Annotated in this window: 56 protein-coding genes (2 of these 56 cut by a window edge); 28 read left to right on the forward strand and 28 right to left on the reverse strand. The window is 63.5% G+C overall.

Annotated elements, in window-relative coordinates:
* The 9 genes from KJP30_RS15885 to KJP30_RS15925 all read left to right on the forward strand — a co-directional run.
* A protein-coding gene (locus KJP30_RS15885; RefSeq protein ID WP_218450323.1) for a LacI family DNA-binding transcriptional regulator crosses the window boundary here: on the forward strand, nucleotides 1-99 show its 3' portion. It extends 930 nt beyond the left edge of the window; the window shows 99 of its 1,029 coding nt (coding positions 931-1,029); its start codon lies off the left edge, out of view; its stop codon occupies nucleotides 97-99.
* A gap of 8 nt (nucleotides 100-107) precedes the next feature.
* Nucleotides 108-1,097 carry a nuclear transport factor 2 family protein gene (locus KJP30_RS15890; RefSeq protein ID WP_218450948.1) on the forward strand — a complete coding sequence of 330 codons (990 nt, stop codon included), beginning with the start codon at nucleotides 108-110 and terminating at the stop codon, nucleotides 1,095-1,097.
* A gap of 138 nt (nucleotides 1,098-1,235) precedes the next feature.
* Nucleotides 1,236-2,201 (forward strand): cupin domain-containing protein, encoded by a 966-nt coding sequence (locus KJP30_RS15895; protein ID WP_218450324.1) that lies wholly within the window; start codon nucleotides 1,236-1,238, stop codon nucleotides 2,199-2,201.
* A gap of 9 nt (nucleotides 2,202-2,210) precedes the next feature.
* Nucleotides 2,211-2,657 carry a hypothetical protein gene (locus tag KJP30_RS15900; RefSeq protein WP_218450325.1) on the forward strand — a complete coding sequence of 149 codons (447 nt, stop codon included), beginning with the start codon at nucleotides 2,211-2,213 and terminating at the stop codon, nucleotides 2,655-2,657.
* Nucleotides 2,654-3,775: a cobalamin-independent methionine synthase II family protein gene (locus KJP30_RS15905; protein ID WP_218450326.1), complete on the forward strand. Its 1,122-nt coding sequence runs from the start codon at nucleotides 2,654-2,656 to the stop codon at nucleotides 3,773-3,775. The genes KJP30_RS15900 and KJP30_RS15905 overlap by 4 nt, the downstream gene beginning before the upstream one ends.
* A 29-nt stretch (nucleotides 3,776-3,804) precedes the next feature.
* Nucleotides 3,805-4,473, forward strand: a complete 669-nt coding sequence (locus KJP30_RS15910; RefSeq protein ID WP_218450949.1) for an alpha/beta fold hydrolase — start codon at nucleotides 3,805-3,807, stop codon at nucleotides 4,471-4,473.
* A gap of 85 nt (nucleotides 4,474-4,558) precedes the next feature.
* Nucleotides 4,559-5,530, forward strand: coding sequence for a GlxA family transcriptional regulator (locus tag KJP30_RS15915; RefSeq protein ID WP_218450327.1), 972 nt, complete (start codon nucleotides 4,559-4,561; stop codon nucleotides 5,528-5,530).
* Between the two features lie 142 nt (nucleotides 5,531-5,672).
* The gene (locus KJP30_RS15920) at nucleotides 5,673-8,090 is read left to right on the forward strand and encodes a GcvT family protein (RefSeq protein WP_218450328.1); all 2,418 of its coding nucleotides are present in this window, start codon (nucleotides 5,673-5,675) and stop codon (nucleotides 8,088-8,090) included.
* Between the two features lie 5 nt (nucleotides 8,091-8,095).
* Nucleotides 8,096-10,486 (forward strand): GcvT family protein, encoded by a 2,391-nt coding sequence (locus KJP30_RS15925; protein WP_218450329.1) that lies wholly within the window; start codon nucleotides 8,096-8,098, stop codon nucleotides 10,484-10,486.
* Nucleotides 10,487-10,500: 14 nt separating this feature from the next.
* Here KJP30_RS15925 and KJP30_RS15930 read toward each other — a convergent pair whose 3' ends face one another.
* On the reverse strand, nucleotides 10,501-11,172 hold the full coding sequence (locus KJP30_RS15930; protein WP_218450330.1) for a GntR family transcriptional regulator: 672 nt from the start codon (nucleotides 11,170-11,172) through the stop codon (nucleotides 10,501-10,503).
* A gap of 76 nt (nucleotides 11,173-11,248) precedes the next feature.
* On the opposite strand from KJP30_RS15930, the gene KJP30_RS15935 reads away from it, so the two are divergent.
* A complete protein-coding gene (locus KJP30_RS15935; protein ID WP_218450331.1) occupies nucleotides 11,249-12,307 on the forward strand; it encodes an AbrB family transcriptional regulator in 1,059 nt (352 codons plus the stop codon).
* On the opposite strand, the gene KJP30_RS15940 is transcribed toward KJP30_RS15935, so the two are convergent.
* From KJP30_RS15940 to KJP30_RS15975, 8 genes are all read right to left on the reverse strand, one after another.
* Nucleotides 12,276-13,253, reverse strand: coding sequence for a D-2-hydroxyacid dehydrogenase family protein (locus KJP30_RS15940; protein ID WP_218450332.1), 978 nt, complete (start codon nucleotides 13,251-13,253; stop codon nucleotides 12,276-12,278). The genes KJP30_RS15935 and KJP30_RS15940 overlap by 32 nt on opposite strands.
* A complete protein-coding gene (locus KJP30_RS15945; RefSeq protein ID WP_218450333.1) occupies nucleotides 13,250-13,483 on the reverse strand; it encodes a hypothetical protein in 234 nt (77 codons plus the stop codon). Before KJP30_RS15945 ends, KJP30_RS15940 begins: the two co-directional genes overlap by 4 nt.
* Nucleotides 13,484-13,563: 80 nt before the next feature.
* On the reverse strand, nucleotides 13,564-13,725 hold the full coding sequence (locus KJP30_RS15950) for a hypothetical protein (protein ID WP_218450334.1): 162 nt from the start codon (nucleotides 13,723-13,725) through the stop codon (nucleotides 13,564-13,566).
* A gap of 11 nt (nucleotides 13,726-13,736) precedes the next feature.
* Nucleotides 13,737-14,546, reverse strand: a complete 810-nt coding sequence (locus tag KJP30_RS15955; RefSeq protein WP_218450335.1) for a universal stress protein — start codon at nucleotides 14,544-14,546, stop codon at nucleotides 13,737-13,739.
* A gap of 1 nt (nucleotide 14,547) precedes the next feature.
* Nucleotides 14,548-15,636: a 4-oxalomesaconate tautomerase gene (locus KJP30_RS15960; RefSeq protein ID WP_218450336.1), complete on the reverse strand. Its 1,089-nt coding sequence runs from the start codon at nucleotides 15,634-15,636 to the stop codon at nucleotides 14,548-14,550.
* Entirely contained in the window at nucleotides 15,633-16,694 is a 1,062-nt protein-coding gene (locus KJP30_RS15965; protein ID WP_246594582.1) for an isocitrate/isopropylmalate dehydrogenase family protein, read from the reverse strand. Before KJP30_RS15965 ends, KJP30_RS15960 begins: the two co-directional genes overlap by 4 nt.
* Complete coding sequence (locus KJP30_RS15970) at nucleotides 16,691-18,721, reverse strand: tripartite tricarboxylate transporter permease (RefSeq protein WP_218450337.1); 2,031 nt, start codon at nucleotides 18,719-18,721, stop codon at nucleotides 16,691-16,693. Before KJP30_RS15970 ends, KJP30_RS15965 begins: the two co-directional genes overlap by 4 nt.
* A gap of 75 nt (nucleotides 18,722-18,796) precedes the next feature.
* Entirely contained in the window at nucleotides 18,797-19,873 is a 1,077-nt protein-coding gene (locus KJP30_RS15975) for a type 2 periplasmic-binding domain-containing protein (protein ID WP_218450338.1), read from the reverse strand.
* Nucleotides 19,874-20,024: 151 nt separating this feature from the next.
* On the opposite strand from KJP30_RS15975, the gene KJP30_RS15980 reads away from it, so the two are divergent.
* Nucleotides 20,025-20,693, forward strand: a complete 669-nt coding sequence (locus KJP30_RS15980; protein WP_218450339.1) for a response regulator transcription factor — start codon at nucleotides 20,025-20,027, stop codon at nucleotides 20,691-20,693.
* Nucleotides 20,690-22,057, forward strand: a complete 1,368-nt coding sequence (locus KJP30_RS15985) for a sensor histidine kinase (protein ID WP_218450340.1) — start codon at nucleotides 20,690-20,692, stop codon at nucleotides 22,055-22,057. Before KJP30_RS15980 ends, KJP30_RS15985 begins: the two co-directional genes overlap by 4 nt.
* 52 nt (nucleotides 22,058-22,109) lie before the next feature.
* Here KJP30_RS15985 and KJP30_RS15990 read toward each other — a convergent pair whose 3' ends face one another.
* Nucleotides 22,110-22,934, reverse strand: a complete 825-nt coding sequence (locus tag KJP30_RS15990; protein WP_218450341.1) for an aldo/keto reductase — start codon at nucleotides 22,932-22,934, stop codon at nucleotides 22,110-22,112.
* A gap of 69 nt (nucleotides 22,935-23,003) precedes the next feature.
* The gene (locus tag KJP30_RS15995; RefSeq protein WP_218450342.1) at nucleotides 23,004-24,185 is read right to left on the reverse strand and encodes an MFS transporter; all 1,182 of its coding nucleotides are present in this window, start codon (nucleotides 24,183-24,185) and stop codon (nucleotides 23,004-23,006) included.
* A gap of 97 nt (nucleotides 24,186-24,282) precedes the next feature.
* On the opposite strand from KJP30_RS15995, the gene KJP30_RS16000 reads away from it, so the two are divergent.
* Nucleotides 24,283-25,176 carry a LysR family transcriptional regulator gene (locus tag KJP30_RS16000; RefSeq protein ID WP_218450343.1) on the forward strand — a complete coding sequence of 298 codons (894 nt, stop codon included), beginning with the start codon at nucleotides 24,283-24,285 and terminating at the stop codon, nucleotides 25,174-25,176.
* Nucleotides 25,177-25,189: 13 nt separating this feature from the next.
* Here KJP30_RS16000 and KJP30_RS16005 read toward each other — a convergent pair whose 3' ends face one another.
* Nucleotides 25,190-25,429 (reverse strand): hypothetical protein, encoded by a 240-nt coding sequence (locus KJP30_RS16005; protein WP_218450344.1) that lies wholly within the window; start codon nucleotides 25,427-25,429, stop codon nucleotides 25,190-25,192.
* On the opposite strand from KJP30_RS16005, the gene KJP30_RS16010 reads away from it, so the two are divergent.
* Complete coding sequence (locus KJP30_RS16010; protein ID WP_218450345.1) at nucleotides 25,428-25,922, forward strand: DUF2165 family protein; 495 nt, start codon at nucleotides 25,428-25,430, stop codon at nucleotides 25,920-25,922. The genes KJP30_RS16005 and KJP30_RS16010 overlap by 2 nt on opposite strands.
* On the opposite strand, the gene KJP30_RS16015 is transcribed toward KJP30_RS16010, so the two are convergent.
* The 3 genes from KJP30_RS16015 to KJP30_RS16025 form a co-directional block, all read right to left on the reverse strand.
* Entirely contained in the window at nucleotides 25,919-27,229 is a 1,311-nt protein-coding gene (locus tag KJP30_RS16015) for an MFS transporter (protein WP_218450346.1), read from the reverse strand. The genes KJP30_RS16010 and KJP30_RS16015 overlap by 4 nt on opposite strands.
* A gap of 101 nt (nucleotides 27,230-27,330) precedes the next feature.
* Complete coding sequence (locus KJP30_RS16020; protein WP_218450347.1) at nucleotides 27,331-27,702, reverse strand: winged helix-turn-helix transcriptional regulator; 372 nt, start codon at nucleotides 27,700-27,702, stop codon at nucleotides 27,331-27,333.
* A gap of 110 nt (nucleotides 27,703-27,812) precedes the next feature.
* Nucleotides 27,813-28,391: an HdeD family acid-resistance protein gene (locus KJP30_RS16025; protein ID WP_218450348.1), complete on the reverse strand. Its 579-nt coding sequence runs from the start codon at nucleotides 28,389-28,391 to the stop codon at nucleotides 27,813-27,815.
* A 225-nt stretch (nucleotides 28,392-28,616) separates the two neighbouring features.
* Here KJP30_RS16025 and KJP30_RS16030 point away from each other — a divergent pair, with 225 nt between their 5' ends.
* From KJP30_RS16030 to KJP30_RS16085, 12 genes are all read left to right on the forward strand, one after another.
* On the forward strand, nucleotides 28,617-29,651 hold the full coding sequence (locus KJP30_RS16030; protein ID WP_218450349.1) for a GlxA family transcriptional regulator: 1,035 nt from the start codon (nucleotides 28,617-28,619) through the stop codon (nucleotides 29,649-29,651).
* Between the two features lie 103 nt (nucleotides 29,652-29,754).
* Nucleotides 29,755-30,894 (forward strand): aromatic ring-hydroxylating oxygenase subunit alpha, encoded by a 1,140-nt coding sequence (locus tag KJP30_RS16035; protein ID WP_218450350.1) that lies wholly within the window; start codon nucleotides 29,755-29,757, stop codon nucleotides 30,892-30,894.
* Nucleotides 30,895-30,985: 91 nt separating this feature from the next.
* Nucleotides 30,986-32,533, forward strand: coding sequence for a choline-sulfatase (gene betC, locus KJP30_RS16040; protein ID WP_218450351.1), 1,548 nt, complete (start codon nucleotides 30,986-30,988; stop codon nucleotides 32,531-32,533).
* Entirely contained in the window at nucleotides 32,526-33,317 is a 792-nt protein-coding gene (locus tag KJP30_RS16045; RefSeq protein WP_246594585.1) for an SDR family NAD(P)-dependent oxidoreductase, read from the forward strand. Before betC ends, KJP30_RS16045 begins: the two co-directional genes overlap by 8 nt.
* A complete protein-coding gene (locus KJP30_RS16050; RefSeq protein ID WP_218450353.1) occupies nucleotides 33,314-33,484 on the forward strand; it encodes a hypothetical protein in 171 nt (56 codons plus the stop codon). The genes KJP30_RS16045 and KJP30_RS16050 overlap by 4 nt, the downstream gene beginning before the upstream one ends.
* Entirely contained in the window at nucleotides 33,481-34,410 is a 930-nt protein-coding gene (gene kce / locus KJP30_RS16055) for a 3,5-dioxohexanoate:acetyl-CoA acetone transferase (RefSeq protein ID WP_218450354.1), read from the forward strand. Before KJP30_RS16050 ends, kce begins: the two co-directional genes overlap by 4 nt.
* 13 nt (nucleotides 34,411-34,423) lie before the next feature.
* Entirely contained in the window at nucleotides 34,424-35,845 is a 1,422-nt protein-coding gene (locus tag KJP30_RS16060) for an aminobutyraldehyde dehydrogenase (protein WP_218450355.1), read from the forward strand.
* Nucleotides 35,838-36,584 (forward strand): SDR family NAD(P)-dependent oxidoreductase, encoded by a 747-nt coding sequence (locus KJP30_RS16065; protein ID WP_218450356.1) that lies wholly within the window; start codon nucleotides 35,838-35,840, stop codon nucleotides 36,582-36,584. The genes KJP30_RS16060 and KJP30_RS16065 overlap by 8 nt, the downstream gene beginning before the upstream one ends.
* Nucleotides 36,584-37,510: a 3-hydroxyacyl-CoA dehydrogenase NAD-binding domain-containing protein gene (locus tag KJP30_RS16070; protein WP_218450357.1), complete on the forward strand. Its 927-nt coding sequence runs from the start codon at nucleotides 36,584-36,586 to the stop codon at nucleotides 37,508-37,510. Before KJP30_RS16065 ends, KJP30_RS16070 begins: the two co-directional genes overlap by 1 nt.
* A 252-nt stretch (nucleotides 37,511-37,762) precedes the next feature.
* Entirely contained in the window at nucleotides 37,763-38,731 is a 969-nt protein-coding gene (locus KJP30_RS16075) for an ABC transporter substrate-binding protein (RefSeq protein WP_218450358.1), read from the forward strand.
* A 63-nt stretch (nucleotides 38,732-38,794) separates the two neighbouring features.
* Entirely contained in the window at nucleotides 38,795-39,829 is a 1,035-nt protein-coding gene (locus KJP30_RS16080; protein WP_218450359.1) for an ABC transporter permease, read from the forward strand.
* A 7-nt stretch (nucleotides 39,830-39,836) separates the two neighbouring features.
* Nucleotides 39,837-40,916 (forward strand): quaternary amine ABC transporter ATP-binding protein, encoded by a 1,080-nt coding sequence (locus KJP30_RS16085; protein WP_218450360.1) that lies wholly within the window; start codon nucleotides 39,837-39,839, stop codon nucleotides 40,914-40,916.
* A 21-nt stretch (nucleotides 40,917-40,937) separates the two neighbouring features.
* Here KJP30_RS16085 and KJP30_RS16090 read toward each other — a convergent pair whose 3' ends face one another.
* From KJP30_RS16090 to KJP30_RS16100, 3 genes are read right to left on the reverse strand one after another with little or no spacing between them, the layout of a single operon-like run.
* Complete coding sequence (locus KJP30_RS16090) at nucleotides 40,938-41,756, reverse strand: type 1 glutamine amidotransferase domain-containing protein (RefSeq protein ID WP_218450361.1); 819 nt, start codon at nucleotides 41,754-41,756, stop codon at nucleotides 40,938-40,940.
* A gap of 29 nt (nucleotides 41,757-41,785) precedes the next feature.
* On the reverse strand, nucleotides 41,786-42,496 hold the full coding sequence (locus tag KJP30_RS16095) for an SDR family oxidoreductase (protein WP_218450362.1): 711 nt from the start codon (nucleotides 42,494-42,496) through the stop codon (nucleotides 41,786-41,788).
* A gap of 3 nt (nucleotides 42,497-42,499) precedes the next feature.
* The gene (locus tag KJP30_RS16100) at nucleotides 42,500-43,132 is read right to left on the reverse strand and encodes an NADPH-dependent F420 reductase (RefSeq protein ID WP_218450363.1); all 633 of its coding nucleotides are present in this window, start codon (nucleotides 43,130-43,132) and stop codon (nucleotides 42,500-42,502) included.
* A gap of 74 nt (nucleotides 43,133-43,206) precedes the next feature.
* Here KJP30_RS16100 and KJP30_RS16105 point away from each other — a divergent pair, with 74 nt between their 5' ends.
* Nucleotides 43,207-44,124 (forward strand): LysR family transcriptional regulator, encoded by a 918-nt coding sequence (locus tag KJP30_RS16105; protein ID WP_218450364.1) that lies wholly within the window; start codon nucleotides 43,207-43,209, stop codon nucleotides 44,122-44,124.
* A gap of 5 nt (nucleotides 44,125-44,129) precedes the next feature.
* On the opposite strand, the gene KJP30_RS16110 is transcribed toward KJP30_RS16105, so the two are convergent.
* From KJP30_RS16110 to KJP30_RS16130, 5 genes are read right to left on the reverse strand one after another with little or no spacing between them, the layout of a single operon-like run.
* The gene (locus KJP30_RS16110) at nucleotides 44,130-44,975 is read right to left on the reverse strand and encodes an HpcH/HpaI aldolase/citrate lyase family protein (protein WP_218450365.1); all 846 of its coding nucleotides are present in this window, start codon (nucleotides 44,973-44,975) and stop codon (nucleotides 44,130-44,132) included.
* On the reverse strand, nucleotides 44,975-46,177 hold the full coding sequence (locus tag KJP30_RS16115; RefSeq protein ID WP_218450366.1) for a CaiB/BaiF CoA transferase family protein: 1,203 nt from the start codon (nucleotides 46,175-46,177) through the stop codon (nucleotides 44,975-44,977). The genes KJP30_RS16110 and KJP30_RS16115 overlap by 1 nt, the downstream gene beginning before the upstream one ends.
* Before the next feature lie 14 nt (nucleotides 46,178-46,191).
* Nucleotides 46,192-47,679 carry a tripartite tricarboxylate transporter permease gene (locus tag KJP30_RS16120; protein ID WP_218450367.1) on the reverse strand — a complete coding sequence of 496 codons (1,488 nt, stop codon included), beginning with the start codon at nucleotides 47,677-47,679 and terminating at the stop codon, nucleotides 46,192-46,194.
* 13 nt (nucleotides 47,680-47,692) lie between these two features.
* Nucleotides 47,693-48,211 carry a tripartite tricarboxylate transporter TctB family protein gene (locus tag KJP30_RS16125; protein WP_218450368.1) on the reverse strand — a complete coding sequence of 173 codons (519 nt, stop codon included), beginning with the start codon at nucleotides 48,209-48,211 and terminating at the stop codon, nucleotides 47,693-47,695.
* Nucleotides 48,212-48,217: 6 nt separating this feature from the next.
* On the reverse strand, nucleotides 48,218-49,156 hold the full coding sequence (locus KJP30_RS16130; RefSeq protein ID WP_218450369.1) for a tripartite tricarboxylate transporter substrate binding protein: 939 nt from the start codon (nucleotides 49,154-49,156) through the stop codon (nucleotides 48,218-48,220).
* A 119-nt stretch (nucleotides 49,157-49,275) separates the two neighbouring features.
* Here KJP30_RS16130 and KJP30_RS16135 point away from each other — a divergent pair, with 119 nt between their 5' ends.
* Nucleotides 49,276-50,205, forward strand: a complete 930-nt coding sequence (locus tag KJP30_RS16135; protein WP_218450370.1) for a LysR family transcriptional regulator — start codon at nucleotides 49,276-49,278, stop codon at nucleotides 50,203-50,205.
* A 17-nt stretch (nucleotides 50,206-50,222) separates the two neighbouring features.
* Here KJP30_RS16135 and KJP30_RS16140 read toward each other — a convergent pair whose 3' ends face one another.
* The 5 genes from KJP30_RS16140 to KJP30_RS16160 all read right to left on the reverse strand — a co-directional run.
* Complete coding sequence (locus KJP30_RS16140) at nucleotides 50,223-50,723, reverse strand: winged helix-turn-helix transcriptional regulator (protein WP_218450371.1); 501 nt, start codon at nucleotides 50,721-50,723, stop codon at nucleotides 50,223-50,225.
* Entirely contained in the window at nucleotides 50,720-51,502 is a 783-nt protein-coding gene (locus KJP30_RS16145; RefSeq protein ID WP_218450372.1) for an enoyl-CoA hydratase/isomerase family protein, read from the reverse strand. The genes KJP30_RS16140 and KJP30_RS16145 overlap by 4 nt, the downstream gene beginning before the upstream one ends.
* A 25-nt stretch (nucleotides 51,503-51,527) precedes the next feature.
* Entirely contained in the window at nucleotides 51,528-52,448 is a 921-nt protein-coding gene (locus KJP30_RS16150) for an NAD(P)H-dependent flavin oxidoreductase (protein WP_218450373.1), read from the reverse strand.
* A gap of 378 nt (nucleotides 52,449-52,826) precedes the next feature.
* Nucleotides 52,827-53,657, reverse strand: coding sequence for an alkaline phosphatase family protein (locus KJP30_RS16155; protein ID WP_218450374.1), 831 nt, complete (start codon nucleotides 53,655-53,657; stop codon nucleotides 52,827-52,829).
* Nucleotides 53,658-53,662: 5 nt separating this feature from the next.
* On the reverse strand, nucleotides 53,663-55,156 hold the 3' portion of the coding sequence (locus tag KJP30_RS16160) for an ABC transporter ATP-binding protein (RefSeq protein ID WP_218450375.1). It continues 510 nt past the right edge of the window; 1,494 of the gene's 2,004 nt are visible here — the last part of the coding sequence; the start codon falls outside the window, past its right edge — the gene reads right to left on this strand; it ends in the stop codon at nucleotides 53,663-53,665.

Here is a 55,156-nt window from a genome sequence, read left to right on the forward strand (position 1 = left end):
AATACATTCGATCCCGCCAAGACGCGGAAGATCACGATCGACGGGCCGATGATCGTGCGCGGTTCGGCCCGCATTCCCCAAGGATGGACACAGGCATGACTGCTCCCATGAAAGGCTTTGACGCCAAATTCGTCGACTTTCCCGATTACATCATCGGGATCACCAAGGAGATCTGGGAAGATCGCGGCATCGCGACCCTGCACCAGTATTACGCGCCGGACATCGTCGTGCGTTCGCCCGCGTCGGTCGTGGTGGGCAACCAGGGTGTAATCGGCGCAACCATGGCCACTCTGGCCGAATTTCCCGACCGGACGCTGTTTGGCGAGGATGTGATCTGGTCCGGGACGCCGGAGGAGGGGATGCTGTCCTCGCACCGCCTGCACTCGACGGCGACGCATATTCACCCCGGTGTCTATGGCGCGCCCTCGGGCAAGAAACTGCACTACCGCATCCTTGCGGATTGTCATGCCATCAACAACCAGATCAACGACGAATGGCTGATCCGCGATCAGGGCGCCATCGTGCGCCAACTGGGATGGGAGCCGAAAGACTTTGCCCGTGACCTGATTGCGCGCGAAGGTGGCCCGGAAAGCTGCGTGCAACCCTACACGCCCGCGAACGAAGTCGAAGGCCCCTACAAGGGCACCGGCAACGACAATGAATGGGGTCAGCGCTATGCCGAGATACTGACCCGGATCATGAATGCCGATTTCACCGTGATCCCGCAGGAATACGACCGGGGCGCGAACCTTGCCTATCCGGGCGGGATCGAAACCCTCAGCCACGAAGGCGCCGACCAGTTCTGGATGGGTCTGCGGGCGGCGTTCCCCAATGCGGAGTTCAAGATCCACCACGTGATCGGCCGCGATGATCCGATGATGCCGCCGCGCGCCGCCATCCGCTGGACCCTGCATGGCAAGCACGAAGGCTGGGGCGCCTTTGGCACGCCCACCGGGGCCGAGGTCTTTGTGCTGGGAATTTCCCATGCCGAATTCGGCGCGCTGGTCGGTGGCAAGCCGCAACTGCGCCGGGAATGGACGCTGTTCGACGAAACCGCGGTCTGGAAACAGATCCTGCTGAAAACGGGCGATCTCTGAATGTTGACACAGCCGCAGGCGCTTTGCCGCCATCACGTCTATCTGGCCAGCCTTCGGGCGCGACGGCTGAACCTGCGGCCTCCGGGGTAGGGGGCGCAGGCCCTATCCCCTATCCCAACTCATTCAAGGAACAAACAGATGACACCCCAAGACATGGAAACCCGCATCGTTCGCTACGGTGACCTGCAACCCTGCAAGACCGCCTTCATCGACGCCCACACACCGGGCAGCGATCAGAAGGAAAACTTTACCATCATCGGTGGCGGCGTGTCTGAATCCCCCGATCAGCACGTCCACATCTCGGTCCCGCATGGTTTCAACATCGGCGCCGCGGGTCAGCCGCCGAAATGCCGCAACTCGTTGCACGATCACCGCACGGCCGAGGCGTTTTTTGTCCTTTCAGGGCGCTGGCGGTTTTTCTGGGGCCGTTGGGGCGACGCGGGTGAGGTTGTTCTGGAAAAGGGCGACATCTTCAACATTCCCACTGGCATCTTTCGCGGGTTCGAGAACATCGGAACCGATTACGGGATGATCATGGCGATCCTCGGCGGTGACGATGCCGGGGGCGGCGTCATGTGGGCGCCGCAGGTGATCGAGGACGCCGCGGACCATGGGCTGGTGCTGGGCGAGGATGGCAAGCTGTACGATACCAAGCGCCAGCAGCGCCTGCCGGAAGGCGTCAAGCCGATGCCGCTGATGTCCGAAGAGGAACTGGCCAAGCGCCCCGAGCCGACGACCGCCGAAGTGCTGCCCAACCATGTTGCCCGCTACTGGGATCTTGTCGCGCTGTCCGACAAGACGCCGGCCAAGGTTATCGGTGAAAGCGGCATCCTTCGCGACAAACCGGGCTTCGAGGTTGATTTCATCACGCGCGCCTCGGCGACCGAAGCCAAGCACGCACATGACAAGCCTTCGGTCCTGATGCCGGTCACGGGTCATTGGAAAGTCACATGGGATGGCGGTTCGGCGACGCTGGCGCCGGGCGATACCATGTCCGTGCCGGAAAACCTTGCCCATTCGGCGGTGCCGTCGATGACCGGCGAGGCCGCGATGTATCACATCGTGGCCACCGGCGATCCGGCTGGCCTGACCTGGAAAGGCTGACGGCTGCGTATGAGGTTCATCCTCGCCTTTGTGACAGCCGTGGCCGCGATCATCCTGATCGGGGCCATTGCCGACGGTGACTGGCAGGCCCTGCTTTACGCGGGGCCTGTCGTGATTGTTGCAGGGGCTTTGCTGTGGCGCAATCTGCAAGACCCCGAAGTAACCCGCAGGAATGGATTGCGGGCACGGGTGACATTTACCTTTGAACCCGGTGACGGCGTCAGGCGCGACGGCACCTATGCCCGCGTCAACACACACCCTGCGGATTGGCATGTCACGCTGCAACGGACGCCGGAACGCGGTGACATGCAGATCTACGACACCCCGCATCGCGGCTGGGTCTGGCTGGGGCCGGACGGGCTGCCTGAACGGGTCAAGATCTCATACGCCACGACCTGGAAAACATGGCCGGTTGTCAGTGCGGCCCCAATCTCAACAGAAGGACCAAGCTCATGAGTGTTTCCACGACACATGTCGGCTCTCTGCCCCGCACGCAGGAGGTGGTCGATTTCATCTTTGCCCGTGAACAGGGCAAATCCTATGATCAGGCGGCCTTCGATGCCTGTATGACGGCGGCGGTTTCGGAAACCGTGCGCAAGCAGAAAGAGGCCGGCATCGACATTGTCAGCGATGGCGAGACCTCCAAGATCAGCTATGCCACCTACGTCAAGGACCGTTACACCGGGTTTGACGGGGACAGCCCGCGCAACGCGCCCGCCGATCTCAAGATGTTCCCCGGCTTTCTGAAACGGTTGGCCGATGATGGCGGCACTCCGAAATACGCCCGTCCCATGTGTGTGGGCGAAGTCAAATCCAAGGGGCAGGGCGAGTTGGAAAAGGACATTGCCAACCTCAAGGCGGCGATGGCCGATCACGGCATTGATCGCGGTTTCATGAACGCTGCCTCGCCGGGCGTGATCTCGCTGTTCCTGCAAAACGATTTCTACAAGACGCGCGAGGCTTATCTGGCGGCACTGGCCGACGCGATGAAGGCGGAATACGAAACCATCGTCGGCGCCGGGCTGGATCTGCAACTGGATTGTCCCGACCTTGCCTTGTCGCGGCATATGCTGTTCGCCGATCTCAGCGACGAAGAATTCGTCAAGATTGCTGATGCCCATGTCGAGGCGCTGAACCATGCGCTGTCCGACGTGCCGCAGGACAAGGTGCGGGTGCACATCTGCTGGGGCAACTACGAAGGTCCGCATTGCTGCGACATTGGCATGGACAAGGTGTTCACCACCCTGATGAACACCAAATCGCGTTACGTGCTGTTCGAAACCTCGAACCCGCGCCACGCCCATGAATGGACCGTCTTCCGTGACCGCAAGGCCGAAATCCCGGAGGATAAGGTGCTGGTGCCCGGTGTCGTCGATACCACGACCAACTTTGTCGAGCACCCGCAGGTCGTCGCTCAACGCATCCAGCGGTTCACCGAAATCGTCGGCAACGACCGGGTGATCGCGGGCAGCGACTGTGGCTTTGGCACCTTCGCGGGTTTTGGCGCGGTTGATCCCGACATTGCCTATGCCAAGCTGGCAACGCTCGCCGAAGGCGCGGCGCTGGTTTCGTGACCGAACCGCTGATCCTTTTGCCGGGCATGATGTGCGACGGGCGGCTGTTTTCGCCGCAGGCCGCCGGATTGCCCGGTGACATCAGAACGGCGGGGCTGACCTCGGCGGACAGCGTTCAGGCGCTGGCGGCCCATGTTCTGGCCGAGGCGCCCGGGCGTTTTGCGCTGGGCGGTTTGTCGATGGGGGGGATCGTGGCGATGGAGATCGTCCGGCAAGCCCCCGACCGTGTTACCCGGCTGGCGCTGATGGATACTAACCCGCTTGCGGAGCGTGACGAGGTCAAGGCCCGGCGCGGCCCCCAGATGGACAAGGCGCGGCAAGGCCGCTTGGCCGAGGTGATCCGGGACGAGATGAAACCGAACTACCTTGCCGATGGGCCACGGCGGGCAGAGATCCTGGATCTGTGCATGGAAATGGCGCTGGAGCTGGGGCCAGAGGTTTTCTGCCGCCAGTCGGTTGCCCTGCGCGACCGCCCTGATCAGACGGAAACCCTGCGCGCCTATCGCGGGCCGACGCTGATCCTGTGCGGGGCCGACGATAAACCCTGCCCGGTGTCGCGCCATGAACTGATGCACGGATTGATGCCGCATGCGACCCTGACGATCATCGCGCGGGCCGGGCACCTGCCCACGTTGGAACGGCCCGAGGAAACGAACGCCGCGCTGGCGCGCTGGCTGACGCTGGAACCGGCGGGCTGACCGGGACCGCTTCGGCCTTGACAGGGGGCGGGGCGGCTCGCAACTGGGGGCCGGAACAACGGGGCGCAGGCCGGGGCAGATCGCGATGGACAGGCAAACGACCAATTTCGTCTTCTTGATCGAAACCGGGTTCACAATGCAGGCGTTTTCCTCGGCGGTCGAAGTCCTGCGCCTTGCCCGCAAGTTTGGCGATGCCAACCGTCTGGATTATTCGGTTGTCACGCTGGACAACGGGCCCGTGGCAGCGTCAAACGGGCTGAAGGTGCTGCCAAACCGGGACATCGAAGACATCCCGCCCAATGCGATCATTGTTTCGGTCGCCGGGGCGGGCATCGAAACCCAACATGACCCGGTGCTGGTGGGCAAACTGCGGCGCTGGGCCCGCGAAGGTCACGCGACATGGGGGATGTCTTCGGGTGTGGTGCGGCTGGCGCAGGCCGGTCTGGTCGATGGTTGTCGGGTTTCCGCCCATTGGGAAGATGTCCCCTACCTCAAGGAAAACCACCCCGAGGTCGAGCTTTCGGCCTCTTTATTCGTTCTTGCGTCACCGCATTCGACCTGCGCGGGCGGCGGGGCTTCGGCGGACCTGATGCTGAACTATATCGCGCGCGAAGTCTCGGAGTCGCTGGTGGACGAGATCGCCTCCCGCCTGATGATCGACGGGGTCCGGGACGGGCGCATGAAACAGCACCTTCCCACCGAGTTGCGTTATACCACGGCCAACACCACCATTTTTGCCGCCGTCCGCCTGATGGAAGCCAACCTATTCGAGGCGCTGCCGGTTCATGAGGTCGCCCGCCGGGTCGGTGTCTCGCAACGGCAACTGGAACGTCTGTTCAAGGCCGAGTTCGAGAAATCCCCCAAGGGTGTCTATCAGGAAATGCGTCTGAGCGAGGCCCGGCAGGAGGTGCTGGCCGGTCGCCGCAAGATCATCGACATCGCGTTGGACTACGGTTTCGAATCCGCAGCCTTTTCCAAGGTCTACCGCCGTGCCTTTGGCGTGCTGCCGTCCAAGGACCGCGAACGGCAGGTCATACCCATGTCGCGATCTTCCTGACAGGGCGTCGATAAACGCACGGCGGCAGGTTCGCCACGTTCCTAGCCTTGGCCAAGTTCAAGGAGGATCGCATGGCACGCAAGGAACCGCGCAACAGACCGGCCCAAGAGTCGCCGCCCCTCACGGGCACCGGGGGCATGGCATGACAACCCATGCGCGGATCATCATCATCGGGGGCGGAATTGTCGGCGTCTCGACGCTGTACCATCTGGCCAAGGCGGGCAAACAAAGCGCCCTTTTGCTGGAGCGGCGCGAACTGACCGCCGGGGCGACATGGCATGCGGCGGGCAATGTCCACACGCAATCCGCCTATGCCAATCTTTCAGCCCTTCAGGCCTATTCTCTGCGGCTTTACGACGGGCTGGCCGCTGAGGTCGGGCAAGAGGTGGGCAGCCATGTGGTTGGCGGGTTCTTTCTTGCCCAGACCCGGGAACGGATGGAAGAATTCAAACATCTCGCGGGCAAGTTCCGGGCGCTGGAACTGGACTATGAACTGGTGACCCCGGTCGAGATCAAGGCCAAGTACCCTTTGCTGAACGTAGACGACCTGTACGGCGGCGCATGGGACCCGGAAGAAGGCTATGTCGATCCCTATTCGGTGACGATGGGGCTGGCTGCCGGGGCACGGAAATACGGAGGCCAGATCCGCCGCAACACGCAGGTCGACGGCATCACGCGGTTGCCTTCGGGCCATTGGCGGCTGACCGCGGGCGACGAGGTGTTCGAGTGCGAAATCCTTGTCAATTGTGCCGGTTTCTGGGCGGATGAGGTGGCCCGCATGATCGGCACCCGGCTGCCGATCACCAACATGGAACACCAGTACCTTGTGACGGAAACCATGCCCTCGGTCGCGGCACTGGATTACGAACTGCCCATGATCCGCGATTGCGACAGCCAGTATTACCTGCGGCAGGAGGGGCAGGGACTGTTGCTTGGACCATGGGAACGCAACTGCCGCCGTGCATGGAATACCTTGGGCGGGCGGGCGCCTTGGTCCTTTGGGCAAGAGCTGTTCGAGGATGATTGGGACCGGCTCGAAGAGGGGTTGGGCGCGATATTTCATCGGGTGCCGGATTTGGCCTCGGCCGGACTCAAGCGTGGCGTGAACGGAGCCATCAGCTTTGCTCCGGACGGGCGGCCTATGATCGGTCCGATGCCGGGTGTGCCGGGGGTCTTCGTTGCCTGCGGTTTCCTTGGCGGCATCGCGCAGGGGGGCGGCATCGGGCTGGCCATGAGCCAGTGGATCCTCGAAGGCGAAAGCGAACTGGATCTGCATTTCATCGACGTCGCCCGCTTTGGCGATTGGACGACCCGCGAATTTGCCCGCGAGCGCACGCATGAAATCCTGCCGATCCGATATGAGCTGATCTATCCGGGGATCGAGCGTCGCTCTGGCCGCCCGCTCAAGACCACGCCGATTTACAGCGATCTTCTGGCGCGGGGCGCGGTCATGGGGCAGGCTTATGGCTGGGAACGCCCCTTGTGGTACGCCCCCGAAGGCGTGGAACCAGTGGACGTGCCCAGCTTTCAGCGCCCCAACTGGTGGGAACACGTCGGGACAGAGGCGCGGGCCATGGCGGCGGGATGCGGCCTGTCCGAGATGTCGTCCTATGGCAAATTCCGCATCTCGGGGCCGGACGCGCGCGGCTTCCTCGATCACATCGGCAGCGCCAGGTGCCCTGAAACGCCGGGGCGCATGGCGCTGTCGCTGATGCTGAACGAACGCGGCGGGATCGTCGGCGATTTGACGATCGAGAACAGCGGCGATGGCAGTTTCTATTGTGTCGGTGCGACGCTGGGCGTGGCGCTGTACCAGCGCTGGATGGAAGGCCATACCAAGGGTTTCGATGTCACCATTCAGAACGTGACCGACCAGATCGCCGCGCTGGGCATCGCGGGGCCAAAGTCGCGTGCATTGCTGAATGCGCTGTCCGGCGGGGCCTTTGACGATTTCCCTTTCATGACCTCGAAAGAGGTCGAGGTGGGGCGCGTGCGCTGCAGGGCGGTGCGCATCTCCTTTTCCGGAGAGATGGGTTGGGAATTGCATTGTCCGATGCTGAACCAGAAAACCCTGTTCGATACGCTGATGGCGGCGGGCGCGGACCATGGGCTGACCTTGGTGGGCGGACGGGCCATGGGGATGCTGCGGCTGGAGAAAGGCTATCGCAGCTGGGGCGCGGAAATGACCACCGAAGTCACCCCCACAGCCGCCGGGCTGGGCCGCTTTTGTTCGACGAAAAAGGACTACATCGGCCGTGCGGCTGTGGACCGCGAGCGTGCCGCACCGCCAGCCAAGCGGTTTGTCACGCTGGAGGTCGACCCTGCTGCGCCGCCTTGCTGGGGCACCGAACCGGTGCTGAAGGACGGGGCGCTGATCGGTTATGTCACCTCGGGTGGCATGGGCTGGCGCACGGGCAAGATGCTGGCCGTGGCCTGGGTGCAGGCCGGGGCCGTCGATCCGGGGGCCGCGCTGGAGGTCCAGATCCTGCTGAACACGTACAAGGCCGCGGTCCTTGCCGATCCGGTCTATGATCCGACCAACGCCAGACTGATGGGGTAAACCATATGTCCGCACTTCCTTCTCATGCTTCGGTTGTCGTCATCGGCGGCGGCATCATGGGCTGTTCGACGCTGTACCACCTTGCCCGGATGGGCGTGGGTGACGCGATCCTTCTGGAACGCAACAAGCTGACCTCGGGCACGACATGGCACTCGGCGGCGCAGGTGCGCGCGCTGCGCCATTCGCAGAACCTGACCCGGATGATCCAGTATTCCGTGGATCTGTATTCCCGGCTGGAACAGGAAACCGGGCAATCGGTGGGATGGATCCAGAAGGGATCCCTGTCCATTGCCACCACGCCAGACCGCCTGACCCATGTGAAACGGCAAGAGGCGCTGGCCCATGCCTACGGGATCAAGGCGCATTCGGTCAGCGCGGCAGAGGCCAAGGAACGCTGGCCGCTGATGAATGCCGGGGATGTGCTGGGCGCGGTCTGGTCGCCGGATGACGGGCGGGTATCCCCCTCGGACGTCTGCGCGGCACTGGTCAAGGCGTCGAAGGTGCTGGGCGCTCGCCTTTTCGAGAACACGGGCGTGACCGGTATCCTGACCGAAAACGGCCGCATCACGGGGGTCGAGACAACGCAGGGCACCGTGATGTGTGATGCGGTGGCGCTGTGCACAGGCCTGTGGTCGCGCGAGGTGGGGGCGATGGCCGGGGCCGAGGTGCCGTTGCTGGCCTGCGAACATTTCTACCTGCTGACCAAGCCTGTCGACGGCATCACCGGCAACATGCCCACGCTCAGCGATCACGACAGCCATCTGTATATCCGCGACGATTCCGGCGGGCTTTTGGTGGGGTGCTTTGAACCGATGGGCAAACCCATTGCGCCCGGCGTGCTGGATGAAAGCTTTGAATTCGGCCTGTTGCCCGAGGACTGGGATCACTTTGAGCCGATGATGGAACTGGCCCTGCATCGGTTGCCGTCGTTGGAAACCGCCGAGGTCAAGATGCTGCTGAACGGGCCAGAAAGCTTTACGCCTGATGGCACATTCATGCTGGGCGAAACCGCCGAGACGCGCGGTCTGTTCCTTGGGTGCGGTATGAACTCGGTTGGTCTGGCCTCGGGCGGGGGGGCTGGCATGAACCTTGCCCATGTGATCGTGCATGGTCACACGGCCTATGATCTTGGCGAAGCTGACGCCAAGCGGTTTGCGCCGGTCTTCAACTCGGTCGAGCACCTGATGGCCCGCGCGCCCGAGATCCTTGGCACGCATTACGACATCGCCTATCCGGGCAAACAGCTCAAGACCGCGCGCGGCCTGCGCAAGCTGCCTTTGCACGATGCCTATGCGGCGGCGGGGGCGCAGTTCGGCCAGTTCTACGGTTGGGAACGCCCGCTGTATTTCGGCAAGACGGCAGAGCCGGTCTTGCGGTTCGACCGGCCCGACTGGTTCGAGAACGTTAAGGGCGAGGTCATGGCCGCCCATGAAAGCGCGGCGATCTTCGATGCCTCTTCCTTTGGCAAGATCGAGGTAAACGGCCCCGATGCCGAGGCGTTCCTGCTAAAGACCTGCGCAGGGCAGATGGCGCGCAAACCGGGATCAGTGATCTATTCCGCGATGCTGAACCCGCGCGGCACCTTTGAAAGCGACCTGACCGCACAGCGCATCGCCGAGGACCACTATCGGCTGTTCACGGGCACCAATGCGATCAAACGTGACCTTGCGTGGCTGCGCCGCGCGGCCGATGGTTTTGACGTGACGCTGGAGGACAGCACCGAAAAATATGCTGTTCTGGGCCTGATGGGTCCCGATTCGGCCCGCATCGTGGCAGAATGCGGCGCGCCTGAGCTGAACGCGCTTGGCTATTTCAAGGTTGGCCCGGCGCATATCGCGGGCAAGCATGTGCGTGCTGCGCGCCTGTCCTATGTCGGTGAGGCGGGCTGGGAAATCACTTGCCTATGGGAAAACGCAGCTGCGGTCTATGCGGCGCTGACCGCGGCGGGTGCCCGCCCGGCGGGCCTGTTCGCGCAGACCTCGATGCGGATCGAAAAGGGGTTCTGCGCCATGGGGCACGAACTGGACGGGGATACCACGCCTATCGCTGCCGGACTTGATTTTGCCACCCGCAAATCGGGCGGTTTCACCGGGGCCGAGGCGCTGGCCAATGCGCGAGCCGATGGGGCGCAATCGCGTGTCGTGTCGCTGATCCTTGACGATGAGACGGCCGTTCCGCTGGGGCATGAGCCTATCTTTCTGGGCGACGAAATTGTTGGTCAGACCTCGTCCTGCGCCTTTGGCTATCGGGTTGGCAAACCCGTGGCGTTGGGCCATACGCGCCGTCCTCTGGATCACGGCACGCGCGTCGAGATCGACATCGCGCGCCAGCGTTTTGCAGCGCGCGTCGTACATGGCCCGCTGTTTGATCCCCAAGGTCTGCGCATGAAGGGCTGATCCGCTTTGGCGGCCTACATCAGGTCGCCATCGTACAGGGGACGGGCGCGCAGGGTTCGGACCCTGACCCGTTGCGCGGCCTCGATATGGGCGCGCATGGCGGCCTCGGCCCGCGCGCCGTCCCGCGCCTGAACCGCGTCCAGAACGGCGAAGTGTTCTTTGACCGCCAGTTCGGCGCGTTCGGGGTTGGTCAGCGTGGTCGGGCCAAGGATCATCATCGCCCGTTGCAGCGAGGTCATTGACCGGGTCAAGAACCGATTCTTGGCCGCGTCCAGCAGCGCCGCGTGAAACTGGCGGTTCAGGGGGAAAGCCTCGGGCGTGCCGCGCTGGGTTTCCAGCGCGCGGTTCATATCGATCAATTCCTCGATTTCAATGTCCGAGGCGGCCCGCGCGGCCAACCGCGCGGCAGTGCCTTCCAGCACTGCGCGCATCTCGTACAGGTCCATGACCTCGGCGTATTCCAGCGTGCGGATGCTGGCGCCCTGACGCGGGACGTGGCTGACGATGCCGTCTGCCTCCAGCTGACGGATCGCTTCGCGTACAGGGGTGCGGGACATGCCCAGCCGTTCGGCCAGATCGGTTTCGCGCAGACGGTCCCCGGGGCCAAGCCGGCCCGCGCGCAGTTCATCCAGCAATCTGTGGTAGGCGGCGTTGCCCTGTGGGGCGCTGTCGTCTTCGCTGGTCATTTTCTCTCTCTGTCCGTCTTGTGTCCTTATGTATGCAGGCGTATACAAAACCTGTCAAGACGGACAGGAGGTCCCAATGGACGAGAACCCCCAACACCCAAACGCCCGCCGCGCCATGACCTTTGCGCTGGCCGCAAGCGGGGCGTTCCTGTTCTGGGCGCTGGGTCTGCCGCTGCCGTTCCTGTTCGGGCCCATGTCCTTCTGCCTTGCCGGGGCGCTGTTGCACGCGCCGCTGAAGGGCTTTGGACAGGTGTCCGTCGCGGCCCGCACGATCCTTGGCGTTGCGGTCGGGGCCTCGATCACGCCCGAGGTCATCGGAGAACTGCCCCGCATGGCGCTGTCGGTGGCGCTGGTGCCAGTGTTCATCGGGCTGATCGCGCTGATCGGCGTTCCCTTCTTTCGCAAGCTCTGGGGGTTCGACGCGCCAACCGCCTATTACGCGGCCATGCCCGGAGGATTGCAGGACATGGTGATTTTCGGCACCGAAGCCGGGGCGAACCCGCGCGCGCTGTCGCTGGTTCATGCGACCAGAGTGCTGATCATCGTGACCGTGGCGCCGTTTTACCTGACCCATTTTCAGGGCGTCGGCCTGACGAACCCCATCGGCGCCCCTGCTGCCGAATTGCCGTTGCACGAACTTGCCCTGATGGCGGCGGCGGCGCTAATCGGCTGGAAGGGTGGGGTTCGGATCGGCCTGTTCGGAGCCTCGATCCTTGGGCCGATGATCGTCACGGCGATCCTGTCGCTGACCGGGTTGATCCATAGCCGCCCCCCGGCTGAGGCGGTGCTGGTGGCGCAGTTCTTTATCGGATGCGGAATCGGGGTGCATTTCCTTGGCGTGACGCCAAAAGAGCTGACCCGCGTGGTTGCGGCGGGGGTGGCCTATGTGCTGGTCTTGGCGGCTCTGGCGGCGGTCTTTTCCGGGGCCGTTACCGCGCTGGGGCTGGGTCGGCCGCTGGAGGCTTTCCTTGCTTTCGCCCCGGGCGGTCAGGCCGAGATGACGGTGCTTGCCATCGTTACCGGCGCTGACCTTGGGTTCGTCATCACCCACCACCTGACGCGGATCGTGCTGGTGATCGTGGGCGCGCCGCTGATCGCAGGGATCATTCGGCGGCGTTCAGAGCCTCCGGGTTGATGGCATGGATCGGCGCGCCGTCGGCAAAGGCGTTCACCTGCTCGAAGATGTCGGTGAATTGCAGGTCGAACTCATCCTCGGTGACGAAACCGATATGGGGCGTGCAGATCAGGTTCGGGTGGCCAAGCAGCGGATCCGCCGCATCGGTCAGCGGTTCGGTGTCAAAGACGTCCACAGCCGCCATGCCGGGTCGCCCGGCGTTCAGCGCCGTCAGCAGGGCACCGGGCGCGACCAGCCCCGCGCGCGAGGTGTTCACAAAGACCGCGCCGGGCGCCATCCGGCCAAGGTCTTCGGCGGTGATGATGCCCTTGGTCGCCGGTTTCAGACGGACGTGGACAGAGACAACGTCGGATTCTTCGAAGAAACTCTCGCGGCTTTCGGCAACGGTTTCGCCATCGGCCGCGGCCCGTGCGCGTCCTTCCGCCGAGGACCACCAGATCACCTTCATCCCGAAAGCGCGGGCGTAGTCCGCAACGGCTCCGGCGATCCGGCCGTAGCCGTACAGGCCCAGGGTCCGGCCGCGCAGGGTCTTGCCCACGCCCATCTGCCAGTGCCCGGCCTTGGCCGAGGCCATCTGTTGCGGGATTTGCCGCATGGCGGACAGGATCAGGCCCATGGTCAGTTCCGCCGCCGCATAAGACGGCGTGTCAGAGTGCATGTTGGAGCAAAGCAGCACGCCATTGTCGGTGCAGGCGGGCACGTCCACATGCGGATAAACGCTGCGCTGCGAGATCAACCGCAGGTTCGGCAAGCGTTCCAGCAAGCTGCGGGTGACAGCGGTCCGTTCCCGGAACAGCACCAGAGCCTCTGCCTCGGCCAGCCGAGCCGCCAGCGTGTCTTCGTCCGCATGATCGGTCCAGACGGTGACATCGTGGCCCTTGAGCAGATCGAAACAGGGCAAACCACGCAGGGTGTCGAACCAATCGTCGAGAATGTGAACTTTCATCGGCTTTCCACTCCTGCCCCGGGCCGCAGGGTGCGGGGCGTTGCCACAAAGACCTCGGCTTCCAGCGCGTTCAGGGCGTTGCGCAGCCGGCTGCGGGTTTCCAGAAGATGCGTGTACTGCGCATCACAGCCCGAAACCGGCCCCGGATAGGCGGCCAGTTCATCAGATACGGATGACATGGCCGTGCGCAACATGCGCCCGGCCTGTGCGATTTCGGCGGAAGCGGTCATTGGAATACCTCGGTCGCTGTTTCTGCATACAATGGTACACAACAATGCCGGATCAAATCAACATCCGCCGAAAACTGCGTTCACCCCTCGCAGGACAGCGCCTTGAGCGCTTTGCTGACCCGGCGGTGCAGATCATCCAGTGTGCGGGGATCGCCCGACTTGGTTTCGATCTTGTGCACCAGCTCATCGCGCAGGGTTTCCAGTGCGGCGACCGCCGAGCGAAGTTGCGAATATTCAGTCATCGGTTCCTCTTTTAATGAGACAACAGGACGGGGATCTGGATGTCGCGCAGGACGCTGGCGGTCAGCCCGCCCAGCAGGTCCTCGCGGAACTTCGAATGCTCATAGGCACCCATGACCAGCAACGAGGGATCGTGCCGCTGGCAATGCGAGAGGATGGCGGCGGCCACGGATTGCGTATCCGGCCAGCCGTGGTGTTCCATCTCGATGTCATGACGGGTGAGATGCGTTTGCAGCGCCTCCAGCGTATCGGTTTCGCCCACGGTCAGAACGCTGACCTTGCCCTGTGCCTCCAGCAGACGAAGGCTGTCCGACAGGGCACGAGCGGCGGCGCGGCTGCCGTCCCATGCCAGCGCCGCGTGGCTGTGGCGTGAACCGGCGTCATAGCCATCGGGCACCACGACAACCGGGCGCCCCGACATCAGGGCGATCTTGTCGGGATGCAGGCGCACGTGTTCGTCATCGTCATCCATTTCGCGGCCGACAAAGATCACGTCAAAGGTGCGGGCCGCTTCGGACAGGGTTTTGTCCACGCGACCCGGTCGCACGACAAAGCTCAGCCCGTCGCCAAGGCCCAGTTCGGGCCGCAAGGCGTCCAGCCGTCCTTCGATGGCGCTGAGGATGTCGGCCTTGGCCTCGGCCAGCAGGCTGCGCGCCTCTGCCGGGATCCAGCGCGAGCGGGTGTCAAAGGTTTCATGAGTCGAATGCGCCAGCATGGCGGTCACATGAGCACCCCGGCTGTGCGCCAGCGAGGCGGCATAGCGCAGGGCGGCCTCGGACGCGTCGGAACCGTTAAAGGCCACAAGAAGATTCATGATCGGCATGTCACAGTCCCTTCCAGATGCGGGCGGGCACGAACACCTTGCCCTCGGCCAGTTTGCGGGCCGTGCGCAACAGCCCGGCAGAGTTCAGCGCAAACCCCTCGGTGGTGTCGTAATCGACAAGCACCTCGATGGTGCCCGAGGCATGTTCCAACACCACATTGGCGGGGTTTTCGTTGGGCCGGTTCAGCAGTCCGTCCGCAACGGTGCCCGGGGTCAATGCGCATGAGGCAAGGCACTGCGAACCGGTGACAGCCATGCTGGGATGCGTGGTCCACGGCATGAAATAGCGGGTGGCGATGGTGCCGCCGTCGCGGGCAGGCGCCAGCAGGCCGAACTTTGGGGTAACGGATTTGGACACGTCGCCCATGCCCATTAGCTCTCCGGCTTTCAGGCGGATGGACTCCATCCGGGCAAAGAACGCCTTGTCTTCGTCCAACTCGGCCACGGTTTCATGGCCGGTCAGGCCGAAATCCTCGGCTTTGGCGATGGCCATGGGCATCGCGACATCCATGCAGGTGACGTCGATCCCGTCGATCTGGTCCCGCAGGTTGCCTGTGGGCAGAAATTTCCCTGTCGAGGACCCGACAACCCCCATGAAGTTCAGCGCAACAGGTGCGGCACTGCCGGGGACGCCGGCGATCTCGGTCTCGCCGTCGTAGGTGATCTCGCCGCCCGGTGTCTGGACCTTTGCCAGAACCTTTGCGCCGGTGTTGACGGCGCGGATCTTGATTTCGGTCACGTCGCCTGCGGGCTGGATCAGCCCCATCTCGATGGCGGCGGGACCGACACCGGCGAGGATATTGCCGCAGGTCGGTTTGAAATCGACCAACTGGTCCTCAACCGAAACCTGCGCAAAGAAATAGTCGATATCGGCCCAGTCATCGTCCGAGCGCGACAGCATGGCGACCTTGGTTGTCACCGCGACACCGCCGCCGATGCCGTCGATGTTGATCGGGTGGCCCGACCCCACGGCGGCGACAAGGACCTGCGCAAGGGTCTCGCGGTCCTCGGGCAGATCGGCGCGGTTGAAATAGGGCCCGCGCGAGGTGCCACCACGCATGAAGACAAAGGGGATGCCGGTCTGGCTCATGTCAAAGCCTCTTCGATGGTTGAGCAGAGTTGATGGGTGAAGGCGGTGGTGCCAAGCGCGCCGCCAAGATCGCCGGTGCGGGTGGCCGGATCGGCCAGCGCGCGGCTGATGGCGGTTTCGATGGCGTCGGCGGCGCATGCCTCGCCCCGGTGGCGCAAAAGCATCGCCAGCGACAGGATCAACGAGGTCGGATTGGCGCGGTCCTGCCCGGCGATATCGGGGGCCGAGCCGTGCTGCGCCTGTGCGACGGCATGTTTGTCGCCATGGTTCAGCGACCCGGCGAGACCCAGCCCGCCCGAAAGCTCGGAGGCGAGATCCGAGAGGATGTCGCCGAACATATTGGTGCAAAGCAGCACGTCGAACCGGTCGGGATGGCGCACCAGATGGGCGGCGGCGGCATCGACCAGCAGTTCGTCATAGGTGATATCGGGAAACTGCGCGGCGATCTCGCGGCAGACGCGCAGGAAAAGCCCGTCGCTCAAACGCATCACATTGGCCTTGTGGATGGCGGTCACGCGCTTGTTGCGCCTCTGTGCAAGGGCAAAGGCCGCCATGGCAATCCGGCGCGAGCCTTCTTCGGTGATCTTGCGCATGGCCAGCGCCACGCCGGGGACGGGCGCAAACTCGCCGCCGCCTTCGAACATGTTGCGATCGGCGTAAAAGCCTTCGAGGTTCTCCCGCGCGACAAGCAGGTCGAAACCGCGCCGCGAAGGTGCCTCCAGCCCGGGATAAGTCCGCGCGGGCCGGATATTGGCGTATAGTTCCAGCGCGACGCGCAGCACGCCCGAAGGGTTGCGCCCGCCTTCCGCCACCGGCGGGTAATCATTGTGCGAGACGGGGCCAAGAATGACCCCGTCCGCCTCTTTTGCCTGCTCGATGATTTGCTCGGGGATCGTTGTCCCCATTGCCTGCAATGCGGCAAAGCCGATCTGCGCCTCCTTGACCCGAACCGGGCGGGACATCAGCGGGCCGACCGCACGCAGGACGCGCAGGGTGGCGGCCGTGATCTCGGGGCCGATGCCGTCTCCGGGCAGGGCAAGAAGGCGCAGGTCGCTCATTTCAACGGCCAGGGCAGATCGACATAGGCTTGCAGCAGGCCCGGCGGGAAGTCGCGGTTCAGCGACCATGCCATCAGGCACATGAAACCGATGCCGCAGGCGGTCAGGATCAGCGTCTTGGCCCAGCCGGCCCCGGCGCGCACCCGCAGGAAGGCGACAAGGAAGCCGACCAGCGCAAGGATGAAGCCCACGAACCATGTGGCGGCGATCAGCCCGGCGAACCACGCCAGCGTCGACCACAGCCCATAGGGCGCATCCGCATCCTCACCGGCAATTTCCTTGTCGGCAAAGATCACGTCCGTTTCCGGGCGCATCATCATCTGCACCAGCATGATCAGGCAGCATCCAAGGGCGATCCCGCCAATCACCAGCGGCACGATCTTGTCCGTCAGGTTGTAGTCGGGGATCATGTTGGCATTGACCAGCGCCACCACCAGATAGGCCACGATCACCAGCAAAAAGACCAGCGGCGCGCGCTTGGACCCGGACTGAACGTCGCCTTCGGCCATGATGCTCTTCGCCTGCCGGATGCCCAGAACGACGGACACCACGGTGACGATGATCAGCACGATCACGATCGGGGAAAAGATATAATCCATGCCCTCTTCGAACGACTTGCGGAAACGGAAGGACGCGATCTGGAACGCCTGGTTCGAGAATTTCTCGACCGGGTTGGACAGCACGAAACCGATCAGAAAGGCCGGGCGCGACCAGTCGAACCGGCGCAGGAAGATACCGATCAGGCCGATGGCAAAGAGCGCCAGCAGGTCTTCGAAGTTCTGGCCCGACTGGAATGCGGCGAAGGAGATCAGCATGAACAGGAACGGCGCGAGGTAGGTGAACCGGATCGTCGTCAGTTTGGCGATGCCGCCCGAGGCCGCGATGCACAGCAGGGTGCCCACCACGTTGGCCAGCGCCAGCAGCCAGACGATCGAATAGGTGATGTCGAGGTTGTCGCGCAGCATCGACGGGCCGACCTCGATATCGCCGGATCCCAGCAGGGCAATCGCCCCGATAAAGATTGCCATCGACCCAGAGCCGGGAATACCGAACAGCAGGGTGGGGACAAGGCCGCCGCCTTCCTTGGCGTTGTTCGAGCTTTCCGGTCCGATCACGCCGCGGATCTCGCCTTTGCCGAAATTCGACTTGTCCTTGGTGGTCTGCACCGCGTGGCCATAGGCGATCCAGTCCACGACCGAGCCACCAAGGCCCGGAATCACGCCGACAAGAACGCCGATCAGGGAGCAGCGGACCGACAGCCACTTGTTGGCGACCCAGTCCTTGACGCCCGCGCCCCAACCGGCGCCCAGCTTGGCATCCTTGGCGATGGAACGGTCCTGCCGCAGCAGGCTGATGATCTCGGGCACGGCAAAGATGCCAAGGCCCACGATCACCAGTTTCAGACCGTCGGTCAGATAGGGGATGTCATAGGTTGCCATGCGAAGGCTGCCGCCCGCGTCGGCCTCGCCGATGGTGCCGATCATCATTCCAAGCCCCGCCGCCGCCAGCCCCTTGAGCGCCACGCGCCCGGCCAGCACCGCGACCATCGACAGGCCCAGAACGGTGATCATCAGCATTTCGGGCAGGCCGAAAGCCAGAACGATCGGCCGCGCCACAAGGATGAACAGCGTCAGGAACAGCGCGCCCACCAGCCCGCCGAACAGCGACGAGGTAAAGGCCGCCGACAGCGCCCGCGCGGCCTGTCCCTTTTTTGCCAGCGGAAAGCCGTCCAGCACGGTCGCCTGCGACGCGGAGGAACCGGGAATCCCCATCAGGACCGAGGCAAAGGTATCCGAGGTCGGGACCACGGCCACCATGCCGATCATCAACGCAAGACCCAGAACAGGATCCATCCCGAACATGAAAGGCAAAAGCAGCGAAAGCCCGGCAATTCCGCCCAGACCGGGAAAGACACCCACGGCCAGGCCCATGACGACGCCAAGGACAAGATAGCCCAGGACGATTGGTTGCAGGATCAGCGCCCATGCCTCGCCAAGTGCGGGCAGGGCGGTCGCGATAGCATCCATCGCAGCCCCCTAATTTTCAGGATGGTGAAAAGGAAAACGGCCCCGGGGGATGCCCGAGGCCGCAGGTGGTCACGCTTATTTCAGCGTGACGCCGTAGGCTTCTTGCAGCCAGTTCACGACAAAGGCCTTGGCTTCGGGCGACACCGAGGTGCCGGCCACGGTGGCCTTTTTCGCGCCTTCACCGACGAAGACATCGTATTTGCCCACACGCTTGGCCGCGATGGTGGCAAAATCGTCGCGCTTGCGTACGGCGTCAAAGGCAGCGGTGTAGGCGTCGACGTATTCCTGCGGCGTGTCGCCGGGCAGGAAGGCGATCTTTTGCACCGGGAAACCGGAGATGAAGAAGGCTTTCCATGCGTCCCATGCCTCACCGCTGGTTTCGCAGCCCTCGGTGGCCTCGCAGACTTCCTTGAAGGTCGGGATGTCAGGGAAGGTCGGGTCGCGGACGATGTCGCCGTCGTCGTTCAGCGCGCCCCAGGTCATCATCGGCACGGCCTTGCCCTGAGCCACCAGTTCCGATGCCGCGCCCAGATAGGCGGACGAGGTCTGGTAGTCGATGGTCGCTTCGCCGCGTTCGAACATCAGGCGGCCGTCACCGCGACCCTTGATGCCAAAGACCGGCTCGACGTTCATGCCCAGCATTTCCCATGCCAGCAGCGGAACAAGGTCCAGACGGGTTGCGCCCTGCGAGCCGTAGATGAAGTCGATGTCCTTCAGACCGTTGGCCGAGCCGTCGAACTTTGCGCCATCCTCGGGGTTCAGGTAGGCCACGCCGCCGGTGCCCGATGCCATGACCGGGGTCCAGTCGCTGTATTCGTAGCGGACGCGCGGATCATCCAGTAGATAGGGGAACTGGGTCGAACCCGAGGTGCCGAACAGCAGCGTGCCGTCGTCGTGTTTCTGGTTCTGGAACCAGTTTGCGCCCTTGGTCGAACCTGCGCCCGGCATGAACTTGACCACGACGGTCGGGTTGCCCGGCAGTTCCTCTGCCAGCAGCGGACCAAAGAAGTTGGCCCATTTGGCCGACCCGCCGGTTTCCGAGAAGGGGATCACCCACTCGATGGTCTTGCCGGAAAAATCGACCTCGGCCAGCGCGGGCGCGGCCATCAGGGCAAGTGCGGCAACGGAGTTTGCAAGATGCTTGATGGTCATTGGTGTCCTCCCATAGACCTTATGGATCGGGCGGGTCTGTCCCCGCCGATGCGTTTGCGTATTCTTCAGGGAACGAATCCCTCCTCCAACGGCGGTTAACCTGCCGTTTCAACCTTGCGTGAAACTTGCGCAGTCGGGAGAAAAACTGACCATGCGTATAGCAGTCGTCGAAGACAACGTGGAACTGGCCAACGGGATCGCCTTCAGGTTGCGGGATCGTGGCCATTCGGTGGACGTTCTGCACGACGGGGCAGAGGCGGCGGATTTCCTTGCGCGTGAGGGTGCGGACATCGTGGTGCTGGACATCAACCTGCCGGGGCGGGACGGTCTGGCGGTGCTGCGCGGGCTGCGCAAGGCAGGCGATGGCACGCCGGTGATCCTGTTGACCGCGCGCGGCGATACGCAGGACCGGGTTGCCGGGCTGGACAGCGGTGCGGATGACTACCTGACCAAACCCTTTGACATGGACGAACTGGAGGCTCGCCTGCGCGCGCTGGCGCGACGCAAGGATCTGGTCTTTTCCGCGCGCGATCAACTGGGCGCTCTCGTCTTTGACCGGACCAGTCGGCAATTGATGGCGGATGACCAGCCGCTGGAGGTTCCCCGTCGCGAGATCGCCGTATTGGAATGCCTTGTCGAACGACGCGGGCGCATCGTGTCCAAGGCGCAGTTGACGGCGCATGTCTATGGCACCGGGGCGGACGTGGATGACAGCGCGGTGGAACCGCATGTGTCCCGCCTGCGGCGCAGGATCGAACCGCATGGCATCCGGATCAAGACGGCGCGCGGTCTGGGCTATATGCTGGAGACCGACGGGTGACCGAACGCACGCCTTCGCTGCGGTTGCGACTGTTCGCGCTGATTGTCACGCCGCTGCTTTTCGTGGCCGTGCTGTTGGGGATCTGGCGCTATCAGGTGGCGCAGGCCACTGCCGAAGAACTGTTTGACCGGGGGCTCTTGTCGGCGGCGCTTGCCATTTCCCGTGATGTGGCGATTTCCGAAGGCGATGCTTTGTCCCCCCGAACGCGCAAGCTGATCTCCGAGGCCGGCGGGGGAGAGGTCTTTTACCACGTGACCGGGCCGGGGGGCGTCTATGTAACGGGGTACGCCTATCCGCCGGTGGGCCAGTTCGACAACCTGCCGGGCGTGCCCGAATACCGGGTGGCTGACTATCGCGGCGAAGCGGTGCGCCTGTTGCGAATGTCCGAGACAACGACCATTGGCAACCTGACGGGGCAAAGCGTGGTGACGGTCTGGCAGCGGGTGTCAGACCGCCATGCCTTTGCTTCGGAACTGGCGCGGCGGGCCATGCTGCTGATCGCCGGGCTGATCGTTGCACTGGCGATCGTGGTCTGGTTCGGCGTCGATTGGGGGCTGCGTCCGCTGCTGGATTTGCAGGATGCCATCGAACAGCGGACACCGGACGACCTGGCGCGTATTCGCCGCGCCGTCCCGGTCGAGGCGCGGGGCATCGTATCCACCCTCAACCGCCTGTTGGGGCAGGTCGAGGCCAGCATCCAGTCGCATCAGGCCTTTATTTCGGATGCCGCGCACCAATTGCGCAATCCCGCTTCGGCGATCCTTTCGCTGGCTGAAAGCCTGCCCGGGGTCAGCGACCCGGATGAACGCCGCCGCCGTGAGGCCGAACTGATCGGCGCGGCGCGAAAATCGGCGCATCTGGCGCAGCAGTTGTTGTCGCTTGAACGGTTGCGCCATGGCTATTCCATGCCGGAAACCGAATTTGATGTGGTGGCCATGTCCGAAACGACCTGCGCGGAACTTGCCCCGCGTGTGCTGGCTCAGGACGTGGATTTTTCCTATTCCGGTGCGCCGCTGCCGCTGTTGGTCCGGGGCGATGAGGTTCTGCTGGCCGAGGCGCTGGGCAACCTGGTGGACAATGCGCTGCGCCACGGGGGCTCCGGCCTGTCGCGTATCGCCGTCGAGGTTGTGGCCGCGGAGCCGGGGGTGAGGATCACCGTAAGCGATGACGGCAAGGGGTTGCCGCCGGACAAGGCCGCGCTGGCCTTCAGCCGCTTTGGTCAATTGCAGCCTGGAAATGGCAGCGGGCTGGGGCTTGCCATCGTCGATCAGGTGGCGCGGCTGCATGGGGGCGAGGTTCGGATCGAAGAGGCCGGGGAAGGCGCGCGCATTTCGCTGCGCCTGCCCCTTGCCACCAGTCACTGAACGAAAGGCGACGCGCCACCACGGGCGGTGCGGCCCCGTTCGCGCAGCGCGATCAATCCCAGTCCGGCGCGAGGCTGTCGGGCGACACGATCCGCCCATCCGGTCCGGCCAGCGTGTCGATCCGCGCAACCTCGTCTGTGGTCAGGGTCAGTTCTGCCGCTGCGAGGTTCCCGGCCAGCCGCGATTTGGTGGCCGTCTTGGGGATCGCAACGCCATTCGGCTTTTGCAGCAACCATGCGACCGCGATGGCCGCGGGCGAGGCCCCATGCGTGTCCGCGATCTCTTGCAGAACGGGGTCTTTCATCACTTTGCCCTGCGCCAGTGGCGAATAGGCCTCGAACGGGATGCCGCGAGATTCAAGGTGCGCCAGCAGCTTTGACTGGTCGATGAACGGATGCAACTCGACCTGATTGGCGGCGACGGGGGCCGAAAGGATCGATTCCGTCTCTGCCACCTGTTTGATGGTGAAATTGGACACGCCGCCAAAACGAACCTTGCCCTCGGCAATCAGGGCGTCCAGCACCGGCAGGGTTTCCGACAGCGGAACATCCCGTGACGGCCAGTGCAACAGCAGCAGGTCGATATAGTCGGTGTTCAATGTCTTCAGCGATTTTTCGGCGGCGGCCCGGAAATCGGCGGCGGCAAAATCGCGGGGCAGGATCTTGGTGGTGACAAAGACCTGTTCGCGCGGGGTGCCAGAGGCGCGCAGGCCTTCGCCGACCTCTGCCTCGTTCTCATAGGCCTGTGCGGTGTCGATATGGCGATACCCTTCGGCCAGCGCCGCGGCGACGATGTCACGGGTGTCCCCGGCGGGCATCCGAAAGGTGCCAAGGCCAAGGTTGGGGATTTTGGCGGGTCCGATCGTGCGGATGGGCATGTCAGTCTCCAGTTTGGTCACAGGGAGGAAATGAGCGGAACGGCGCATAGGTTGCGCCGTTCCGTAACGTCATTCGGCAGGGGCCGCGCGGCGCGTGCCTCTGTCCAGCTGCCCGGACACACGCACCAGCACGATGCCAAGGGCCACCACGAGCGCGCCGACAAAGGGGGCGGCACCAAGGCCCATTCCGGCAACGACCAACCCGCCGGCCCATGCGCCAAGTGCGATCCCAAGGTTGAAGGCACCGATGTTCAGGCCCGAGGCGACATCGACGGCACCCGGGGCCACTTCACGGGCGATCTGCACCACGTAGGATTGCAGCGGGGGCACGTTGGCAAAGGCGAAGCCACCCCAAAGACCGACGACGGCAATGGCGGCCACGGGCTGCGGCAGGGCAAAGCCAAGCGCCACCAACATCACCGCAAGCCCGGCAAAGATGACGGTCAGCGAACGCACCGGGCCGACACGATCCGCCAGTTTGCCGCCAAGGATATTGCCCGCAGCAACAGAGACACCATAGACAAGGATCACAACGCTGACGGCGGTGGTCGACAGGTTGGTGATGTCTTCCAGCATCGGCGCAAGGAAGGTGAAGGCGATGAAGTTGCCGCCATAACCGACCGCGGTGATCAGGTAGACCAGCAACAGGCGCGGCGACGTCAGAACCTGCGCCTGGGCGCGCAGCGACGGGGCTTCGCCCTGCCGCAGGTTCTTTGGCACCAGAATGGCCGAAGAGATCAGCCCGATCAGGCCAAGCGCAACGACGCCAAGGAAGGTGGACTGCCAGCCAAAGCTTTGCCCGATCCACGTGCCCAGCGGAACGCCGGTCACAAGGGCGACAGTCAGGCCCATGAACACCAGCGCGATGGCCGAGCTTTCTTTTTCGCGGTCGACAAGATCGGTGGCGATTGTCGAGGCAATGGCAAAGAATACGCCATGGGCAAGGCCGGTGATGAACCGTGCCGCCAGCAGGCTGTCATAGCCGGGCGCGAAGGCGGCAAAGGTATTGCCGATTAGGAACAGGGCCAAAAGGGCCAGCAACAGGCGCTTGCGTGGCATGTTGCCTGCAAGGGCCGTCAGCACGGGTGCACCGATGGTTACACCAAGCGCGTAGACGCTGACCAACAGGCCAGCCGAGGGCAGCGACACGCCAAGATCGGCGGCGATTGTGGGGATTAGGCCGACGATAACGAACTCGGTCGTTCCGACGGCAAAAGCGCTGATGGTCAGCGCCCAGAGTGCGAGGGGCATTGGGAATCTCCCGGGGTGGGTTTCAGTCTCGACCGGAGAGATGCACCGGGATAGTCTTTGCGTGAACAGACGGATTATCAAAAGAGCTTTGCGTCAAATGCACGAATTGCCCCAGACCCGTGATCTTGCCGTCTTCCTTGCGGTGATCGACCATGGCGGCTTTGCCGAGGCGGGGCGCTTTCTGAACAGCGCGCCATCGACATTGAGCCGGACGGTGTCGCGGTTGGAAACGGAACTGGGCATAACGCTGTTGCGGCGCAGCACGCGGGCCATCGAACTGACGCCCGAAGGGCGCGACCTGATGCAGGCTGCGCGTGAAATCGTGGCCCGCGCCGAAGCGTTGTCGGAACTGGCCGAGCAGGGGCGGGCACCGCGGGGTCCCTTGCGGGTGGATGCGCCGGTGCCTTTCGTGCTGCATCGCATTGCGCCCACGCTGTGCGAGTTCCACAGGCGCTACCCCGAGATCTCGCTTACGCTGGATATGAACGACGAGGTGATCGACCTTTTTGGCAGTCACGCAGACGTTGCGATCCGGTTTGGCCCGCTACGGGACAGCGGCATGTTGCGGCGCAGGCTGGGGCAGTCCGCATGGACGCTGGTCGCTGCGCCGGACTATCTTGAACGCAATGGTGTTCCGCAGCGCCCCGAGGATCTGGCGGATTTGGAACAGGTCCGTTTCGCCGCGCCCGAACATATCAACGATCTGCGTTTCGATGGCATGGAAGAGCCGGTGCGGCCCCGAAGCTCTGTCGCCGCCACCAATGGCGAGGCGGTCCGCAGGCTGGTTCTGGGCGGTCTGGGCATCGCGCGGTTTTCCGATTTCATGGTTGCCGATGATCTTGCGGCGGGGCGGCTGGTGTCGCTGTTTCCCGATCGCTTGCAGGCCGAACCGCTGGAAATCACTGCCCTGTATCTGACCCGCGCATCCGGGTTACGTCGGCTTGCGGTCTTTCTGGAATGGCTGGAGGAAGTCATCGCCGCCAGAACCTGAGGGCTGGCGCGTGTTAGCCCCGCGCAGGCCAATCCAGTTCAATTTGCAGGTGCGGCGGTTCCGCATCCAGCCGCCAGACCCGGCGCAAGACCCGCAAACGGGTGCCGTCTGGCAATGCGATTGTATCGCCAAGATGAACATTGCGCAGCAAATTCAGAGTGATAGGGTCCGCGTCGAATCTGTCTTCACCAAGTTTCGTCTGCGCTGCGGACGTCAGGTTCACGATTACCCCAAACCGGAGATCTTCCGTCATGCTTGTCCGCCTTTGCAAAATCGCGATGCTGCTTGCGCTTTCGCTTTTCGCATTCCTTGTAACCTTTAACAACGTGACCGATTACGGCTCGAATTTCGAGTTCGTCAAACATGTCCTGTCCATGGACACGACTTTTCCCGACAATGCCGGAATGTACCGCGCCATCACCGCCGAATGGGCGTGGCACGCCGGGTATTGGCTGATCATCGCGGGCGAAGGGCTGACCTGCCTTGCGCTTCTCGTCGGCGCGGTGCGCCTATTGGGGGCGCTGAATGCGTCGGGAGCGGAGTTCGACGCGCGCAAGGGCATGGCCGCACTTGGCTGTACGCTTGGCTTCCTTGTCTGGTTCGTCGGCTTCATGGCCGTCGGCGGCGAATGGTTCCTGATGTGGCAGTCCAGTATCTGGAACGGTCAGCAGGCCGCCTTCCGCTTTTACGTTTCTATCCTCGGGGTGCTGATCTTTGTCATGTTGCCCGACACGGACCGCGCCTAAGGCGCATCCGGGCGCTGCCCTTGATCAAGGGCCTTCAACCGCAGGATCAGCGCGGTGAGGGCCACAAGTGCAAGGGCGGCGATCCCGGCGGCAACGATCAGCGCAAGGTCATAGCCGCCGATCCGCCAAAGGGCGGCCCCGACCTGTGGCGACGTGGCCAGAGCCACAAGAAACGGCACCGCCATGAACCCCGAAATCGCGCCAAAGGCACGCCGCCCCAGCACCTGGGCTGTCACGACGGGTTTGAGGATGCTGATCAGCCCGTAGCTGGCCCCGAAAACCAGCGAAAAAGCATAGGCCGCCGCAGGCACATTCGTGGTCTGCATCAGCAGCAGGACCGCCATCAACACCCCGACAAAGGCCATTGCGGCCATGGCGATGGGGCTGACACGCCGCCCCAGCAGCATCATGGCCAAGCGACCGGCCACCTGCATCGGACCAAAAAGCGCCGAGGCCGTGACCGCCTGTGTCAGGCTGAGACCAGCGTCGGTCAGGATCGGGATGATATGCGCCAGAACCAGACCTTCGGTCAGGCCGATCAATGGGAAGGCGAGGAACAGCAGCCAGAATTCCGGGCGTCTGCGGGCGCTGCGAAAGGCCTCGCGGTCTTGCGCCACGCTTTCCGGTGTTCGCCTGTCTTCGGGGCAGCATTCGATCATCGTCGCGCCCGCGTATAACATCGGCACACCGATCAGCCCAACCGCGGCGGAAAAAATCCAGACCGCATCGCGCCAGCCAACGGCCTCGGCCAGAAAGGCGCCCGAGGGAAAGGCCAGCGTCGAGGCAAAACCGGCAACCAGCGTGATCAGGGTGATATTGCGCGTGGCGGCGTCGCCGGTGGTGCGTGTCACGAAGGCGAAACAGGGTTCGTACAGGCTTGCGCCTTGCGCTGCGCCGATGACCAGCCAGCAAAGGAAAAAACCGGCATAGCGGTCGACAAAACCGAGCGCGACCAACCCCAGCGCGCCCATGGCCATGCCACCGCTGAGAACCCAGCGCCCCAGCCCCCGGTCGATCAGCCGTCCACCCACCGGGGCGGCTGCGGCTCCGGTCAGAACGGCGGCCATAAAGGCAAAGGTCAGCCATTCCTTGCCCCATGTCAGGCCGGTTTCCCATGCAAGCAGAAGCGCGCCAAACACATAGTAAAGCCCAGCGTATCCGATGGTCTGGCCAACGGCGAGACAGCAGATCCCCAGCCGCTGCGCCAACACCGGATTGCGGCGGGCAAAACCGCCGAAGTCCAGACCGATGGCCATCCACGCCCGGTCAATGAACCGCCCGAGCGGCGCGATTGGGGATGTCGTCATTTCAATGGCCTGATGGTTCGATGGCCAAGGCGGTGACCCGCCTTGCCGGGCATCTCTAGTCACCGAGCATGTCAATGCAGTGACACCCCCTTCGCGGGGGATCAGACTTTGGCCAGCCGTTCGGGCAGGCTTTCGCTCCATTTCCGCAGTTCGTCGAGAAACCCCAGAGCGGTGCGGCCAAACTCCGTTATCTCATATTGAACTGAAACAGGGGCGGTATCCATGACCTGACGGGTCACAAGGCCCTGCGCCTCAAGTTGGCGCAGGCGTTCGGTGATCATCTTCTTGGACGCGCCGCCGATCATGCGCGACAGATCGTTGAAACGCACAGGCCCGTCCTTGAGGTGCCAGAGGATCGAACCGGTCCATTTGCCGCCAATGATCCGCATGCCGCGTTCAATGGCGCAAGGTTCAAGACAGGCGTCGTGAACATGACGGCGGCCTTGGTCATCATCCACTACTCTTGCTTCCATAACATGCCTCCCGGTTACTCTGCACACTGCCGGGCACTGTCTGCCCAAACGGCTCACCGATCAAGCGGTGAGGCATCAAACTTGGTCGGCGCCGCCACGCCGCGGGTCTGTCACGCCATGGGTTCCAGACGTCGGGCAAGGACGATCAGCGCGATCCCGGTCGACAGGAAATTGACACCGACCAGCAGGCCCAGCAGCACCGGCGAGGCCTCGGCCACGCCGGCGATCACCAAGAACCCGACGGCAGTGGCAAAGATCGCCGACAGCATCATCCAACCCCAGCCGTTGGCTGGCCGCAGGGCCAGTGCAAGCGTCGCTTCGAACGCGCCGTGCAGCAGGAAAAGCACCGCGATCAACAGTGTCAGCACCACGGCGGCACCAGCCGGATCGAACAAGAGAAATGCGCCGGCGGCGATGGACAACAGGCCCCAGACCGCGCTGCCGAAAAACGATCCGGTGCCCTGCATCGAAAAGGATCCCAGCAGGGTGACGATCCCGGCAAATAGCAACATGGCGCCGATCCAGAATTCCACCGCCAAGGTGCTGACCATGGGAAACAGCACCGCAAGCAGCCCGGCCACCGCCATGAGGATACCTGTCCACATCAGGATCTTGCGTCCGCGCCGCAGTGCCTTAACCATCTGGCTGCCTGTGGATTCGGAAAACTGGTACTGGGGGTCACTGGGCATTTCGGCAGGCTCCAATTGTGGCGGCTTGCGCCTTTTCTCTGAACCTAGGCACCTGAACAGTCGAGTTCAATTCCGCGTGCGGGCAAGGAGCGCGTTATCCGCCCACGTCGCCGGCATTCTTCAGCGTACGGCGGGGGCGGGACGCGGTGTGAAGGGCGGGCAATCGGCCCTTGGACGCACACAGAGGCGCTTGACGGGCTTTGTCGCGCAGCAACAAGGTAGGTCATGGCACCTTCAGAACCCGATGCGCTTTCGCTGCTGGTCCTTGTGACACCGCATTTCAACATGGCGGCCACCGTCGGGTTCATCGACCCGTTTCGCGCGGCGAATTACCTTGAAGGGCGGAGCCGGTTTCGCTGGCAGATTGCCTCGCTCAGAGGTGGGGCCTGCATTGCCAGTAACGGTATGACCATCGACACGCTGCCCTTGGCCGAGGTGCAGCAGGGCAACCGCGATTTCGTGATCGTTTCGTCCAGTTGGACACCCGAGGCCTACAAGTCCAGCCCTCTGCACACCTCTCTGTGGCGATGGGCCGGGCAGGGGGCAACGATGGGCGGGCTGGATACCGGTGCCTTTATTCTGGCCGAGGCGGGTTTGCTCAAGAACCGCCGGGCGACAGTGCATTACGAACATATCGACGCCATGCAGGAACTGTACCCCAATGTCACGGTCAGCGAGGAACTGTTCGTTTTTGACGGCACGCGGATCACCTGTTGCGGGGGCGCGGCCTCGGTGGATTTTGCGCTGCATATCATCAAGGGCACGCACGGCGATGCGCTGGCCAATGCCGCCGCGCGCTATGTCTTTCACCAGAACGTGCGCCCGCAGGGAGCCATGCAAAGCCCGGGTCTGGCCGAACCCATGGGGCAACTGGCCCCCAGCGCGGTCAAACGGGCGATCCGTCTGATGGAAGAGAACCTCGAAGCGCCACTGAGCATTCCCGAAATCTGCGAGTCGATCCGTCTGTCGCAGCGACAGCTGAACCGGCTCTTTGCGCGCTACGTCAAGAAAACGCCCACCCTGTATTACCGCGACATCCGGCTGGACCGGGCGCGCGGGCTTGTGACGCAGACGGAAATGCCGCTGGTCGAGGTGGCGGTCGCCTCTGGTTTTTCAAGTCAGGTGCATTTCAGCCGCGCGTATCGCGAACGCTTTGGTCTGTCGCCGCGCAGCGACCGGATCGAGGGGCGCGTGCCCTTCGAATTCCGCGCCTGGCCGATGCATCGCACCAAGAAAGACGCGCAGGCGCGGCCAGAATAGTCAAGTTGACGGCCAACTGCGCACATTGTGCGGCCGGGAATCTCGCAATTCTGTTCCCAAGCCGAGCTTTTCGGCCATGTTGGAATCTGACGCGAGGCTCTCCATGACCGAACATCCCACCGCCCAGCAGTTCGACGATATTTCAAAGGGTTATCACAAGGATCCCTCTAGCTCGCTGTCGCTGCGGGCCGAGGCCTATACCGACCAGTTGTGGCATGATGTCGATGTCAAAGAGATCATCGGCAAGACGTGGCAATGGGTTTGCCACGTCGAAAAGCTGCGAACGCCGGGCAGCTATGTGACCATCGACGTTGCCGGTCAGCCGATTGCCGTGGTGCGCGACCGTGACGGAGTATTGCGCGCCTTTTACAACGTCTGCAAACACCGCGCGCACGAGCTTTTGTCAGGCGAGGGGGAAACCTCGCGGATCATGTGCCCCTACCACGCATGGGTTTACAAGCTGGATGGTCAGCTGATCCGCGCGCCGCATACCGAAACGCTAAGCAATTTTGAAACAAAGGAAATTTGCCTCGACACGGTGCAGGTCGAAGAATTCTGCGGCTTTATCTACGTTAATCTCGATCCCGCCGCGGCCTCGCTGGCCGAGCTGTCGGGCGATCTGGCGACCGAGATCAAGCATTGGGCGCCGGATATCGAGGATCTGACCTTTGCCCACCGGTTGACCTATGACATCAAGTCCAACTGGAAGAACGTGGTCGACAATTTCCTTGAATGTTACCACTGCCCGACCGCGCACAAGGATTTTTGCGAACTGGTCGACATGGACACCTACAAGGTGACCACGCATGGCATCTATTCCAGCCACATGGCGGACGCGGGCAATACCGCAAACAGCGCCTATGACGTGAGCAACGCCACGGTGCGCACGCATGCTGTCTGGTGGCTGTGGCCCAACACCTGCATCATGCGGTATCCGGGGCGGTCCTCGATGATCATCCTGAACATCATCCCTGCCGGACCGGACCGCACGCTGGAAACCTATGACTTCTTCCTCGAGGAAAAGACCCCGAACGAGGCAGAATTGGAAACCATCCGCTATCTCGACGAGGTCTTGCAGGTCGAGGACATCAACCTTGTCGAAAGCGTTCAGCGGGGCATGAACACGCCCGCCTTTGCGCAGGGACGGATTGTCAACGATCCCGACGGGTCGGGCAAGTCGGAACATGCCGTGCATCATTTCCACGGCCTTGTGCTGGACGCCTATCGGCGTGCCGCCGGATGAGCCTGCCCCGCAAGCCGATGAAGTTCGAACCGCCCGGCCCCTGACCGGCGCGCAGAAACACTCTTCATCGGTTAACAGGGACATCAGGAAAATGCCGAGGAAACTCAATATCGTGGTCGTCATGGCCGACCAACTGGCGCCGCAGTTCTGCGGTGCCTACGGCCACCCGGTTGCACGCACGCCGCATATGGATGCGCTGGCGGCGCGGGGGATGCGCTTTGACGCGGCCTATTGCAACTCGCCGCTTTGCGCGCCATCGCGCTTTGCCTTCATGTCGGGGCAGTTGATCAGCCGGATCGCCGCCTATGACAACGCCTCTGAATTTCGCGCCAGCGTGCCGACCTTTGCGCATTACCTTCAGGCGCTGGGCTATCGCACCTGCCTGTCGGGCAAGATGCATTTTGTCGGACCGGATCAGAAACACGGCTTTCAGGATCGCGTGACCACCGACATCTACCCGGCGGATTTCGCATGGACCCCGGATTGGGAGGCGCATGACGAGCGGATCGACAAGTGGTATCACAACATGCAAACGGTCAAGGAAAGCGGCATGGCCGTTGCCACCTTTCAGACCGACTACGATGACGAGGTCAGTTTTGCCGCCCGCCGCTGGCTGATCGACCGCGGCCGGGACCGGGCGCAGGGCAGCAAGGCGCCTTTCTGCATGGTGGCCAGCTTTATTCACCCGCATGATCCCTATGTGGCACAGCCGGAATGGTGGAACCTCTATTCCGACGACGAGATCGACATGCCAGAGTTCGTGCTGGCACCAGAGCAGCAGGATCCGTTTTCGCGCCGCGTGATGGACGGGATCGAGGCCAGCCATGTCCCCCTGACCGAGGCCGAGGTCCGCCGCGCGCGCCGCGCCTACCTGGCGAATGTCAGTTATTTCGACAGCAAGCTGGGCGAAATCGTCAAGGCGCTGACGGACATCGGCGAACTGGACAATACCATCGTCATCGTCACCGCCGATCACGGCGACATGCTGGGCGAGCGTGGCCTGTGGTACAAGATGAACTTCTTTGAACACTCCGCCCGCGTTCCTCTGATCATGGCGGGGCCGGGGGTGGCGGAGGGCCGGGTTTCGAATGCCTGTTCCCTGATCGACCTGCTGCCGACCTTTGTCGATATCGCTGGCGGGGACGAAAGCGTCTTGGGCGAACCGATCGACGGACGTTCACTGATGCCCTTGGTACGCGGCGAAAAGACGGACCGGGACGAGGCAATCGGGGAATACTGCGCCGAGATGACTCCCTATCCGGTGTTCATGATCCGGCGCGGGCCGCTGAAATACATTCACTGTGATCCAGACCCGCCGCAGCTCTACGATCTTGCGGCGGATCCTTTGGAACGGCGCAACCTGGCTACGGATCCCGCCTATGCGGAGGCGGCGCGGGAATTTGCGGCAGAGGTTGCCCGGCGCTGGGACAGCGAAAAGCTGCGCGCCGATGTCATCAAGACGCAGAAATCACGCCGCGCGCTGCATGTGGCGATGGCCGCCGGATCCGGAGAGCACTGGGATTACAACCCGCCTTCGGACGCCAGCCAGCAATATGTCCGCAATCACATGGACTGGACCGAGGCCGCTGGCCGCTATCGGTTCCCGCCCGCGACAGAGGTTCACCAAGATGATGCTTGAAGGAAAGATTGCCCTTGTCACCGGCGGGCGCGGCGGGATCGGCCGCGCCATCGTCGCGCGCTTTCTGCGCGAAGGTGCAACGGTCTATGCCGCCGATCTGACACCGCAGGGATCGCTGGCGGAACATGACGACGATGGCAGCCTGTTCGTGGCGATGAATGTCGCCGACGAAGCGGCGGTGACGGCGGCCATGGCACAGGTGCAGGCCGATCACGGTCGGCTGGACATTCTGGTGAACGCCGCCGGGATCGAGATTGAAAAGACAATCGAGGACACCTCGCTGGAGGAATGGAACCGCAGTTTCGCGGTCAATGTCACCGGCACATTCCTGACGTCGAAACACGCTTTGCCGTTGATGCGGGCGGCGGCGGCGCATGGCAGTTCTGCCAGCATCATCAATTTTGGCAGCTATGACGGGTTCATCGCGGACCCCGGTCTTGCCGCCTATTGCGCCACCAAGGGCGCGGTTCACGCGCTGACCCGCGCCATGGCCTGCGACCACGGCCCCGAGGGCATTCGCGTCAACGCCATTTGCCCCGGCTATATCGACACGCCGATGTTGCAGAGCTTTTTCACCGGCGACGGGTCGGGCGCTGGCGGCAAATCCATCGACCAGTTGCAACAGGCGGTGCGCGACGTGCACCCGATGCGGACTTACGGCACGCCCGAGGACATTGCGAACCTCGTCAACTGGCTGGCCTCGGACGAGGCGCGGTATGCCAGCGGTCAACTTTGGGTGCTGGATGGCGGGCTGTCGGCCCAGGTCCAGCAAATGAAGCTGTGAAGCTGGCCAAAGACAGGCAGGCCGCGCAGGATGCGCCACCGCCCACGCCACAGTTCGCTTTTGGTGAAATGGCATGGCGCGCGCCGGTCTGGATCCCGCCGGACCGTGGCGCGCATCTGCGTGTCGTGGCGCAAACCGCTTCATTGGCAGAGGACCCCGCAGAATGAGCAAATCCGTCATCATCACCTGCGCGCCCACCGGCGGCATCCATACGCCCACCATGTCCGAGCATCTGCCGATCACCCCGACAGAGATCGCGCAGGCCAGCATCGAGGCGGCCGAGGCCGGGGCATCCATCATCCATCTGCATGCGCGGGATCCCGAAACCGGCAAGCCCGATCCCGATCCGGACCTGTTCATGGACTTCCTGCCGCGCATCAAACAGGCGACGGATGCGGTCATGAATGTCTCGACCGGTGGTGGTTTGGGCATGTCGCGTGAGGAACGCCTGCGCGCTGCCACGCGCGCCAGCCCGGAAATGGCCAGCATGAACATCGGGTCGATGAATTTTGGCATCTTCCCGATGAAGGACAAGTATTCGAACTGGAAACACGACTGGGAACCCGAGTTCCTCGACATGACCCGCGATTTCATTTTCCGCAATACCTTCGCGGATATCGAATATTGCCTCAAGGAACTGGGGCAGGGTCACGGCACGCGGTTCGAGTTTGAATGCTACGACCTTGGCCACCTGTATAACCTTGCATGGATCCGCGATCAGGGCTGGATCGAGGGGCCGATCTTTGTGCAGATGGTCTTTGGCATTCTTGGCGGCGTCGGGGCCGATCTGGACAACCTGATGCATATGCACACCATCGCCAACAAGCTGTTCGGCAACGATTATGAATGGTCGGTGCTGGCGGCGGGACGGCACCAGATGCCCTTTACCACGCAAAGCGCGCTGCTGGGCGGCAACGTGCGCGTCGGCATGGAAGACAGCCTGTATATCGGGCCGGGCGAAAAGGCGGTGTCCAGCGCCCAGCAGGTGCACAAGATTCGCGCCATCATCGAAAATCTCGGCTTGACGGTCGCCACCCCGGCAGAGGCGCGCGCGCGACTGGGCCTGAAGGGCGGCGATCAGGTCGCCTTTTGAAGGGGAGGGGAACATGCAGACGAAACTGCTGATCAACGGCGAACTGGTGGCAGGCGAAGGCGAGGCGCTGTCGGTGATCGACCCGGCCACCGGGGCCGAGGTGGCGCAGGTGGCCGAAGCCAGCGCCGAACAGGTCGAGGCCGCTGTGCGCGGCTCCGAAGAGGCGTTTGCCATGACCTCGCGCAGCACCCCGGCAGAACGGTCTGCTCTGTTGTTGCAGATCGCAGACGTGCTGGAGGCGCATCAGGACGAACTGGCCGAACTGGAAAGCCTTGACGTGGGCAAGCCGTGGCCCTCGGCCCGTGATGACGAGATGCCGCTGACCATCGACACCTTCCGGTTCTTTGCCGGGGCGGCGCGCACCATGACCGGTTCGGCGGCGGGGGAATACGTGGCGGGCCATACCAGCATGATCCGCCGCGATCCGGTGGGGCCGGTGGCGGCCATTGCGCCTTGGAACTATCCGCTGATGATGGCGGCTTGGAAACTGGCCGCGCCAATTGCGGCGGGCTGTACCGTGGTCCTCAAACCTTCCGAGATCACCCCGCTGTCCACTCTGCGCGCGGCGGAGTTGTTGAACGAGGTGTTGCCCAAAGGCGTGCTGAACGTGATCCACGGGCGCGGGCCAACCATTGGCGACAGGCTGATCAACAGCCCTCAGATGGAGGCGATCACCGTCACCGGATCACCCGCCACCGGCATGGCCGCGATGCGCGCCGCCGGGCAGCAGATCCGCCATGTGCACCTTGAACTGGGCGGCAAGGCGCCGGTCATCGTCTTTGACGATGCCGACATCGACGCCGTGGCCGAGACTATTCGCTATGGCAGTTTCTTCAACGCCGGGCAGGACTGCGCCCAACCTTGTCGCGTGATGGTGCAGGACGGCGTCTATGACCGGTTGGTAGCAGCGGTCGAGGCGCAGGTGAAAGAGATCCGCATCGGCGCGCAGAAAGCCGAGGGAACAGAGATGGGGCCGATCGTTTCCGAACCACAGCGCAGCCGTGTGGCGGATTTCGTCGACCGCGCCCGCGCCACCTGCGAAGTGGTCACCGGCGGGGCGCAAGGCGATGGGCCGGGCTATTTCTACCGGCCCACGGTGCTGGCCAATGTGGACAATGATGCCGAAATCGCCACGCGAGAGGTGTTTGGCCCGGTTGTTACCCTGTCGCGGTTCAGCGATGCGGATGAGGCGGTCAGCGTAGCGAACACCGGACGCTATGGGCTTGCCTCCTCGGTCTGGACAGCGAATGTTGGCCGCGCGATGGATGTGACCTCGCGCCTGCGCTACGGGTTCACATGGGTGAACACCCACGGCGTCGGTACGCCGGAAATGCCTTGGGCCGCGATGAAAGGGTCGGGCACCGGGTGCGACATGAGCGTCTATGCGCTGGACGCCTATACCTCGATCCGGCACGTGATGGTGGCCCATGGCTGATGCGGCAATCGTGACCGGCGGCAGCCGGGGTATCGGCCGGGCCATCGTGGATCGGCTGTTGGCGGATGGCTATGAGGTTGTGACCTGCGGACGCGGCGCGCGTCCTGCGGATCTGCCCGAGCGGGTACTATGGGTGACGGCCGATGTGTCCCGAACCGTCGAGGCAGAGGCGCTGGTCCAGGCCGCGAGCACCGCGTATGGCCCCGTGCGTTTGTTGGTCAACAACGCAGGCGTGCAGGTCGAAAAGACCGTGGCCGACAGCGACGATGCCGACTGGGATCTGGTGATGAACGTCAACTGCAAGGGTGTCTTCAACATGTGCCGCGCCGTCCTGCCCGGAATGGGCGACAGCGGTGGCAGCATCGTCAATATCGGCTCGATTTCCGGCATGGTCGCGGACCCGTCCATGGCGCTTTACAATGCGTCCAAGGCGTTTGTGCACGGGCTGACCCGCTCGATTGCCGTCGACCACGGGCCCAAGGTCCGCTGTAACGCGATCCGGCCGGGATGGATCATGACGGAAATGGCCGAGGACGGCTTTGCGCTGGCCCGCGATCCTGAAAAGGCCATGGCCGACGCGCTGGCCCGTCACCCGGTGGGACGGTTTGGCGAACCAAGGGATATTGCCAACATGGTCTCTTGGCTGGCGTCCGAGCAGGCGGCATACGTAAGCGGAGAGTGTTTCACGGTCGATGGCGGCATGACGGCTGCCTCGCCCCTCAATCCGGGATTGTTCTGATGGATTTTGTACAAACCGCCTGCCTTGGGGGCGGCGTCATCGGTGCCAGCTGGGCGGCGCTGTTCCTTGCCTCCGGTCGTTCGGTCGCGCTGTATGATCCGGCACCTGACGTGGAACGGCAGGTCCGTGACTATATCGAAACGGCCTGGCCGACGATGACCGAACTGGGGCTGACGACCAATGGCACGCCGGATGCGATCCGCTTTTGCGCGACGGCGGCAGAGGCGGTCGCGGGGGCGGATTTCGTACAGGAAAACGTGCCCGAACGCCTGCCGATCAAACACGCCACCTTTGCCGAGATCGAACCGGTGCTGAAGCCAGAGGCCATCGTCGCCAGTTCGGCCTCGGGGCTGATGCTCAGCCAGATGCAAGGCGGGTGGGAAGACCCGTCGCGCTTTGTCCTTGGACATCCGTTCAACCCGCCGCACCTGATCCCGCTGGTCGAAATCCTTGGCAATGACCGCACCGATCCCGCGGCGGTAGAGGCGGCGGACCGTTTCTATACGGCCGTTGGCAAGGTCACCATCCGGTTGAACAAGGAAAAGAACGGCCATGTGGCCAACCGTCTGCAAGCGGCGATCTGGCGCGAGGCGATCAGCCTTGTGGTCGAAGGGGTGGCCAGCGTCGAGGACGTGGATAAGGCGGTTTGGGCGGGGCCGGGCCTGCGATGGGCCGCGATGGGGCCAACCATGCTGTTCAACCTCGGCGCGGGCGAGGGCGGCCTGCAATCCTTCTGCGATCATTTTTCCGATACATTCAACGGCTGGTGGGAAGATCTGGGCCAGGTCCGGCTGAACGACGAGATTGCCCAAACCCTGATTCAGGGTGTCCGGGACGAGGCACAGGGGCAAACCCCGGCTCAGCTTTCGGCACAGCGCGACGCGCTGATCACCGCCATGTTGCGCGCCACGAACCGGCTGCGCTGACCTGATCCTTCACCGCTGCTGCCGCTTTGGCACAGTTGGTGTCCCCACCCCCGGTGCCCTTTGGGCGCCGGGGGTTTTTGCTTGACCAAAGCCGGGGAATTTTCTGCGCAATCCGGCCATTCAGGTTCAAACGGTGGCCAAATCTGACCGCATCGCATCCAGATCCGGGCAATCCTTCACGACATTCCAGCTCGGACAGGGGCGCGAATCCCCGATGGTCGGAGCAAAAAAAACCGTGACAGGGAGACCGAAATGACCATCAAGACCATGCTTTCCGCAGCCGCGATCTGTGCCGGGCTGGGATCAAGCGCCGCTTGGGCGGATTGTGGCGAAGTGTCCATCACCGAGATGGACTGGGCGTCATCCGCCGTCGTGACCTCGGTCGCGAAATTCCTGCTGGAAAACGGCTATGGCTGCACCGTCAAGACCGTGCCTTCTTCGACGACGCCGGCCATGGCCTCGATCGCGGAAACCGGTGAGCCGGACATCCTGACCGAACTCTGGACCAATTCCTCGCCCGTATACGAAGAGTTGCGCGCGGCGGGAAAACTGGTGGAACTGGGGCATGTGCTGGCCGATGGCGGGGTCGAGGCATGGTGGATCCCGGCCTACCTTGCCGAGGCGCACCCTGAACTTCGGACGCTGGAGGGCATTCTGGCCAATCCGCAACTGGTTGGTGGCCGGTTCCATGATTGCCCGGCGGGCTGGGCCTGTGACGTGGTCAACCTGAACAACGCCAAGGCAGTCGACATGCCGGGCCACGGGATCGAGCGGTTCCAGCATGGTTCGGGCGAAACCTTGGCCACGGCCATTGCCGCCGCCTATGCGGCCAAGGAACCGTGGTTTGGCTATTATTGGGCGCCGACCTCTGTTCTGGGCAAATACCCGATGGTGCAGGTGGAAACCGCGCCCTTCGATCAGGATGCGCATACCTGCAACGCCGATCCCGATTGCACCGCGCCCAAGTTGTCGGCCTATCCGACGGCCAAGGTGGTGACCGCTGTCGCCCCCGATCTGCTGGAGCGCGAACCCGAGGTCGTCGAGTTTCTCAAGCTGATGTCCTTTACCAACGAACAGATGGGCGCGGTTCTGGCATGGCAGGACGACAACAGCGCCTCTTACGAAGAGGCGGCGGTCTATTTCCTGACCACCTATCAGGACACCTGGGCGAACTGGCTGAACGACGAGGCACGGTCGCGCCTCAGCGCGCTGTTGCAGTAATCTCACTCCCCCCTGCCTCGCCGCCTTGGGCGGCGGGGCCTTTTCAGACCAACGGAGGGCGGCATGGCGTTCTATGATGGTGTCTTTGACAAGTTGGGACTGCGCGATTGGTGCGATCAAAGCGCAGAGGACGGGCCGATGTCGATGGCCCAGTTGCTGGGAAAGGTCGGCGGCGAAAAGGCCGATCCGAATGCCGAAGTCTTTCCCTTTCCATCGCTTGACGAACTGCACGAAAGCTGTGCCCAGATTACCCAGACGCGGGACATGACCTCGGCGCTGGAAGACACCTTTCTGTCGATGCGGGCCGGGTTGAAATCGGTGCTGGACCCGATCACGCAGCCGCTCAGCTGGGCGCTGGACGGGATGTTGTATGTCTTTACCGCGATGCCGTGGTGGATCCTTGTGCCGCTGCTGGTTGCGCTGGTCTGGCTTGTTTCGCGTTCGGTTGCCGTGACGGTCTTTGTCGCGGCGACCTTTCTGTTTCTCGGCGTGATCGACCATCTGGATGTCGCGCTGCAAACGCTGTCGATCATTTTTGTCTGTACCGGGCTTTGTGTGGTGATCGGCGTTCCCATCGGCATCCTGATGTCGAAATCCAACCTGATGCAGCGATTGATCATCCCGGTGCTGGACCTGTTGCAAACCCTGCCCAGCTTTGTCTACCTGATTCCGCTGATATTCCTGTTTTCCGTCACGGAATCAAAGCTTTACGGCATTGCGATCATTCTCTACGCCATCGTTCCGGTGATCCGGCTGACCGATCTGGGCATCCGGCTGGTCGACAAGGATGTGATCGAGGCGGCGGATGCCTTCGGGATGAGCCGGTCACAAAAGTTGTTGGGGGTCGAACTGCCGCTGGCGTTGCCCAATATCATGGCGGGCGTGAACCAGACCATCATGATGAGCCTTGCCATGGTCGTCATTGCCTCGCTGGTGTCGGCGCCGGGTCTGGGCGTTCTGGTGCTGCGCGGTATTCGCAATCTTGAACTGGGCGTCGGAATGATCGCCGGTCTGGGGATCGTGCTGCTGGCGGTTGTACTGGACCGGACCTCCAAGGCCGCATTGCAGCGGATCAATGTGACCCATGAAACCCATTGAGGTCGGAATGAGCGATACAGCCCCCAAGATCCGCCTGCGCGGTCTGTACAAGATCTTCGGCGCCCGCCCGGAGGAAATGATGCGCCATGTGCGCGAGGGCGTCGGCAAGGCCGAGTTGTTGGACCGCCACAAACACGTTCTTGGCCTTCAAGACATCAACGTGGACATGCAAAAGGGCGAAACCACCGTGGTCATGGGCCTGTCGGGGTCCGGCAAATCGACTCTGATCCGCCACCTGAACCGCTTGATCGAACCGACGGCGGGCGAAATCCTCGTGGATGGGCAGGACGTGACCAAGCTTTCGCAGGCCGGATTGCGGCAGTTGCGGCAACAGACCATGTCGATGGTGTTTCAGAAGTTTGCGCTGCTGCCGCACCGGACGGTCTTGCAGAATGCCGCCATGGCCTTGCAGGTGCAGGGTGTCGGCCTGCAAAAGCGCGAGGACGAGGCGCGCAAATGGTTGGCCCGCGTCGGGCTTGCCGGATATGAGGCACGTTTCCCTGCGCAACTGTCAGGCGGCATGCAGCAGCGGGTGGGTATTGCACGCGCGCTGACCTCGAATTCCGACATCATGCTGATGGACGAGGCGTTTTCGGCGCTGGATCCGCTGATCCGGACCGACATGCAGGATCTCTTGCTGGAGTTGCAGGAGGAACTGCACAAGACCATCATCTTCATCACGCATGATCTGGATGAGGCGCTGAAGCTGGCCGACCACCTTGTGATCCTCAAGGACGGGGCCGTGGTGCAGCAGGGCGAACCGCAAGGTATCCTGCTGAATCCGGCAGATCCCTACATCGAGGATTTCGTCAGCGATATCAATCGCGCGCGGGTGTTGCGGGTGCGGTCCGTCATGAAACCGATTGCGCCGGATGCCCGGTTCGAGGCGGACGTGGACGCAGAAGACAACCTTGAAAAGCTGATCGCCCTGTCGGGCGGAGACACGACCAGATTGTACCGCGTGATGCACAGGGGGCAGCCGGTGGGTGAACTGGACATGCGCGATCTGGTCAAGGCACTGGTGCCAAGGGTGTCTTCGGCGGCCATGGAAGAGGCCTGGCAGGAGCAAAAGGGGGGCGGCGGTTGATCCGCCGGCCCCCGGTCCGTGTCACGAGCCCAACTGGTCAAGGATCAACCGCGCGACCGAGCCGCCCGAGTTCTGTTGTTGCCCGGTGATCAGGTTGCCGTCGGCAATGGCATAGTTCGCCCACATACCGGCATCGGAGTACAGTGCGCCCCGGTCTCTCAGGGCCGGTTCAACCCACCAGTCGAACAGTTTTGCCCCCAGAACCTCATCCACATAGGCGTCTTCGGCGGCCGAGAACCCTGTTACGGATTTGCCCGCCACAAGATAGCTGCCATCGTCCAGTTGCACGTCTACCAGAGCCGAAACGCCATGACACAGGGCAGCCGTGGGTTTGCCAGCGTCGTGAAAGGCGCGGATCAATCGCTTGAGCGCGGCGTTGTCGCGGAAGGTAAACATCGGGGCCTGCCCGCCTGCCACGATGATCGCGGCGTGGTCGTTCGGGTCGATCCGGTCCAGCGGCGCGGTTGTTTCCAGCAAGGCGGCATGGCGGGGTGAAGTCAGAAAGCCCAGCGAAACGAAGTCATGTGCCGAATAGCCGGAGTCGTGACGCGGATCGGAGTAAGCATCCACAGTCACCTTGCCGCCTTGAAGGCTGGCGATGGTGATGCTGTGACCATGGGCCACCAGTTCCGCATAGGGGTGGGTCAGCTCTGCCGCCCAGAACCCCAGAGGAAAGCCCATCGTGGGATGCAGGATCTCGTTCGCGACGACGATCAGGATGTCGCCGGGCGTATCAGCCGACGCGGCGCGGGCACCCTTGGCTGCCGATAGTGTTAGCCCGCCCGAGGCAAGCGCCACGGCAGGGGCGGACTTGATAAAGTCTCTGCGTGAAATGGACATGTCAGTCTCCTTTGGGAAAGGCACGCGGATCAGCGCGCAAGATGGGCGCCGCCGTCGACATCAAGCGTTGCGCCAGTGAGGAAGGAATTGGCCATGACCATGACGATGGCCTCGGCAAGGTCTTGGGGGTGTCCGATGCGGCCCAGGGGCAGGTGCGCGGCGGTGGCCTTGAACATGCCTTCGCGGGCTTCGTCCGGCAGGCCTGCATAGGCTTCTGTCGCGGTCATCCCGGGCGAAACGGTGTTGATCCGCAGCGGCGCCAGTTCCACGGCCAGCACTTTGGACAGGGCTTCGAGCGCGCCGTTGACGGCAGCCAGCCCGGAGGTGCCCGGCATGGCCGCGCGCGCGGCGGCACCGGTGACAAGCGTGATCGACCCATTTTGCGACAGCTTGGGCGCCAGCGCGCGGATCAATCGCCAGTAGCCCCAGAACTTCGCCTCGAAGGCGGCGCGCAGCGCGTCTTCGCCGGTTTCTGCCAGTGGCCCCCACGCCACGTCGCTGGAGGCGGTCAGCACGAGGTGGTCCAGCGCCCCGATACCATCGGCAAGGTCCGCGACGGAGGCGGGTTTGGTAAAGTCCAGCACGGCCCCGGCGACGCCTTCGGGCAGGGCGGCAAGGCTCGCCGCGCTGCGCCCGGTGGCTGTGACTTGCGCGCCGGAGGCCTGCGCAGCCCTGACCGTGGCAAGGCCGATGCCCTTGGTTCCGCCGACAACAAGAATATTCGAGTTTTCAAGTGTCATGTCTCAGCCCTCCACGGCTGCAAAGGCCCAGTTGCGGCCCTTGCCGCGCTGCAGAGCCTGGTTGATCCAGAGCATTCCAAAAGGTTCCAGCAGGCGGGCCTTGGTCAGGTCGCCCGCGTCCAGCGGCGCGAAACCCAGATCATTCAGCACGGTTGCAACCTGCGCCTTGGCGCTGTCGTCGTCGCCCGCCATGAACATGACCGGACGCTGTGGCAGATCGGCGTTGTCGGCCATGATCTCTGCCCCGACCTGGTTCAGGGTCTTGACCACGCGCGTGCCGGCCAGCCAACCCTGCACCATTTCCCCGCCCGAGGTCGTATGACCCGCGAGCAGCCCAAGCGCGCCGTCGACCATGCCCAGCGGGTTCATGCAGTCGATGACAATCTTGTCCCCAAGGTCGCCCAATGACGAAACGGCCTTTTCCGCCGCGGCCCAAGGCAGCGCGAGGACGATGATATCGGCGGTTGCGGCGGCGTTGGCCGGGGTTGCAACCCGTGCCCCGGTCCGTTCCGCCAGCGCGAGGACCTTTTCGGATTGCGGGTCACGTGCGCCCAGAGTGACGGCATGGTCCGTGGCGGCAAGACCATGCGCGATGGCACTGCCCACGTTGCCTGTTCCGATGATGGCGATCTGCATTGGATATTTCCCTTGCTTCATTCGTTGCAGGGGAGATATTCGCGAAGTGATAGAAATGATAACGAATAAAGATCATGTCTGAATTAAGTAATTCTGAACTCAGGCGATTGGACCTGACCCTTCTTCTGGTGTTCCTTGGGTTGTTGCGTCACCGCAAGGCCGTGGACGTGGCGGCGGATCTGGGTCTGACCCAATCGGCGATCAGTCAGGCCCTGCGGCGTTTGCGTGACATCTTTGGCGACGAGTTGTTCCTGCGGCGACCGCACGGGATGGATCCCACGGCGACGGCGCTGGCACTGGAGGCTCCGGTGACGCAGGCCGTCGATGCCTTGCGCGGTGCCATGGGGGCGGCGCGGGTCTTTGACCCGGCACAGGCCAACGGCAAGCTGCGTATTGCCGCACTGGATGCCGAACAGGCGGTTCTGATACCGGCGCTGGCCGCCCGTTTGCGTCGCAGCGCGCCGGGCCTGACCCTGTCTGTCCTTCCGCTTGGGCGAGGCGATGCGGTCGAGGCCCTGTCGGACGGGCGTGCCGACCTTTCGCTGGGGTTTGTGTGGGACGTACCGGACTCTATTCGAGGGCAGGTCCTGTACGAAGAGTCCTTTCTGGTCGCAGGCCCGCGCCAATCGCTGCCGGATGCGCCGGCCATCGGTCTTGCCGAGTATTGCGCGGCGGATCACATTCTGATTTCGCCAGCGGGCGATCTGCGCGGTGTCGTCGACGACCGCCTGCAAGAAATCGGGCGCGAGCGGCGGGTCATTCTTGGGTTGCCTGCCTTTCTGCCGGGGCTTGCGGCGACGGCCTCGGCCGGGGCGCTGATCACGCTGCCCGCACGCGTGGCGCGGCAGTTCGCTGCCGGTTTTGGCCTTGTCACGGCCGAACCGCCGCTGGAAGTGCGCCGCTTTCCGGTGTCCGTCTTTTGGCATCGGCGCAATGATGCGGACCCAAGGACGCGATGGATCCGCCAGCAGGTGCAAGAGATCTGTAGCTGAGCGCGCTAGGTCTTTTCGCGGGCCAGCATATGCCTTGCGCGGTCGATCAGGGGCTGGTCGATCATCTGGCCGTCCACCTGAAAGACGCCCAGCCCCTGTTGGCGGGCCTTTTCAGCGCCGGACAGCACCCGTCTTGCCCAGTCGCGTTCCTGTTCGGTGGTGCCAAAGACCTCGTTCAGCACGGCAACCTGCCCGGGGTGAACCGCATAGCAGCCGACCGATCCCATTCGCCGGGCCAGATGCGCCGCGTCGCGCAACCCGTCCAGATCGCGGAAATCGGCCATGCTGGCGGGAACTGCGTAGGCGGGCAGATTGGCAGAGCGCGCGGCCTGGATTACCTGCTGAACCGCCGGGCGCAACAGGTCCGGCGTGGCGGCAACCCCCATCGAGGTGGCGTAGTCTTCGACCCCAAGTGTCAGCCCCGCCAAACGGGGCGAGGCATGGGCGATTTCTGTCGCGCGGGATACCGCAAGCGCGGATTCCAGCATGGCAATGAGGGTGATCCCCCCGGGGGGCAGGCCGCGCGCGATTTCCAGTTCCGTGACCATGGCATCGACGGCGCGCAGATGCTCGGCGCTTTCACACAGGGCAAGGTGCAGCATCGAAACACCGTCAATGACGCTTGCGTGCAGGTCGTCAATCGCGGCCAGCCAAAGCGGGTTGATGCGCACCGTGACGGGCATTTGCGGTGCCAATAGCGCGACGGCACCGGGCAGCGCCGCGCGGGCCTGATCCTTGCGCTCTGCGGCAATGCTGGCCTCCAGATCAAGAACCACGGCGTCGGCTCCCCGGCTGGGCGCTTTGCGGATGAACCGGTCTTCCAGCACGGGGACAAAGAGGAAGGATCGCATCAGCAAATCCCCCGCGCGGCCAGATCGCGATAGTCGGTCTCGGCGATGCCGACCCCGGCCAGAACCTCGGCTGTGTGCTGGCCCAGCTTCGGAGCAGGGGCGCGGACGCTGCCGGGGGTTGCGCTGAGGCGCGGAAAGGACTGGTGCATCGGAAGGCGCGCCATGCCGTCATAGTCGAAGTCCTGCAAGACCTCGCGACCCCGGATGTAGGGGTGGTCAATCAGTTCCGAGATGTCGCAAATCGGGCCAACGGTCACGCCGCGCGACTCGAAGAAATCAAGGTTCTCGTCCAACGTCCGTGTCTTCATGGCGGCGGCGATGATCTCGTCCAGTTCCGCGGCGTTTTGCACCCGCGCCTGCGCCGTGCGGAATTTCGGATCCTCGACAAGCTCGGCGCGGCCGATGGCCTGCGCCAGCTTTTCCCACATGGATTGCATCGAGGCCGACATGGCGATGAACTTGCCGTCCTTGGTGGGATAAAGATTGCGGGGCGCGGCCACATCGCTGGAATTTCCCTTGCGTTGCGGCACCGTGCCGGTCGCCTCGTAGGCGGCGGCCCATGGTCCGAGGATGGCGAAAAGCGGTTCGAACAGCGACAGGTCCACAACTTGGCCCCTTGCCGCACCGTTCTGGCGCGCGATGACCGCCGAAAGCACGCCGCCGAACCCCGCCAAACCGGCCACCATGTCGGCCAGTGCCAGCGGCGGCAGCAGCGGCGGCTTGTCCGCCCAGCCGGTCATGGCGGCAAATCCGGACATGCCTTCGATCAGGCTGCCGAAGCCCGGTTTGGTTCGATAGGGGCCGGTCTGGCCCCAGCCGGAAACGCGCACGATGATGAGACCAGGGTTCAACCGCCACAGGTCGTCCGGCCCCATGCCCCATTTTTCCAAGGTGCCGGGTACGAAATTTTCGCACAGGATGTCGGCGGTCCCGATCAGCTTGTCCAGAACCGCGCGCCCGTCGTCCGACCGAAAGTCCAGCGTCACGCTTTTCTTGGACCGGGCATAGACCTTCCACCAGCTTTCTGCCTCGCCAAAGCGGCGCAGGTCGTCGCCCTTTCCGGGGCGTTCTATCTTGATGACCTCTGCACCGAAATCGGCCAGCATATGTGTCATCATGTTGCCGGCGGCCAGCCGGGTCATATCCAGCACGCGCAACCCGTTCAGCGGGCCTTTGGCGTCAGGCGTATAGGGCGTTTTCATCGGCGGTCCTTTCCTTATCCGTCGGACAGTCGTTTGCGGTCGCGCACCAAGATCCAGGCGACGAATGGCGTCGCGGCAAAAAGGCAAAGCGCGAAGGGATGTTCGAGGATGGCGGCCGGGCTGCGGGACAGCAGGATCACCGATTGCCGGATCGACAGTTCGATCATGGGGCCCAGCACCAGCCCGATGATGAAGCAGACGACCGAAATTTCCAGCCGTTGCATCACAAAGCCCAGCACGGCGAAGCCCAGCATCAGCCAGACGGCAAAGATCCCGCCCTGACTGATGTAGATGCCCACCACGCACAGTAGCAGGACCACCGGATAGATCACGTAGGGCGGGACTTTTACAATCAGGGCAAAGACGCGCAGGCCCAGGCTTCCGACCAGAAGAACCATGACATTGGCCATGATCATCGCGGCAAACAGACCATAGATCAGTTGTGCGTCGCGCTGAAAGATCATCGGTCCGGGCGTCACGCCGTGGATCAGGAAGGCCCCCACCAGCAGGGCCGCCGTCAGGTTGCCGGGAATGCCCAGCGTCAACAGCGGGATCAGGTTGGCGCCCGAAACAGCGGAATTGGCGCTTTCGGTTGCGGCGATGCCCTCGGTCGCGCCGGTTCCCAGCTTGTCGGGGGCCGCAGAGAAACGCTTGGTCGCGGCATAGCTGAGAAAGGCGGCCAGCGTCGTTCCAAGGCCCGGCAACGCGCCGATGGCGGTGCCGATACCGGCTCCGCGCAGCACGGGCACCCGCAGGGTCAGGAACTCGCGGAAGGGCAGGCTGTCTTGGCCTGCGCTGTCGGCCGAAACCTTGGCGGGCCGGGCACGCTCGCGGCCATCCTGAAGGCGCTGGAAGATCTCGGGAACGGCCAGCACGCCAATGGCCACAGCCGCCAGCGGCAGACCGTCGAACAGTTCGACCATGCCAAAGGTGAACCGGGGCGCGGCGGTTTCCGGGTCGACGCCAACGGTGGCGAGGAACGCGCCCAGGGCCGCCGCAAAGATCCCCTTGGCCAGAGACCGCCCCGACAACGAGGCGATCAGGGTCAGCGACAGGATCAGGATCGCGGCCAGTTCGACCGGCCCGGCCTTGAGGGCAAAGATTGCAAGTGTCGGCGCCAGCAGGATCAGAACGAGGTCAGAGCAACTGTCCCCGACGACCGAGGAATACAGTGCGGTTTGCAGCGCACGGCGCGGTTTGCCCGATTTCGCCATCGGATGACCATCCAGTGCTGTGGCTGCGGAATGCGGCTCGCCGGGGGTGTTCAGCAGGATCGCACCGATGGCGCCGCCAAAACCTCCCCCCTTCATCACGCCGACCAACAGGCCGATGGCGGCCAAAGGCGCCATGGTAAAGGTCAGCGGAATGGCGACGGCGATGGCCATGGGCGCATTCAGCCCGGGAATGGCTCCGATCACGATTCCGATCACAACGCCAAGCACGACGGGCAGGAAGGTGGACAGCGACAGGGCGTCCAGAAAGGCAGTGACAATGATGTCCATGATAGTACCCCAGTCAGGGAAGCGGCAGGTCCAGACCCCACCAGAAGCCGGCATAGATTGCCCCGGGCGCGACCAGCGCGTTGAAGGCATAGGCCCATAGCGGCGCGCCGGTATGGATCAGGGTGAAGGCGATCAACCCCAGCGGCGCGGCCACCCAGAACCCGGCGTAGGGCATGGACACGGCCTGACCCACGATCTGCATGAGAGTCAGCATCCCGGCGACGGAGACCACGCAAAGGACAAGGTGGCCAAGGTCGCTCCAGCGCAGTTTCCCCGCCAGCGGGTCGGGACTGGGCGCGCGGCGTAGGTTCTGGGCGACCAGTGTCGCGCCGGTGATCACCATGCCCCAGGCCAGCACACGCGGTGCAAGGCTGGGCGGCAGGCCAAAGCTGCCCGCGTCATTGACCTGTGCCGGGATGATCCAGAAAACCAGCGTCAGTCCGAGCACCACGATCACGCCACCCAGCAGCAGGTCGCGCGGCGGGCCTGCCGGTGCACCCGCACCGGCAGATCCAGTCGAAGGCGAACCCATCGCGTCTTACTCCTGCACGACCTTGAGAAGCGCGTCATAGGCCTTGGCATCGCGGGCGATGGAGGCCGCGGTTTCATCACCGTCCCGGAACAGTTCCAGACCGCGGAACTTGGTGTTTACGAAATCGCGGAAGGGCTCGGATTGCACGGCTTGCTCCAGCGCGGCTTCCAGTTTGGCGCGGGCCTCGGCATCCATGTCGGGTGGGCCGAAAAAGACCGCGGCCTCGCTTGCGGCGACATCGTAGCCAAGCGCCGCCAGCGTCGGGATCTGGGCATGTTCCGAAATACCTTCGGGGTTCAGCGCGGCGACGATCTTGAGCGCGCCATCCTCCATCATCGGCAAGGCGTTCGAACCGGAAAACCCGAGGTCCACATGGCCGCCCAGAACCGCCTGCCGCGCCCCGGCCCCGCCGCGGGTGGGCACGATGTTGACGGCGATGTCCTCTTTCTTGCCGATATACTGGATCAGTGCACGATCCAGCGGAATGATCGAGGCATAGTTGATCCAGCCGCGGTCCTTGGCGGCGGCCAGCATGCCCTCCCAATCGTCGAAAGGTGCATCGGGCGGGGCGGCGTAGACCGTGCGATACCCGTGGGTCGTGGCGATAAAGGTCACGTCATCGGGGGAGTAGGCCACGCCGCCTGTCAACGGGGTAAAGGCAAAGGTGGTCGCCACGGCAAACCCGATGGAATAGCCGTCCGCTGGCTGGCGGCGCAGGTATTCCGCGGCCACGGCCCCGCCGGCCCCGCCGCGGTTTTCCACGATGATCTTTTGGCCCATGATGGCCTCAAGCTCGGTGGCCAGAATACGCGCGGCCGTATCGCTGCCGCCCCCGGCCCGGAAGCCGACAATCATGTTGATCGGTTTTTCGGGATAGTCGGCACAGGCCGGTGCGGCAAAGGCCAGCAAAGCGGTGGCGGCCAACAGTCGGGTCTTTAGTGTCATCAGATGTCCTCCCTGAACCCGCAGCGTCGAAAGCTGCGATTGCCGGGAAGCTATCGAATGGACGCGTCATTAAGAATTACAATGTTGTTATTCTTAAAATAACAAAACAGAATAGGTGGATGATCGAGAACAAGCACATGCGCAGCTTTCTGCGCGTTCTGGACCTTGGCAGCTTTTCCAAGGCCGCGCGCTCGCTGAACGTCGCGCAGCCGGCGCTTAGCCAGCATGTCCGCAAACTGGAGGATGCGCTGGGCGCGCGTCTTTTGGACCGCAGCGCGCATGGGGTGGCCCCCACCGCGCTTGGGCGCGAATTCAGCACGCGCGCGCGGGATATCCTGGCACAGGTCGAAAGCGCAGAACGTTGGTTCAAGACCCGCGAGGCGCTGGTCTCTGGCGAGGTGCGGCTTGGGATTCCCGGGTCCGTTTGCCCGGTGCTGGCTCCGCCGCTGATCCTTGCGGCGGCAAAGGCCTATCCCGAAGTGCGGCTGGAAATCTCGGAACACATGAGCGGCGATCTGGCTGGCTTGCTACGCGAGGGGCGCATGGATCTGGCCATCCTGTTCAGCGTCACCGCGACCGAGGATTTCGACGCCTGCCCGCTGGTGCAGGAAACACTGCATCTGATCGGCGCGCCCGATGCGCCCTTGTTGCAAGCGGGGCAGGTGGCTGCGGATCAGATCGCCAATGCGCCGCTGGTGGGTACGCGCCCGCCGCACGGTCTGCGTTTGTTGCTGGAGCGTTGGGCCAGCAAGGCGGACATTCCGCTGAATTTCGCCTTCGAGGCGGACTCGCCCTCGGTCCTTGTGCGGTTGCCCGCCAGTGGCGCCTGCTATTCCATCGTGGCCAAGACCGCCGTCGCGCATGAGATCGAGGCAGGCCTGCTGGGCGCGGCCGAGATCATTGACCCGCCCATCGAACGGGTGGCCTGTCTGGCGACATCAAAACGTTTGCCGCCCAACATTGCGCGCGATGCGGTACAAACCCTGTTGCAAGAGGTCGCCCGCGACCTTGTGCCAAAGGGCGCATGGCCGGGCGGCAAACTGGTCTAGCGCCGCCCGGCGCGGGGTCATTTCGCCTGTTTGTCCCGCGTCCACCGTGCCACAAGCGCCCGCGTGTACGCGCCTGCGCCCGGTCCGGGGACGGGCGTCACCTCTCGCGGGTCCAGCGGTCGGCCATCTTGCGCGGTGACCGACATGGGACGCACGGGTGCTCCGGTTGCGCGTTCCACCAGCGTCATGCGCGGACCGCCGGCGCCGGGGGACCACTTCTCACCCCAGTGCAGCAGCGACACCAGCACCGGGTATAGATCCAACCCCTTTTCGGTCAGGCGGTATTCGTGCGAGCGGCCATCGTGGGGCGAGGGGTGTTTCTCGATCACGCCTGCCTCCGTCAGAGTCTTCAGCCGGGCGGCAAGGACGCTGGTAGAGATTCCCAGATGCGCCTGCATGGCGTCAAAGGTGCGCATCCCGTTAAACAGGTTGCGCAGAACCAATAGCGTGCGCCATTCGCCCACCACGTTCAGTGCCTGAGCGATCCCGCAGTCATCGTCGATGGCCGTTCGGGTCATTCGCCGCGATACTCCGGCTTGGTTTTGCCAAGAAACGAGGCAATGCCATGCGGCCCGTCATATGTCCGCATCATGGCGGCGATGGATCGGCTTTCCTTGTCCAACTGGGTTTCAAGACTTTCGGAATAGGCGGTTTCCAGCAGGCGTTTGACCCCACCATAGGCCTTTGTCGGGCCGGCAGCGAATTGTGCTGCCATTTTGCGGGCCTCTGTCATCAAAGCATCGGCGGGGACAACGCGTGTGACCATGCCCCAGGCGCAGGCCTCTTCGGCGGTCAGCACGCGGTTGGTCAACATCAGTTCCTTGGCGCGCAACAGGCCGATGTGCTTGGCAAGGTAAAAGGTCGACGATCCGTCCGGCGACAGGCCCGAGGCAGTGTAGGCCGACACGAACTTGGCTTTTTCCGAGGCAAGGATGATGTCCCCGGATAGTGCGATCGAAAAGCCGCCACCCCCGGCAGAACCGTTCACCGCCGTGATCAGAGGCGCGTCCATATGTGCAAAGCGCGACAGGGCGGCATGCATCATGGTGGCCATGCGGGTGACGTGATCGGCCTTGTTCGCGGCCCCGGCGAATTCCGCGAGGTCGCCGCCCGCGTTGAACATCTTGCCCGCGCCGGTCAGGATCACGGCCCGCGCCCCTTCGGCCTCGCTGCGGCAGGCGGCGTCGAACAATTCATCGGACATGCGGGCGTTCAGCGCATTGGCATTTTCCGGGCGGTTCATGGTGATCTCGGCCACGCCGTCCGTCAGCGCCCAGGTAATTGTTTCGTATTGCATCTCTGTCTCCTCGGGTCGTGACTGTCTATGCGGCGGCGGAGTCGCCGATCATCCCGGCAAGGCGTTGCCGGATGAGGCTTTCTGCCTCGCTCATGGTTCTGTCGATCAGGTCCTTGCACGTGGGGATGTCGTGGATCAGCCCCGCCACCATGCCGCAGGACCACGCCCCGGCATCCAGATCGCCGTCGATCATGACCTTGGGGTACACGCCGGCAACCTTGTCGATGATGTCGTCAAAGGTGATGGCCGCGCCTTTGGCCTTTTCCGTTTCCAGCACCCGTTCGACCGCGGCAAGAATCGCCTCTTTGACCCGCTGGTGCACCGGGGCCTCTTGGGTCGCGATAAAGCGTGTGCCCATGTTCATGCCTTCGGCCCCCAGCGCCAAGGCGGCCACAAGACTGCGCCCGTCGGCCATACCGCCCGAGGCGACAAAGGGGATCTCTAGTTCATCGGCGGCACGGGGCAGGAGGATCATGTTGGGAATATCGTCCTCACCCGGATGGCCGCCGCATTCGAAACCATCGACGGAAACGGCGTCACAGCCGATCTCCTGCGCCTTCAGCGCGTGCCGGACCGAAGTGCATTTGTGGATGACCTTGATCCCCGCCGCCTTGAGGTGCGGCATGACCTGTTGTGGATTGCGGCCCGCGGTTTCCACCACCGTCACGCCCCCGTCGATGATCGCCTTGACGTAACCCGGATAATCGGGGGCGTTGACCGTTGGCAAAAACGTCAGGTTCACCGCAAAGGGTTTGTCCGTCATGTCACGGCATTTCGCGATTTCCTCGGCCAGCGCTTGCGGGGTCTTTTGCGTCAGGCCGGTGATCGTGCCCAGCCCCCCTGCATTTGACACCGCCGCTGCCAGTTCGGCGAAACCCACGTAATGCATTCCGCCCTGTAAGATCGGATGCGCGATGCCCAGCATCGTGGTTATGCGTGTCTTCATGGGGCTCCTCCCTGTTTGGCGGGAACGAACCCCTGCCAATTTAGCTTTCGTAATCGAAGCTATCTGCCTGCAAAGGAGTCGGCAATCGTCTTCACGTTGCGGAACGTAACGTCGCAAAGGTGCCGCGCTTTGACCCGCGGCGGCGGCCTGCCGGTTTCCGGTCCATTCCCGCAGGCTTTGGGAGAGCCGACAAAAGGCGCAAAGGGGATTTGCCCGCAACCGCGCGCGTGCGTGCGTGAGAGGCTCTGCAATCCTAGCGTGGCGCGGACCATGCCCAATGGGACCGATACCGCCGGGAGGCCGACTGACGGGGCCAAGCAGGGCAATCAGCCCATCCCCCGCCGGGCGGCGAGGGATGAACGCGATACCGGCGAACGCCTAGTCGGCGAGGAAAGACGGGCGCATTTGTTCTGCCGGAGCAACTCCCATCCGCCCGAGGATCGTCGCGGCCAGCCCAAGCTGGCTGATCTCTGCCCCGGTTTCGGGGGCCGTGGCATCGCCAAAATAGTAGAACGGCACCTCGCGCATGATCTTTTCCATGCCGCCGTGGTGGCGTTCGGCGTTCATGCCGTGATCGGCGGTGACCATGACTTCGTAACCCAGTTCGCGCCACGTGGGGATGGACCGCGACAGGGCATTGTCGATCATCCAGACCTGATAGCGGTATTCGGCGCTGTCGCCGCCGTAGGTATGGCCCAGCGTGTCGGCGGAACAGCTGTGCAGCAGCAGGTAATCGGGTGCGTGGCGTTCCGCCATCAGGGTGACCTGCGCACAAAGATCGATTTCGGCCGGGGCGACGGCGTTGATCGGCCCATAGCCTTCCATCGAGTAAAAGCGCCCGTGCTGGATGTCCGTCGCCTCGTCATGGTGTTCGATGGACCGCAGGCGGTCCCAAGGGCGATCGACATAGAGGCGGTGATAATATTCCTGTGCCACGGCCGCCGTGGTCTTGCCTGCCGCGCGGGCCAGCGAAAAGACATTGGGCCGTTCCGATGCGCGCATCCCCTCGTTCGAAGCAATGCCGTGCTCATGCGGCCAAAGCCCGGTGTGGATGGTTTCATACATGGGCCCGGACAGTGTCGGAGTGGCGGTGATCATCTTCCAGCGTCTGGCCCAGCCAAGTTCGACCGCGCCTTCAAGATAGCCACATTGCGAGACGGCGGCCTCGTAGCCGGTTCCGTCCATGATCACGAGGATGACCTTGTTCACGTCTTTCAATCCTTCAGTTCAGCCAGTTGGGCCGTGTCGAGATGGCAATGGATCAGGTGGCCCGGCGCTGTCTCGCGCGCGGGCGGCACCATTGTGTCGCAGATCGCGTCGATGCGATGCGGACAGCGGCGTTGAAAGGGACAGCCGCTGGCGGGTGGGGCCTTTTCCGTCATGTCGTCGGCCAAGAGGCGCGGCGCGACATCGGGATCGGGTTCCAGAACCGCCCCCATCAGCGTGCGGGTATAGGGGTGGAAGGGCGGAGCATAGACCTCGGCCGCGGGTCCGATCTCGCAGATGCGGCCTTGGTACAGAACCGCCACCCGGTCGGATACGGCGCGAACCACCGCAAGGTCGTGACTGACAAAGATGTAGGAACTGCCGTTTTCCGCCTGTAGCCGGGTCAGCAGCGCCAGCGCCGCCGCCTGAACCGACACGTCCAGCGCCGAGGTCACCTCGTCGCAGAGAGTCACCTCGGGGTTGGCGGCAAAGGCCCTTGCCACGCCGACGCGCTGTTTCTCTCCGCCTGACAACTGGCCGGGATACCGGTCGAGGTAGCGGGCCGGCAGGCGCACCTGTTCAAGCAATTCGCCCGCACGCGCCCGTGCGGCCTCGGCCGTCAGGCTGAAATACAGCCGCAACGGGGCGGCCAGAATTTCGCCGACAGTCTGGCGTGGGTTCAGCGCGGCGTCGGCGTTCTGAAAGATCATCTGTACCCGGCGCAGCGTGTCGCGGTCACGCGCCCGCACGGGTTTCGACAGATCCTCTTTCGCGCCCAGCGTCACCCTGCCGGATTGCGCCCCGACCAGACCGGCGATGGCGCGCAGGATCGTGGACTTGCCAGATCCGCTTTCGCCCACAAGGCCCAGCGTTTCACCCTTGCGCAGGGTCAGGCCGGCACGGTCCACGGTGGCGGGCGGGGGGGCTTTGCCGGTCCAGCGGTCCATCAGGCCGGGCGTATGATAGGAAATCGCCACATCCTCCAGCACAAGCGCCGGATCCTGTGACAGTTTGGGAACACGGTAGCTGACTTTCGGCTCGGTGCGGGTCTGCTCGGCGAAATGGCACCGCGCATGGGTATCCCCCACCTTGGCCGGCGCGGGCGCGGTGCGGCGGCAGACCTCGGCCACCTGCGGACAGCGATCGGCAAAGGCGCAGCCCTTGATGACCGAGCCGACATTGGGTGGCACGCCGGGCATGGCAGCGGGAATGGCCGGATCGTTCAGCCTCGGGATCGAGGCGATCAGCCCTGCCGTGTAGGGATGGCGCGGTGCGCGCAGCACCTCGGCGGTGGGGCCTTCCTCGGCGATTTGGCCCGCATACATGACGGCGACGCGGTCGGCCACGCGGGCGATCACGCCAAGGTCATGGCTGACATAGACCATGGCGACGCCCATTTCGCGCGCAAGCATGCGCAGGAATTCAAGGATATGCGCCTGCGTGGTGACATCCAGCCCGGTTGTCGGTTCGTCCAGCAACAGCGCCTTGGCCTGACCGGCCAG

It is taken from the genome of Antarctobacter sediminis (genome assembly GCF_019218285.1).
GTDB classification, from domain to species: domain Bacteria; phylum Pseudomonadota; class Alphaproteobacteria; order Rhodobacterales; family Rhodobacteraceae; genus Antarctobacter; species Antarctobacter sediminis.

What these genes read in the sequence shown, in the direction of transcription:
- KJP30_RS16090 (WP_218450361.1), bottom strand. Translation starts at nt 41,756, where the DNA reads ATGTCCATTTCACGCAGAGACTTTATCAAGTCCGCCCCTGCCGTGGCG.
- KJP30_RS16075 (WP_218450358.1), top strand. Translation starts at nt 37,763, where the DNA reads ATGACCATCAAGACCATGCTTTCCGCAGCCGCGATCTGTGCCGGGCTG.
- KJP30_RS16080 (WP_218450359.1), top strand. Translation starts at nt 38,795, where the DNA reads ATGGCGTTCTATGATGGTGTCTTTGACAAGTTGGGACTGCGCGATTGG.
- KJP30_RS16115 (WP_218450366.1), bottom strand. Translation starts at nt 46,177, where the DNA reads ATGAAAACGCCCTATACGCCTGACGCCAAAGGCCCGCTGAACGGGTTG.
- KJP30_RS15905 (WP_218450326.1), top strand. Translation starts at nt 2,654, where the DNA reads ATGAGTGTTTCCACGACACATGTCGGCTCTCTGCCCCGCACGCAGGAG.
- KJP30_RS15950 (WP_218450334.1), bottom strand. Translation starts at nt 13,725, where the DNA reads ATGACTGAATATTCGCAACTTCGCTCGGCGGTCGCCGCACTGGAAACC.
- KJP30_RS16105 (WP_218450364.1), top strand. Translation starts at nt 43,207, where the DNA reads ATGTCTGAATTAAGTAATTCTGAACTCAGGCGATTGGACCTGACCCTT.
- KJP30_RS16015 (WP_218450346.1), bottom strand. Translation starts at nt 27,229, where the DNA reads ATGACGACATCCCCAATCGCGCCGCTCGGGCGGTTCATTGACCGGGCG.
- KJP30_RS15980 (WP_218450339.1), top strand. Translation starts at nt 20,025, where the DNA reads ATGCGTATAGCAGTCGTCGAAGACAACGTGGAACTGGCCAACGGGATC.
- KJP30_RS16140 (WP_218450371.1), bottom strand. Translation starts at nt 50,723, where the DNA reads ATGACCCGAACGGCCATCGACGATGACTGCGGGATCGCTCAGGCACTG.
- KJP30_RS15890 (WP_218450948.1), top strand. Translation starts at nt 108, where the DNA reads ATGAAAGGCTTTGACGCCAAATTCGTCGACTTTCCCGATTACATCATC.
- KJP30_RS16065 (WP_218450356.1), top strand. Translation starts at nt 35,838, where the DNA reads ATGGCTGATGCGGCAATCGTGACCGGCGGCAGCCGGGGTATCGGCCGG.
- KJP30_RS16020 (WP_218450347.1), bottom strand. Translation starts at nt 27,702, where the DNA reads ATGGAAGCAAGAGTAGTGGATGATGACCAAGGCCGCCGTCATGTTCAC.
- KJP30_RS15965 (WP_246594582.1), bottom strand. Translation starts at nt 16,694, where the DNA reads ATGAGCGACCTGCGCCTTCTTGCCCTGCCCGGAGACGGCATCGGCCCC.
- KJP30_RS16005 (WP_218450344.1), bottom strand. Translation starts at nt 25,429, where the DNA reads ATGACGGAAGATCTCCGGTTTGGGGTAATCGTGAACCTGACGTCCGCA.
- KJP30_RS15935 (WP_218450331.1), top strand. Translation starts at nt 11,249, where the DNA reads ATGGACGAGAACCCCCAACACCCAAACGCCCGCCGCGCCATGACCTTT.
- KJP30_RS15925 (WP_218450329.1), top strand. Translation starts at nt 8,096, where the DNA reads ATGTCCGCACTTCCTTCTCATGCTTCGGTTGTCGTCATCGGCGGCGGC.
- KJP30_RS16045 (WP_246594585.1), top strand. Translation starts at nt 32,526, where the DNA reads ATGCTTGAAGGAAAGATTGCCCTTGTCACCGGCGGGCGCGGCGGGATC.
- KJP30_RS15930 (WP_218450330.1), bottom strand. Translation starts at nt 11,172, where the DNA reads ATGACCAGCGAAGACGACAGCGCCCCACAGGGCAACGCCGCCTACCAC.
- KJP30_RS16145 (WP_218450372.1), bottom strand. Translation starts at nt 51,502, where the DNA reads ATGCAATACGAAACAATTACCTGGGCGCTGACGGACGGCGTGGCCGAG.
- betC (WP_218450351.1), top strand. Translation starts at nt 30,986, where the DNA reads ATGCCGAGGAAACTCAATATCGTGGTCGTCATGGCCGACCAACTGGCG.
- KJP30_RS15910 (WP_218450949.1), top strand. Translation starts at nt 3,805, where the DNA reads ATGTGCGACGGGCGGCTGTTTTCGCCGCAGGCCGCCGGATTGCCCGGT.
- KJP30_RS15920 (WP_218450328.1), top strand. Translation starts at nt 5,673, where the DNA reads ATGACAACCCATGCGCGGATCATCATCATCGGGGGCGGAATTGTCGGC.
- KJP30_RS16100 (WP_218450363.1), bottom strand. Translation starts at nt 43,132, where the DNA reads ATGCAGATCGCCATCATCGGAACAGGCAACGTGGGCAGTGCCATCGCG.
- KJP30_RS15915 (WP_218450327.1), top strand. Translation starts at nt 4,559, where the DNA reads ATGGACAGGCAAACGACCAATTTCGTCTTCTTGATCGAAACCGGGTTC.
- KJP30_RS16150 (WP_218450373.1), bottom strand. Translation starts at nt 52,448, where the DNA reads ATGAAGACACGCATAACCACGATGCTGGGCATCGCGCATCCGATCTTA.
- KJP30_RS16095 (WP_218450362.1), bottom strand. Translation starts at nt 42,496, where the DNA reads ATGACACTTGAAAACTCGAATATTCTTGTTGTCGGCGGAACCAAGGGC.
- KJP30_RS15995 (WP_218450342.1), bottom strand. Translation starts at nt 24,185, where the DNA reads ATGCCCCTCGCACTCTGGGCGCTGACCATCAGCGCTTTTGCCGTCGGA.
- KJP30_RS16130 (WP_218450369.1), bottom strand. Translation starts at nt 49,156, where the DNA reads ATGACACTAAAGACCCGACTGTTGGCCGCCACCGCTTTGCTGGCCTTT.
- KJP30_RS16025 (WP_218450348.1), bottom strand. Translation starts at nt 28,391, where the DNA reads ATGCCCAGTGACCCCCAGTACCAGTTTTCCGAATCCACAGGCAGCCAG.
- KJP30_RS16120 (WP_218450367.1), bottom strand. Translation starts at nt 47,679, where the DNA reads ATGGACATCATTGTCACTGCCTTTCTGGACGCCCTGTCGCTGTCCACC.
- KJP30_RS15990 (WP_218450341.1), bottom strand. Translation starts at nt 22,934, where the DNA reads ATGCCCATCCGCACGATCGGACCCGCCAAAATCCCCAACCTTGGCCTT.
- KJP30_RS15945 (WP_218450333.1), bottom strand. Translation starts at nt 13,483, where the DNA reads ATGACCGCTTCCGCCGAAATCGCACAGGCCGGGCGCATGTTGCGCACG.
- KJP30_RS15955 (WP_218450335.1), bottom strand. Translation starts at nt 14,546, where the DNA reads ATGCCGATCATGAATCTTCTTGTGGCCTTTAACGGTTCCGACGCGTCC.
- KJP30_RS15900 (WP_218450325.1), top strand. Translation starts at nt 2,211, where the DNA reads ATGAGGTTCATCCTCGCCTTTGTGACAGCCGTGGCCGCGATCATCCTG.
- KJP30_RS16060 (WP_218450355.1), top strand. Translation starts at nt 34,424, where the DNA reads ATGCAGACGAAACTGCTGATCAACGGCGAACTGGTGGCAGGCGAAGGC.
- KJP30_RS16125 (WP_218450368.1), bottom strand. Translation starts at nt 48,211, where the DNA reads ATGGGTTCGCCTTCGACTGGATCTGCCGGTGCGGGTGCACCGGCAGGC.
- KJP30_RS15970 (WP_218450337.1), bottom strand. Translation starts at nt 18,721, where the DNA reads ATGGATGCTATCGCGACCGCCCTGCCCGCACTTGGCGAGGCATGGGCG.
- KJP30_RS15895 (WP_218450324.1), top strand. Translation starts at nt 1,236, where the DNA reads ATGACACCCCAAGACATGGAAACCCGCATCGTTCGCTACGGTGACCTG.
- KJP30_RS16030 (WP_218450349.1), top strand. Translation starts at nt 28,617, where the DNA reads ATGGCACCTTCAGAACCCGATGCGCTTTCGCTGCTGGTCCTTGTGACA.
- KJP30_RS16000 (WP_218450343.1), top strand. Translation starts at nt 24,283, where the DNA reads ATGCACGAATTGCCCCAGACCCGTGATCTTGCCGTCTTCCTTGCGGTG.
- KJP30_RS15960 (WP_218450336.1), bottom strand. Translation starts at nt 15,636, where the DNA reads ATGAGCCAGACCGGCATCCCCTTTGTCTTCATGCGTGGTGGCACCTCG.
- KJP30_RS16085 (WP_218450360.1), top strand. Translation starts at nt 39,837, where the DNA reads ATGAGCGATACAGCCCCCAAGATCCGCCTGCGCGGTCTGTACAAGATC.
- KJP30_RS16070 (WP_218450357.1), top strand. Translation starts at nt 36,584, where the DNA reads ATGGATTTTGTACAAACCGCCTGCCTTGGGGGCGGCGTCATCGGTGCC.
- kce (WP_218450354.1), top strand. Translation starts at nt 33,481, where the DNA reads ATGAGCAAATCCGTCATCATCACCTGCGCGCCCACCGGCGGCATCCAT.
- KJP30_RS15940 (WP_218450332.1), bottom strand. Translation starts at nt 13,253, where the DNA reads ATGAAAGTTCACATTCTCGACGATTGGTTCGACACCCTGCGTGGTTTG.
- KJP30_RS16135 (WP_218450370.1), top strand. Translation starts at nt 49,276, where the DNA reads ATGATCGAGAACAAGCACATGCGCAGCTTTCTGCGCGTTCTGGACCTT.
- KJP30_RS15975 (WP_218450338.1), bottom strand. Translation starts at nt 19,873, where the DNA reads ATGACCATCAAGCATCTTGCAAACTCCGTTGCCGCACTTGCCCTGATG.
- KJP30_RS16110 (WP_218450365.1), bottom strand. Translation starts at nt 44,975, where the DNA reads ATGCGATCCTTCCTCTTTGTCCCCGTGCTGGAAGACCGGTTCATCCGC.
- KJP30_RS16035 (WP_218450350.1), top strand. Translation starts at nt 29,755, where the DNA reads ATGACCGAACATCCCACCGCCCAGCAGTTCGACGATATTTCAAAGGGT.
- KJP30_RS16010 (WP_218450345.1), top strand. Translation starts at nt 25,428, where the DNA reads ATGCTTGTCCGCCTTTGCAAAATCGCGATGCTGCTTGCGCTTTCGCTT.